The sequence below is a fragment of the Kitasatospora griseola genome (assembly GCF_044999035.1).
Classification (GTDB): domain Bacteria; phylum Actinomycetota; class Actinomycetes; order Streptomycetales; family Streptomycetaceae; genus Kitasatospora; species Kitasatospora griseola.
Genome location: NZ_CP173360.1, coordinates 4,663,125 through 4,718,044 on the forward strand (window position 1 = coordinate 4,663,125; position 54,920 = coordinate 4,718,044).

Genomic DNA, 54,920 nt, shown 5'->3' on the forward strand with positions numbered 1-54,920 from the left:
GCGCACGCTGCTCGGCGACGGCAGCCCCGCCGAGGACTTCATCGTCAACCAGCTGCGCCTGCCCCGGGTCGCCACCGCACTGCTGGTCGGCGCGGCGCTGGCACTGGCCGGCGCGCTGTTCCAGACGCTGGTGCGCAACCCGCTCGGCAGCCCCGACATCCTCGGCTTCACCCAGGGCGCGTCCACCGGCGCACTGGTGGTCGTGGTGGCGGGCGGCAGCAGCCGGGCGCTGGCCGGCGGGGCGGTGGCGGGCGGCCTGCTCACCGGCGCCGCGATCTACGCGCTGGCCCGGCGCGGCGGCCTCCAGGGCGCCCGGCTGGTGCTGGTCGGCATCGGCACCGCCGCGATCCTCACCGGCGTCAACGGCTACCTGCTGACCCGCGCCCAACTCATGGACGCCGCGCGCGCGGTGCTCTGGCTCACCGGCAGCCTCGACGGCCGCGGCTGGGACCAGGCCCGACCGCTGGCGATCGCCCTCGCGGTGCTGCTCCCGGTGGTGCTCATCGGCTGCGGTCCCGGGCTGCGCGCCCTCGAACTCGGCGACGACGCGGCCGCCGGCCTCGGGGTGCGCCCCGAACGCCTGCGCCTCGCGCTGCTCGGCGCGGCCGTCCTGCTCGCCGCCCTCGCCGCGGCCGCCGCCGGACCGGTCAACTTCGTCGCACTGACGGCCCCTCAACTCGCCCGCCGGCTCACCGGCGCCCCCGGCCCCAACCTGGCCGCCTCTGCCTGCACCGGCGCCGCCCTGCTGGTCACCGCCGACTTCGCCGCTCAGCACCTGTTCGCCGACCGCCAACTGCCGGTCGGCGTGGTGACCGGCGTCCTCGGCGGCGGCTACCTGCTCTGGCTGCTCGCCGGGCAGCGCCGGGCGGGCCGGTTGTGAACGGGTGCGGGAAAGCGCTTTCTCGGGGGCGGCGGGCAAGCGCTTTCCCGTTGCTGTCGGGAAGCGCTTTCCCACCTGCCGCTGTCCGTCCCCCACTACCCGCCCCCGTCCTGAACGGAGCCGCCCCATGGCCCAGCCCGAGTCCCGTCTCGCCGGTCGTGCGCTGACCCTCGCGTACGAGAAGCGCGTCATCGCGGAGGGCCTGAGCGTCGACATCCCCGACCGCTCGTTCACCGTGGTGGTCGGGCCGAACGCCTGCGGCAAGTCCACCCTGCTGCGGGCGCTGTCGCGGACGCTGAAGCCGACGGCGGGCCAGGTGCTGCTGGACGGGCAGTCGATCGCCACGCTGCCGGCCAAGCAGGTGGCGCGGACGCTCGGGCTGCTGCCGCAGTCGTCGGTCGCGCCGGACGGCATCACCGTGACCGAACTGGTCTCCCGCGGGCGGTACCCGCACCAGGGAGTGCTGCGCCAGTGGTCGGCGGAGGACGAGCGGGTGGTCGCGGAGGCGATGGCCGACACCGGGGTCGCGGACCTGGCGGAGCGGTCGGTGGACGAGCTGTCCGGCGGCCAGCGGCAGCGGGTGTGGATCGCCATGGCGCTGGCCCAGCAGACCCCGCTGCTGCTGCTCGACGAGCCCACCACCTACCTGGACATCGCGCACCAGATCGAGGTCCTCGACCTCTGCGCCCGGCTGCACCGCGAACAGGGCCGCACCCTGGTCGCCGTGCTGCACGACCTCAACCAGGCCGCCCGCTACGCCACCCACCTCATCGCTCTGCGCGACGGCCGACTGGTCGCCGCCGGACCCCCGCAGGACGTGGTCACCGCCGAGCTGGTCGAGGAGGTGTTCCGCCTGCCGTGCCGGGTGATCCCCGACCCGGAGACCGGCACCCCGCTGGTCGTCCCGGCCGCCAACCGCCGGGCAACCGCCGGGAATTGAGGGTCATCGGAGCAGCGCCGCCACGGACTCCACGGTGTCGGCCTCGGCGGCGCCCTTGTCCTCCCGGTAGCGCAGCACCCGGGCGAAGCGCAGCGTCACCCCGTCCGGGTAGCGGCTGGAGCGCTGGACGCCGTCGAAGGCGATCTCCACCACCAGCTCGGGCCGCACCACCACGCCCCACCGCTCCTCGCGGACCGCCAGCTCCCGCAGCCGCGCCGTCTGCCACTCCAGCAGGCTGTCGGTGAGGCCCTTGAACGTCTTGCCGAGCATCGCGAACGTCCCGTCCGGCCGCCGGGCCCCCAGGTGCAGGTTGGACAGCCGCCCGGTGCGGCGGCCGTGCCCCCATTCGGCGGCCAGCACCACCAGGTCGAGGGTGTGGACGGGCTTCACCTTCAGCCAGGACGAGCCGCGCCGGCCCGCGCTGTACGGCGCGTCCAGCGACTTCACCACCACCCCTTCGTGCCGGTGCTCGTCGGTCGCCGCACGGGTGAACTCGCGGGCCAGCCGCCGCTGTTCGGGATCGGACGGGTCGTCCACCCGAAGCTGCCGGACCCGGGCGGACTCCGGTGCCAGGGCGGCCAGTTCGGTGTGGCGTTCGGCGGCGGGGGCGTCCAGCAGATCCCGGTCGCCGGTCAGCAGCAGATCGAAGAAGACGGCGGACAGCGGGAGTTCGCCGGTTCCGCCGGTTCCGCCGGTCCCGCCGGTCCCGCCGGTCACGCCGGTCTCGGCGTGCGAGCCGACCCGGCCGGAGGTCTGCTGGAACGGTCGCGGCAGTCCTCGCTCGTCCAGGGCCAGCACCTCGCCGTCCAGCACCAGCCGCCGCTGCGGCAACTCCCGTACCCGCGCCACCACTTCCGGAAGTCGGTCGGTGATCTCGGCGAGCGTGCGGGTGTAGACGCGCACCTCGTCGCCGTTCCGGTGCACCTGGATGCGGATGCCGTCCAGCTTCTCCTCGACCACGCACGGGCCGAGCCGGTCCAGGGCCTCGTCCACGTCTTTCGCGCTCTGCGCCAGCATCGGCTGCACCGGGCGGCCGACGGTCAGCCGGTAGGCGTCCAGCGCGGCCGGGCCGCGGGTGATCAACTGTCCGGCCAGCGGGCCGAGTTCGCCCGACAGCATGAGTGCCCGCCGGACCGCGTCGGCCGGTGCGCCGACGGCTGCCGCCAGGCCCTCCACCGCCAACGCGTCCAACGCGCCCTGGCGCAGCTCGCCGGAGAGCAGGCCGAGCAGGAAGTGCTGCTCCTGCTCGGTGGCCAGTGCCATCAACTCGCCCACCTGGCGCTTGCGTTCATGCTGCGAACCGGGCCCGGCGAGGGCTGCGAGCGCGGACAGTCGGCGGTCCAGCTCCAGCACTCCGAGGGTCGCCCCGGCGGCGGGCGCGGGCCGCTCGCGCAGCGTCTGCCACCCCACCCCGACCTTCCGCTGCGGCAGCCGCCCGGCCAGGTACGCCACCACCACCGGCGCCTCCTCGGCCGAGACCCGTCCGAACAGCTCCGCCAGCACCCGCACCTTCTCGGACCGCGCCGCCGTCCCCGCCAGCCGCGCCGACGCCCCGGCCACCTCCGCCACCAGCATCCCGACCACCCTCCACCGCACCGGCCCCGTCCCCACCGTACGAGCCGGGACACGAGACCCGCCGCCCGAAAGGTGACCGTTCCGGGCGGTTCCGCCGGATACTGGCGGTATGCGCCTGAATGCGGAGAACCCTGAGTATCCCGAGGACGACGACGAGTCGACGCCGACCGTGTTGGAGGGTGTCGAGGAGGAGCGGGAGGCGGTGGAGCCGGAGGTGGACGACCTGGAGGTGTTGCGGCGGCAGCGCGAGCTGGGGGCGGCGCCGGCGGACGAGGGGGACGCGGTGGAGCAGATCCGGGAGGTCGGGGTGGGGGACGAGGACCACCGGGCGGACTGAGGTCAGATCGCCCGGCGGCGCTGGAGCCAGGCGAACGCGGCCCAGCCCGGCAGCAGCGGCAGGACGAACGTGAGCAGCCGGTACAGCAGCACCGCGGCGAGCGCGGTGCCCTTGTCCATGCCCCCGGTCATCACCAGCATTCCGGAGAGCAGCCCCTCCACCGCGCCGACCGCGCCCGGGGTCGGCGCGACGTTGCCGACCGCGTTGCCGGTCAGGAAGCTGACCGCGACCGCGTTGAACCCCGGGTACTGGCCGACCGCGCGGGTGCAGCAGTACAGGCTCAGCACGAAGCACATCGACACCAGCAGCTGCCCGGCCACGCCGAGGGCGAGCTTGCCGGGCTGCTGGGCCAGGTCGAGCAGGCGCGGCAGCACCTCGGCGCGCAGCGGCCGCAGCAGCGTCTGGGCGCGCCGCCGCAGCGAGGGCACCGCGGCCACCGACACCGCGACGACGGCCACGCCGATCGCGCCCAGCAGCAGCACCAGGCCGCTCGGGAAACTGGAGTTCTCGGCGCCCAGCGGCCCCTTGTCGGTGCCGACCAGCGCGGTGAACACGGCGAGCTGCAGCATGTGCAGCACCAGGCCGAACAGCTGGGTGGCGCCGATGCTGGACAGCGCCTGCGCGGTGGGGATGCCCGCGCACTGCAGGTACCGGGTGTTCAGGGCGAGGCCGCCGAGGCCGCCCGGGGAGACCAGCTTGACGAAGGAACCGGCGGTCTGGGCGGCCAGGGTGGCCCGGAACGACAGCTTCTCCGGGACGAAGCCGCTGAACGCGAAGGTGGCGACCGGGTAGCTGACCGCGGCGAAGAACGCCGCGGCGGCCAGCCACAGCGGGTCGGCATCGGCGACCAGCGTGACCGGGTTCTTGTCCATCCCGAACAGGAACTGGAGCAGCAGGAACGCGGCGGCGATCCCGGCGACCACGGTGAGGACGGTACGCGGGCGCAGCCGCTCCAGCCGGACGGGTTCGGTGGCGGCCTGCGGCATCTGCCGCTGCACCTCGGCGCGCAGCTCGCAGGCCAGCTTCTTGTGGCGGGCTAGCGCGGCGCGGGTGTCGCGGGCCAGCGCGATCGGCTGCAGCAGCGGCAGCGCCGCGCCGACCGGGCCCTGCCCGAGCACCTCGATCGCGGCCCGCACCGCCCGCTCGGGCCCGGCGTGGACGGCGAGGACGGCGAGCATCCCGGCGACGTCCAGCCGCAGCAGCAGGTCGCCGGCCGCGATCTCGCCGCGGGCCAGCCCGACCAGGTGGACCCGGCCCTCCGCGTCCAGCAGCACGGTCTGCGGGGAGAGCGAGCGGTGTGCGATCCGGCGGCGTTGCAGCAGCGCCAGCTGCTGCCAGGCGTCGCGGAGTTCCGCGTCGGTCGGCGTGATCTCGGGGACGCCGTCCGGCTCCGCCGAGTCGGTCGGCGGGGTGCATTCGGCGAAGAGCTCGGCGAACGGCCGGGCGTCGATCCGGTGGTAGGCGACCAGCGCGGCGTCCGGGCTCAGCTCGACGGCGGCGACGGGCGTCCGGGTGCGCGCGCCCGCGGCCGTGGCGGCGTGGCCCAGCAGGGTCTGGTGCTCCAGCCCGGCGCGCAGCGGGCGCAGGCCGAGCGGACGGGGCGCGGTGCGCAGCCGCAGCGCCAGCCACAGGTGGCCGAGCAGCCCGCTGGCCTGGACGTGCCGGTCGAGCAGGTGGACGTCCAGGTCGGGGCGGCCGTCGTGCTGGGTGACCAGGTAGCGGCTCGACCCGACCGCGAGCACCGCGTCGGGGCGCACCCCGCAGGCGGCCAGCGCGGCGCCGATCTGGCCCTCGGTGGGCGTGCCGACGGGCTCGCCGACGGCGTACCGGGTGGCGTGCGCGGTGGTCCAGCCGAGCAGCAGCGACAGCACCAGCGACAGCGGGGTGGCGTACCCGGTGATCAGCCCCGACAGGCCGGACAGCGTCAGGGTGACCGCCAGCGCACTGCGCCAGCGGCGCATGCCGGCCGTGCCGATCGCGGTCATGAACGCCACCACCGGCGCGAGGTGTCCGTACACCGGGTCGGTCCGGCCGGCGCCGCCGGGCAGCGCGTGGGTGAGCGTGGTCAGGTCGCCGGCCAGCAGGTCCAGGCCGAGCGAGAGGCCGTACGCGAGGACGGCGGCGAGGACGCCGTCGGCGACCCGGCGGCCGTCGGCGCGCAGAAGCCGGTCGACGGCGTAGCCCAGCGGCACCAGCAGCAGTGCGCCGCCGCAGAGCGCCGCCGCGAGCTGGACGGGCGGCCAGGGCAGCAGATCGGCGAAGCGCGACACGTCGGTGTCCAGGCCCAGCGCGGAGGAGCGGGCATAGCCCGCCAGCAGCAGCACCAGGGCGATCCAGCACAGTCCGGAGAGCAGGCGGATGAGGGCGGCCGGGTGTCGGACCCGGTCCGCGAGCCCGCTGCGCGGGGCGGATGGTGCGGTGCGCTGTTCCTTGGATTCGTCGGCTTGTATCACCGTGGCCACGCGGCATGGTCCCACACCGCGAGGGTCCTGAGCTGGCCTTTCGGTAAAGGGAGTTCGAGGCGTTGTCATGGATACGGGCTGATAATGGGCATATCGGGCCGATCGGGTCGGAGACGGCCGAGAAGGTCCGACGGAGGCCGAGGAAGGTTCCAGGAAGGTCTTGGGAAGGCCGAGGAAGGCCTGAGGAAGGCCGTGGAAGGGAGGTCGGCGATGACCAAGCGATCGACCGACACGACGAGCAGGCTCCGCAGGGGCAGCGAGCAGGTGCTGGAGCACCGCACCATGGAAACCGATCCGGCGCCCCTCGCGCCGCAGCTGCACACGGACACCGCGCGCGCCGCCGACACCGGCGGCTACCCCGGCGACGTCGAGTTCAGCCACGGCGGGCGCCGGACACCGGAGGCGGCCGGCCCGGCCGACGGGCCCGCCGCCCACACCGAACTGCCCGGCCACCGGCACCGCGGCGCGGAACGGCATTCGGAGCACTGAACCCCCGGCGGGGGTGAGAGAGTTGGCGCCGCAAGCTGCCACCCCCGCCGAAGGAGTCCCATGGCCGACGCCCCCGAGTTCGCCTCCCGCGAGGACTGGCTGAACTCCCTGCACCGCGTGTTCGCCGCCGCGGGCTGCCTGATCACCGACCCCGAGGGACGCGTCCTCGTCGTCAAGGCCGGCTACCGGGACAACTGGCAGTTCGTCGGCGGCACCGTCGACCTCGGCGAGAACGCGCAGCAGTGCGCCACCCGCGAGCTCCACGAGGAGACCGGGCTGCACCGCGAGGCGGGCGACCTGCTGGTCGTGGCCTGGACCCACCCCAGCGGCGAACTCGGCCATCCGGCCTGCCACTTCCTGTTCGACCTGGGCGTCTTCCCGGCCGAGACCCCGATCGTCCTGCCGGAGGGCGAGCTCGACGCGTACCGGTGGGCGACCGTCCCCGAGGCGCTGGCCCTGCTCGGACCGGCCCGGGCACTCCGCCTCGAAGCGGGACTCGCTGCGCGGGCGGACGGGCGGGCGCGGGTGGTGACGGCGCCGAACTCCGGCTTCTGACCCGAGCAGGTGGGCGGGAAGGCGCCCCGGCTTTCCCGCCCGCCTGCGTTTCGCGCTCCCCTTTCCCGCCCGCCTGCGTTTCGCGCCCCCCCAGGGCCGGACAGGCCCTAAACCTTGCGCCAGACGTACGCCGCCGAGACCGGTCGGCCGCGGTGGCGGGACCACTTGGGCTTGAGGGCGATCCACTCGTCGCCGACGGTCTGTTCGCGCATCTCGGCGAGTTGCCAGTTCGCGGCGAGGCCGGCGGTGAGGTGGTCGCTGACCAGGTGGACGTGGGTGGTGATGGCGACGGGGCCGTCGGGGCCGTCGTAGTGGGTGGGCATGCCGGCGGACATGATGAAGGCGGGGTGGAGGCCGACCAGGACGAAGAGGCCGCCGGGGCGGACCAGGCGGTGGGCCTCGCGGTAGAGCGGGGCGAGGTCGGCGAGGTGCTCGTCGACGAGGGAGCAGGCGGCGAGGTCGTACGCGGCGGTGGGCAGCCGGGTGGCGGCGAGGTCGGCCTCGGTGAGGCTGCGGTGGGCGCCGCGGTCGCGGGCGCGGTGCAGCATCTCGGGCGTGAGGTCGACGCCGTCGATCGCGCCGACGCCGCGGTCGCGCAGCCAGGCGCCGGTGCGGCCGGTGCCGCAGCCGAGGTCGACGGCGGTGCGGGCGTCGGGCCAGACGGGGACGGTGAGTCGGGCGAGGACGTCGACGTCCATCGCGTCCTGGACGGTCTGCTCGTAGCTGTCGACCCAGCCGGCGTAGCCGGTGCGGACGTCGACGGTCGGGTAGCCGCGGGTGTCGAACAGGGCGAAATCCACCATGCGGCGCAGTATGGTTCGCGCCCGGCGGGGGCGCGAACCATTTAACGGATCGTCAGTTCGCCCGGAGCAGCCGGGTTCGGACGGCGGCGACGTCCGCGGCGGGCAGCCACTGCGGGGCGTCGAATTCGGCGAGCACCGCGTGCAGCGCGCCCTCGGCGGTGGTGCCGGCGTCGGCGAGGACGCGGGCGATGCCGGCTTCCTCGTCGGGGCGGTCGAGGAGGGTCCACAGCGGGCGCAGGTTCGGCGCGGACTGCAGGTAGTCCTCGGTGATCGCGGCGGGTTCGACCTCGGCGAGGGCGAGCAGGACGAGCGCGGCCAGGCCGGTGCGGTCGCGGCCGGCGCCGCAGTGCACGACGATCGCGCCGTCCCGGGCGTGGGCGACGGCGGCGACCAGGCGGGAGACGGCGTCGCGGCAGTGGTCGAGGTAGGGGCGGAAGGACAGCGGGGTGCCGTCGAGGGCGCCGAAACGGGCCCACCAGTCGGGGCCGGCCAGCGCGTCCAGCGGGACGCGGACCAGGTCGACGGTGTCGGGGGTGGGCAGCAGCGGCCGGTACTCGACCTGGTCGCGCAGGTCGATGACGGTCCGCACGCCGTAGTGGAGCAGGGCGTTCTGGCCTTCGGCGGTGAGCCGGTCGAGGTTGTCGGCGCGGACGATCGCGCCGGTGCGGGTGCGCCGGCCGTCGCGGGTGGGCAGGCCGCCCAGGTCACGGACGTTCAGGCAGCCGTCCCAGTCGAGCTGTCGCTGCTCGTGCGACAGTGCTGTGCCGGACGCGGTGGCGGTCCCCGTCATGTGCTTCCCCCCGGAGGTGCTGCTCAGTGCCGGCGCGTTGCTGTGCCGGTACTGACTGGGACTCAGTCCGCTCCGTCGTGGTTCCCGGCGGGGAACTCCCAGAGCGGGCGGCCTAGGGTGTCGAGCACCCGGACCAGCCCGAAGCGCCGGTCGCGGGCGGACAGGAAGCCGCGGGCGGCGCCGGCCAGGACCTGCTGGGCGGCCGGGTCGTGGCGGCTCCACGCGCCGTGCAACTCAAGGACACCGTCGGCGAGTTCGGCGCGCTGGATGCGGGCGACGCCGGCGATCGCGAGGGCGTTGTTGACGCCGTCGAGGGCGGCGGGGAGCAGGTAGGGCCCGCGGTCGTCGGGGCGCAGCCGGCGGCGCAGTTCGGGCAGCGCGTAGCCGCGGACGGCGGCCACCGAGTCCTCGACGGCGACCAGCCAGCGCGGGCCGGGCGCGACCTCCCACCAGACCTCGCCGCCGACCGGCATCACCTCGCCGATCGGGGCGTGCCAACGTTCAAGACCGGTGAGCGTGTTGGCGTCCGGGCGGATGCTCCTCCGGTCCCACGCGGCCTTGTCGGTGACGGACAGGTTGACGGTGTAGCGCACCCGCCCGTCCGTGTGCGCCGCCTGGACGCCGAGCACCGCCCACCGGTCGTCGTCGGGCAGCGAGAACGAGTGCCGCCAGCCCCGGAAGCCGAGGGCGCGCAGGGCGGGCGCGAAGTGCTCGCGGATTCCCGTCGTGTACAGCTCCTGGGCGGTGCTCATGGCGTCTCCCGGTGTCTTTCGTGGCGGTGCGGCGGCGGGCGGGCGGCCGCCGCGCTCCGGATCGGGACGGAATGTCCCTCTTTTGCACGATATGTCCTGAGAGTGGGGTGCGACCGTGGGCGAACGACAGCGCCCGACGGGACGAAGGTCGGGCCGGTCCGGGTCCTTGGTCCCGAAGCTGACGGCCCGTCGGCCTGCACCGCCCGCGCACCCGGCGGCACCCGGCCCCACACGGGGCCGCCACCGCTCCGTCACCGCCCGTGCCGCGCCCCGCGGCTGGGCCGGGGCACCCGGATGGCGCATCATGTGGCGGGTGCACAGTGCTGAACATCACGGGGCGGACGACGGCGCCCGGCGCGGCCGTCCGGACGCACCGGACCGCCCGGCGGGCCGACGGGCCGATCTCGGCGCGGCCGTCCGGGCCGCCCAGGACGGTGACGAGGAGGCGTTCCGGGTCCTGTTCCGGGCCGTCCAGCCCGGGCTGCTGCGCTACCTGCGGGTGCTGGTCGGCGGCAGGGCCGAGGACGCCGAGGACATCGCGTCCGAGGCGTGGCTGCAGATCGCCCGTGACCTGCCGGGATTCCGCGGCGACGCGGACGGCTTCCGCGGCTGGGCCGTGACCGTCGCCCGGAACCGGGCGATGGACCACCTGCGCCGGGTGCGCCGCCGCCCGGTCGCCGACCTGCCGGTGGAGTACCTGGCCGAGCTGGCCGCCGCCGAGGACACCGCGGGCCAGGCGATGGCCACCGTCGCGACCTCCGACGCGCTCGCGCTGATCGCCTCGCTGCCGCCCGACCAGGCCGAGGCGGTGCTGCTGCGGGTGGTGCTCGGACTGGACGCGGAGAGCGCCGCGAAGGTGCTGGGCAAGCGGGCCGGCAGCGTCCGGATGGCCGCGCACCGGGGGCTGCGGCGGCTCGCCAGGACCCTTGACCAGACCGGGGGAGCGGCCGCCGGGGTACCCGGCCGGGCGGCCGGGAAAAAAACTTCCGCGCAAGGTGTGACACCGGCGCAGGTGCCGACGCTGAGGGATATGAGATGAGCACCAACCGATCCCGCCGGATCGATCGCACCACCGCGGAGCAGCTGCTCGGCGGTGCGACGGTCGACCCGGTGGCCGGTCAGGACCCCTCCGCCGGGCAGCAGCCCGCGCCGGGGCGGCCCGAGCTCGCCGCCCTGCTCGCCGCTGCCGCGGCGGCCGGGGCGACAGGCGACGGCCCGCTGCCCGGTGAAGAGGGAGCGATGGCCGCGTTCCGGCAGGCTCGTCGCCAGCCGGCCCCCAGTCAGCACCGGAGACGAAAGATGGCGGACACCGCGCTCGCGCGGGCCCTCAGCGCGAAGGCCATGGCCGTCGCGCTGGGCGTGACCGCCGTCGGCGGGGTCGCCGTCGCCGCCGGGACGGGCCGGCTGCCCGAGGTCCTGGGCGGTCCCGCCCCGGCCCCGCCGGCCGTCAAGGCCGCGCCCGCGTCGCCCTCGGGCACGCCCGACGCACCCGTGACGGGCGCCGCCCCGCCGAGCCGCACCGCGAAGCCGTCCACCGCCGCCACCCGTCCGGGCGGGGCGTCCGGCCGGCCCTCCGACCCGCCGTCCACCCAGCCCGGGCAGCCGCCCGACCTGGCCGCGCTGTGCCGCGGTTTCGCGGCGCGAGTCTCGGCCGGCGTCAAGCCGAAGGAGGCCGCCGCCGATTCGGCGCTGGCCGACCTGCTGCGGGCGGCCGGCGCCCCGGAGCGGGTGACCGGGTACTGCGCGCAGCTCACCCGCGGCGACGCCCAGAGCGGCGGCCAGAACGGCGACGGCGACGGCCGAGGCCGTCCGCAGGCCGGGCCGTCCGCGTCCAGCAGCGCCTCGCCGTCGGCGTCCTGGCCGGGGCGGCCGGGGCGCGGCAACCAGCAGTCCAGGGGCGGGGGCGACGACCAGGACTGACACCGACTCCGGTCGGGCGGTGGGCACTCCCCCCGGGTCCACCGCCCGACCGGCCCCGACTCCGGGACGGTCGACGGGTTCCCCTGTGCCCGCCGGCCGGCCCGGACCGACCTCCGGACGGGCGCACGGCTCCCCCGGGCCCTGCCCGTCCGGACACTGCTCCGGTCGGCCCATGGACTCCCCCGGGTCCGCGGCCGTCCGGAACCGCTCCGGACGGACGGCTGAACTCCCCCGGGTCCACCGTCCGTCCGGGGCCCACCCCGGCGTCCTGCCCGAAGACCTCTGGAGTCCCCGGTGACCGACCTGACGCACCGCCAGGCGAGCTGGCGATGAGCTTCCCGCGTACCTCGCCGCGCGTCGAACGCGCCGCCCGACGGGCCCAGCAAGGCTCGCCGGGGACCGTCCGCGCCCTGCTGTCCGCGGCGCTGGCGGCCCTGCTCGCCGCCCTGCTGGTGCAGCGCCCGTAGGGGGCCGGTGCCGCGCCCGCTATGGTTCACGGGTGCCCGACCGAGGTGAGGGGAGTATCCGATGATCGGACGCGCGATGAACGGGCGTTACGAGCTCGGCGAGATACTCGGCGTCGGCGGAATGGCCACCGTCTACCGGGCCCTCGACCACCAGTTGGGCCGCCCGGTCGCGGTGAAGGTGCTCAACGGCGGCCTCGCCGACGACCCCCGGTTCGCCGAGCGGTTCGCCCGCGAGGCCCGGCTGGCCGCCCTGCTGTCGCACCCGCGGATCGTCACGGTCTTCGACTCCGGCCTCGACCAGGGCTCCCCGTACCTGGTGATGGAGCTGGTGCACGGCGACACCCTGGGCCGGCTGATCGCCGACCAGGGCACCCTGCCGGTGGAGCGCGCCGTCGGCATCGCCGCCGCCGTCCTGGACGCGCTGTCCGCCGCGCACGCCCAGGGCCTGGTGCACCGCGACATCAAGCCCGGCAACATCATGATCACCCACGACGGCGGGGTGAAGGTGGTGGACTTCGGCATCGCCCGGGTCGGCTCCTCCTCCGGCCAGCAGCTCACCCAGGCCGCCTCGGTGGTCGGCACCGCCGCCTACCTCTCCCCGGAACAGGCCACCGCCGGGGAGGTCGACGCCCGCGCCGACCTGTACGCCGTCGGCTGCGTGCTGTTCGAAATGCTCACCGGCGCACCGCCGTTCACCGCCGACACCCCCGTCGCGATCGCCTTCAAGCACGTCACCGAGTACCCGGTGCCGCCCGCCGCCGTCCGCCCGGACGTGCCGCCCGCGCTGGACGCCGCGATCATGCGCCTGCTCGCCAAGCACGCTGCCGAGCGCCCCGCCGACGCGAACGCCGCCGCCGCCGAACTGCTCGCCGCCGTCCCGGCCGCCCCCGCCGACCGCACCGCCGTGCTGCTCGCCGCCGCCACCCAGGTGCTGCCGCCCGTCCCCGCGACCATGGCGCCGCCGCCCCCGCAGCAGCCGCCCTGGACCGAGCAGCACCGCACCTCGGTGCTCCCGCCGATGCCGATGCCGATGCCCGCCCGTCGGCAGGACGAGGAGCCCGCGCCCCGGCGCGGCCGCAACCCGCTGGTGTACGCGGGCGTCGGCGCCGCGGTGTTCGCCTGCGTGGCCGGCATCGCGGCGTTCTCGCTCAGCGGCGGCGGCAACGACCCCGCCACGAACGCCCAGCCGGCGGCCGGCGCGCCGTCCGTCACGAGCAGCGGCAGCGCCCCCGCCGCCTCCCCGTCCCCCAGCGCCTCGGCCCGCCCCAGCTCCTCGCCGAAGCCGTCCGCCACCCCGAAGACCACCGTGGTCGCCCAGCTCGCCCAACTGCGCGCCGACATCGCCCAGACCGCCTTCACCCGCGAGGGCGACCGCCAGGACGCCCTGACCAGCCTCCTCGACCAGGCCGCCCAGGACGTCAACGACCACCGCGCCGACGACGCCGAGGGCGCCCTCAAGGACGCCCAGCGGCTGCTCCGCGACCTCCAGAAGCGCAAGGCCGTCGACCCTCCCACGCTGGGCAACTGGACGAACCGCCTGAACGCCGCGCTCGCCGCCGTGCACGCACAGGCCCAGCGGGACTAGCCCCCGCCGCGGGCCCGGCTGATCGTCCGGGTCCTCACCTGGCGGCTCAGCGCCGTCACACCCGTGGTCAGGAACACCACGGTGTACAGCACTTGGATCATCACCACGACCCGGGCCACCTGTCCGGACGGGTGGATGTCGCCGTAGCCGACGGTCGCCATGGTGATCACCGTGAAGTACAGCGCGTCGACCTTGGTGGTCAGGCCGACCAGTTCGCCCGGCTGCTTGGCCATCCCCAGGTACGCCGCAGAGAACACCACCAGCGCCCCGGACAGCAGCGTCAGGATCACCGGGACGGGCCGCCCCGGGTGGCCCAGCATCTGTCGCCGGGCCTCGCGCAGCAGGCCCGCCCCGACCAGTGTGAGGAGGGCGACGAAGGTCAGCCAGCTGACCAGCGGGTGGTGCGGCCCGAACCAGTCCAGCGGCACCACGAAGTAGGCCGTCAGCAGCAGCACCGGCCCGCCCAGCAGCGCGAGGTACATCCGGGCCAGTTCCTTCATGCCGGGTCGGCCTTCCCGTCACCGGAGGCGTCCGACGGTCCGTCGGCGATTCCCGACGGCTCGGCGGGCGGGGTGTCGAGGAACTCCAGCACCGCGAGGACGGCCAGCAGCACCACCGCGATCCAGAGCACCACCACCGCCGTCGGGTAGCCCCAGGTGAGCAGCACGATCGCGGCCACCACCACCGCGCCCCAGCCCAGCCAGGCCTTCCGCCGGTGCACGAAGCGGCCGACCGGGCCCAGCCGCATCCCGATCCGTTCGGCGGCCCGCCGGACCGCGCCCAGGCCCGCCTGCCACAGCTGCCGCACCCAGCCGGCCCGCCGCCCGGACCCGGTCAGCCAGGCGGCCAGCGCGATCACGATGCCCAGCGCCAGCAGCATCCGGACCGCAGCCCGCAGGTAGCGCACCAGGGTGTCGTAGATCGCCGCCGCGGCGGCCTGGTCGACGTCGGTGGGCAGCCTGTCCAGGTAGAGCGCCCGGAACACGGTCAGCCCGATGCCCAGCAGGCCCGCCGCGACGGCCATCGCGAGCGCCGTGGTGACGGTGGCCCGGCGGTGGCGCACGGCCAGCAGGATGCCGCCGACGGCGCAGAGCACCGCCAGCACCGGCACCCAGAACCCGGCCAGGTCGAGCAGCCGCAGCCCGGTCTGCGCCTTCTTCACCGTGTCCGACTGCACCAGGACGAAGTCGGTGTGCACCTCGGGGATCTTCGCCGCCAGCCCCACCCCGTTGGCCACCAGCCGGTCCTTCACCTGGGCGATCACCGGCGCCAGGTCCAGGCTGACGGTGTCGCCCTTGACCTGCACCGCGCCGCCGCCCTGCCCGGTCAGCACGTTGGTGAACGCGGCGTGCGCGTTGCGCAGGATGCCCTCCCAGATGCCCGCGAACGCGTCCGACTGGACGACGTTCAGCACCTGGCTGTGGACGAAGCCGCTCAGTCCGTCGGTCAGCGCCGGCCCGATCCTGCCGAGCGCCGCGTTCAGGGCCGGCCGGTCGGTCGGGGCGACCTCGTTCAGCAGGTCGGAGATCGGCAGCTGCTGCATGATCGCGTCCGTCGCCCGGTTGGCGACCGCGCCCTGCACGGCCGGGTCGGACGCCAGCGGCGCCATCGTCGACACGAACCGACCGGTGTCGGTGACCTGCGCCCGGCTCCAGGAGGCGACCACGGCCAACGGGGTGAGCACCGCGGCCAGCACGATCAGCACGGCGGCGAAGAACGACCGGACCCGATGGTGCCGGCGGGCCGGCTCCTGGGACTCCAGGTCGGCGACCCGGGCGCGCAGCGCCTCGAGTTCACGGTCGTCCGGGGATTCCGCCGTCATCGTTACCGTCCAGGTGAGCCGCCGTCAGGTGACTACCAGCAGATACCAGGACGGGGCGGCCAGCCACTCGGGTGCGACGACGGAGCCCCGGACCGCGACGGGGCGGTCCGGGGCTCCGGAAGACCTGCGACGACGGCCCGGGGGCCGACGGGGTGTCAGGCCGTGGTCGACTTCGGCGTCTCGGTGGCCTTGGTGACCACGGTCGGCTCGACGGCCTGACGGGGCTGCTCGGCCTGCGAGGCGGCGGTGCCGTTCTGCGCCTCGGCGGCGGGGGCGTCGTCCTCGCGCAGGGCCTTGGTCTCGGCCTTCAGGATGCGCATCGACTTGCCGAGGCCGCGGGCCATCTCGGGCAGCTTCTTCGAGCCGAACAGCAGGACCAGCACCACCACCATGATGGCGATGTGCCAGGGCTCAAGACCGTTACGGAACATCCCTGACCACCGGTCCTTTCGTGGAAGTTCTCGCTGTGACGTCTGGGCCGGGCGGGAAGCCCGACCCGGCCAGTATGCCTGGCCTTGTCGGCGAACGTATACACCCGTCGGCAAACAGCGGCCGAAATGCAGGTGATACGAGTCATGTGGTCTGTACCACCTGGGAGTTCTTTCCGGCGGGCTGCTGCACGGGGCGCAGGTGGCGCATCAGCAGGTGGGCGGCGAGGGCGGCGCCGAGCATCACCACGACTCCGACGACCGCGGCCAGGTGCATTCCGGCGGTGAAGGCGTCGCGGGCGGTGGAGAGCAGCTGCTCGGCGGTGTCGGCGGGCAGGTGGGCCGCGGTGGTGACGGCCCCGCCGAGGGTGTCGCGGGCAGCGTCGGGGGCGGAGCCGTCCATCCGGGACCGGTACACCGCGGCGCCGGCCGCGCCGAGCACCGCGATGCCGAGCGAGCTGCCGAGTTCCTGGGCGGTCTCGGAGGTGGCCCCGGCGGCGCCGGCCCGTTCGGCGGGGGCGGCGGAGAGCACCATCTCGCCGGTGATGGAGACGGTGCCGACCGCGCCGGCGGCGATGATCCCGGCGGCGGTGAGCGGCAGGGCCAGCGAGGAGCCGGGGGTGACGAAGGCCATCGCGGCGAAGCCGGCGGCACTGGCCAGGAACCCGGCGGTGAGCAGGACCGCGGGCCGCACCCGGCCGGCCAGCGCGCCGAACCCGCCGACCGCCGCGCCGACGCCGACGCTGGGCAGCAGCGCCCAGAGCGAGGCGGCGAGCGGCCCGTAGCCCTTGACCAGCTGCAGGTACTGCGAGGTGAAGAGGGTGAAGCCCATCATGGCGAACATCGCGATGGTGTTGACGGTGATCGCTCCGCTGTAGGTGCGGATCCGGAACAGCGACAGGTCGATCAGCGGGTGCGCGGCGGTGCGCAGCCGGACGGCGAGGCCGGCGCCGACCAGCAGGCCGGCGACCAGGACCAGCACGGGGCGGGTGCTCCAGCCGTCCACCGCGAGGGTCTTGATGCCGTAGACCACGGGCAGCACGGTGGCGACGGACAGGGCGGCGCCGAGCAGGTCGAAGCGGCCCCGCTGCGGGGCGCGGTACTCGGGCAGCAGGACCGGCGCGGCGGCCATCACCAGCAGCATCACGGGGACGGCGATCAGGAAGGCCGAGCCCCACCAGAAGTGCTCCAGCAGCACGCCGCCGATCACCGGTCCGAGGGTGGCGCCGGCCATCATGACGCCGCTCCACGCGCCGATCGCGGCCTGCCGCTGCTTGGGGTCGGGAAACATGTTGCGCACCAGGGCCAGGGTGGAGGGCCCGAAGACCGCTCCGGCGACGCCCAGCAGGGCCCGGGCGGCGATCAGCTGGTTCGCCCCGTCCGCCCAGGCGGCCACCAGCGAGGCCGCGGCGAAGGCGGCGGTGCCGCCGATCAGCAGCCGGCGCCGGCCGATCCGGTCGCCCAGCGCGCCCATCGGGATCAGCAGCCCGGCCAGCAGGAACGAGTACATGTCCATGATCCACAGCTGCTGGGTGCCGCTGGGTCGCAGGTCGGTGGCGATGAACGGGACGGCGAAGAACAGCACGCCCATGTCCGTGGCGAGGACGAGGGTCGGCAGCAGGAGGAGGGCGAGGCCCAGCCATTCGCGTCGGCCGGCGCGGCCGTGGTCGGTGGTCATGCCGAGGACTGTACGGACGTCTTGCACGGCTGTCTAGTACAAGCGTCTCAATCAAATGTTCCAGACGTTCGAGCAAGACAACTGTCTTGGACTGCCGTAGCATCGGCGCATGGGAAATCGCGAGGACCTGCTGGCCAGCGCCAAGCACTGCCTGTACGAGAAGGGCTACGGGCGCACCACCGCCCGGGACATCGCCAGCGGGGCGGGCGTCAGCCTGGCCGCGATCGGCTACCACTACGGCTCCAAGGACGCGCTGCTGATCCAGGCGCTGGTGGAGGCGATGGGGGAGTGGGGCGCCGCGGTCGGCACGGCGCTGGCCTCCTCGGCGGACATCGCCGACCCGAAGGAGCGGTTCGTCCGCTCCTGGGACGCCATGCGGGACAGCTTCGCCACGCACCGGGGGCTGTGGACGGTGCAGTTCGAGATCCTCGGGCAGCTGGAGAGCCTGCCGAGGCTGCGTGAGCAACTGGCCGAGGCGCAGAAGCTGGGCCGGCTCGGCCTGGCCGCGCTGTTCCAGGGGAAGGCCGAGCACGAGGACACCCCCGACGAGCTCGCCAAGGGCGTGTTCTACCAGTCGTTGCTGCTCGGCCAGGCCGCGCACTGGCTGATCGACCCGGACGGGGTGCCCGGCGGCGAGGACTACCTGCGGGCGATGTCGCTGGTGTCCGGCGAGGTGCTCGGCCGGCCCTGAGGGCCGGTCAGGCGGTGACGGCGGTGAGCAGCACCACCGCGTCGGTGTGGGCGAGCAGGCCGTGCCGCTCCTGCGGGATCGAGTGCAGCTCGCCCGCCGACGCGTCCTGCTGCCGGCCGGCCACGGTCAGCGCGACCCGGCCGCGCAGCACCTGGAGGCTGGCCGCGACCGGGGCGTTGTGCTCGTCCAGCGCCGCGCCGGCGCGCAGCGCGATCACGGTCTGCCGCAGCACGCCGTCGTGCAGCAGCAGGTGTGCGCTGCGGCCGTGCGGGCTGGCGGCGGCCTTGGCGGCGTGCTCCTCGGCCAGCGCGTTCAGGTCGATCCGGGCCGGCTGCTCGGTCATCGCGTTCTCCTCCGTCTCTCCCCGCGGCCCCCGGGCCCGACCCTAGGCAGGCTTCCGGAGTGTCGCGCGCTGGGCCACGCGCAGGGGTCAACGCGGGGTCCGTTCGGCGTGCGGGGCCCGGGGAGCGGCCCGATGGTGGACCCATGGCGACCAATCAGAAATTCATCGGCGGTTTCCAGGTGAACCGCGGCATGCTCACCGTCGGCGTGGCCCTCACCGGGCTCGGCGCCGTCGTCGGACTGACCGGGACGGCCCTGGTCTGCGTCGCCCTGGCGAACGCGGGCCGGGGCTGGTTCCAGCAGTTGGAGACCCACCCGGCCGCGCTCGCGCAGCGCACCATGCACCAGGCGAAGGCCGCGTCGGCGGCCGGACTGGAGGCCTGGCGCAGCAGCGCGAACTGATCGCGGACGACGACGGAGGCGGGCGCCCGGTCCGGGCGCCCGCCTCCGCGACGTGGTGGGTGCGCCTACAGCCCGAGCGACTTGGCGATGATGGTGCGCATGACCTCGCTGGTGCCGCCGTAGATCCGGAACACCCGGTTGTCGGTGTAGAGGCGGGCGATCGGGTACTCCAGGATGTAGCCGTAGCCGCCGTGCAGCTGGAGGCACTTGTCGATCACCTCGGAGGCCGACTCGGTGCAGAACAGCTTGGCCGCGGCGGCGTCCGCCACCGTCAGCTCGCCGTTCTGGTAGAGCTCCAGCGCCTGGTCGACCATGGCCTGCTGGGCGAGCACCTGGGCCTGGCAGTCGGCCAGCGAGAACTTGGTGTTCTGGAACTCGGCGACGGCCTTGCCGAACACCTTGCGGTCCTTGACGTACTGCACCGCGAACTGCACCGCCGCGGCCGCCGAGGCGTACGCGCCGACCGCGATCGCCAGGCGCTCCTGCACCAGGTTGTGGGTCAGGTAGGAGAACGCCTTCCCCTCCTCGCCGAGCAGGTTCTCCACCGGGACCTTCACATCGGTGAAGGACAGCTCGGCGGTGTCCGAGGTGCGCAGGCCGATCTTCTGCAGCTTGCGGCCGACCGCGTAGCCCTCGGAGGCGGTGTCCACGCACAGGATGGACAGGCCGGCCCGGCGGTCCGCCGGGTCGTGGGGGGCGGTGCGGCAGACCACCAGGACCAGGTCGGCCAGCACGCCGCCGGTGATGAAGGTCTTGGCGCCGTTGAGCACGTAGTGGGTGCCGTCGGCGGACAGCTTCGCGGTGGTGGCGATGCCGGCCAGGTCGGAGCCCGCGCCCGGCTCGGTCATCGCGATCGCGGTCATGATGTCACCCGAGACGAAGCCCGGCAGCCAGCGCTGCTTCTGCTCCTCGGTGGCGTACTCCATCAGGTACGGCAGCACCAGGCCGGTGTGCACGCCGGAGGAGCCGAAGGTGACGCCCGCGCGGGCGGTCTCCTCGTAGATCACGGCCTGGTACTTGAAGCCGGTCTCGCCCGCGCCGCCGTACTCCTCGGGGACCTCGATGCCGTGGACACCGAGCTCGCCCAGCTTGCGGTAGAAGTCCCGCGGCGGGTGGCCGGCCTCCTCCCAGCTCTCGTAGGCCGGGACGACCTCGTTCGCGATGAAGTCCCGGATGGTCTCCCGGAACGCCTCGTGGTCCTCGTTGTAGACGGTGCGGCGCACGGTGCGCTCCCTTCGGCGGCGGCTGGTCGCGCAGTCAAGTTAATCGCCGGTAGCTTGTGGTGTCCAGGGTCGGCGGCGGCCCGGACCTACCGCAAGTAATGCCGGGCGCGGGTGGTCTCCCTGCAAACTGGTCCGAATGTCGTACCGGTGTGGGCCGCCTGTTTCGCCGTGCCCGTAAATGGCCGGGGATTTCCGCGGGTTGGCGGGATCGTCGGTGATCACCCGTGCGCCGGGCCAAAGTTGACCGAGTATCGACAGAAAATCGGAAATCCGAAAACAGTGGTCGCCTGATTGTCGTACTGGCACACTGAGGCCTCATGGCTGATGGTCTTCCCCCCGCTTCCGGCGCCGACGGAAGTGGCGTCGAATTTCCCGCGTCCGAGAAGTCGGAGAATCTCCGCACCACGGAGGTCGACCTCGGCGGCCTGGTGGGCGTGCTCGCCACGCACCTCTACTCGACGCCACTGGTGGCGCTGCGCGAACTCGTGCAGAACGCCCACGACTCGCACACCCGGCGCAGGCTGGAGGACCCGGAGGGCGCCTACCGGCCGCTGATCCGGGTGACCGGCGACCCGGCGGCCCGGACGGTGGCGATCGAGGACAACGGGGCGGGGCTGACCGAACCGGAGATCCACGCCTACCTGGCCACCGTCGGCACCGGCTACACCCGGATGCTGCGCGACCTGACGGGCAACCAGGAACTCATCGGCGCGTTCGGACTGGGCTTCCTGTCGGCCTTCTCGGTCGCCGAGGAAGTCACCGTCACCACCGCCTCGCACCGCGAACCGCACCTCGCGCACACCTACCGCAGCCGCGGCGGCGAGCAGTACAGCGTGGAGCCCGCCGCGCCCCGCGCCGCCGCCGGCACCGTGGTGACGCTGCGGCTCAAGCCGGAGCACGCCCACCTCGCCGACGAGGAGGCGCTGCGCGAAGTCCTCGCCCGGTACTGCGTGCTGCTGCCCATCGACGTGTTCGTCGGCGACGACGACCGGCCCGTCAACAACGTCGTGGTGCCCTGGCGGCAGGACGTCACCGGCTCGCCCCACCTGCACCGGATGCGCTTCGCCACCGCGTTCGCCCGCAGCTTCGAACCACTGACGGCCTTCCCCGTGCAGCCCGCCGACGACCGCACCGACGCGGTCGGACTCCTCTGGGTGCAGGACGGCGGGACGTACGGCTCCAGCGACAACCGCGACCTCGCGGTCTACCTGCGCGGCATGCTGCTCGCCGACGACGCCCGCGACCTGCTGCCCAGCTGGGCCGGCTTCATCGGCGGCGTGGTCGAGTCCACCCGGCTCACCCCCACCGCCAGCCGCGAGGACCTGCAGCGCGACGAGCACTACCGGGCGCTCCAGCAGGCCCTCACCGACGCCATCGTCGACGGCCTGTACGAGACCGCCAGGCTGCACCCCGCCGCCTGGCGGCGGATCCTCACCCGGCACGGCCAGGAACTGCTCGGCGCCGCCCTCTGCGACGACCGGCTGTTCACCCTGCTCGCCGACGACGTCCCCGTCCCCACCTCGCAGGGCGAACTCACCGCCGGCGCCCTGCGCGCCGCCGGCTCCGGCGCCGTGCACGTCGCGCTCGGCAGCGGCGGCGGCTTCGAGGAGATGCTGTACCGCGCCATGCAGGTCCCGATCGCCCGCGGCGACCGGTACGCGGTGCTGCCGTTCCTGCGCCGCTACGCGCAGCTGCGGGACTGCCGGATCGTCGAGCTCGGCAGCGAGAGCGGCAACCGCGAACTGTTCCGCGCCCCCGACCTGCCGCTGCCCGCCGAACAGCACGCCTGGCTGAGCGCCGCGCTCACCGACGACGGCGAACAGCTCGTCCCCGCCCGGTTCGACCCGCCCGGGCTGCCGCTGGTGCTGGTCCCCGACCGCGAGGCCGAGCTCAAGGCCCGGATCGAGGACGACCGGGCCGACGCCCGGATCCCGTCCGCCGCGCTGCGCCTGGCCCGGGCGTTCACCGCGCGCACCGACGGCACCGTCAAGGCCCGGCTCTACCTCAACCTGGCCTCGCCCGCGGTGCACGACCTGCTGGCCGCCTACCGGGCCGGCCACACCGGGGCGGCCACCGCCGCCGCGCTGCTGCGCTCCCTGAAGGTGATCATGGCGGCGGCGTCCGGCTCGGCGGTCGGCGACCTGACCGCGGCCCTCGGCGGCGTCTCCACGGCGGTCGCCGCACTCACCGCCGCCGTCCCCGCCGACGGCCTGTCGGTGGTACCCGACACCATCTCCGCAGACACTCCGCAGGGGGACGAGGAACGATGACCACCGACATCTGGTCCTGGGTGCACGACACCCACCGCCAGCTCGCCGAGTCCGGACAGCACCGGCTCGCCGACGCGCTCGTCGAGATCGCCGGCCACGCCGTCGAGGGCCGCAACGAGCAACTCGACGCGATGTACCCCGAGGCGCTCGCCTCGGCCCGGGCGCTCGGCCTGCCCTGGGTGGAGGTCTTCCTGCGGCACTGGCGGCTGCAGAATCTGCTGAACAAGCGCTACCAGGGCGAGGCCGCGATGTCCGAGGCGGTGTCGCTGCTGGAGTTCGCGCACCGCGAGGAGACCGCCTCCTGCCCGCAGTCGGTGTGCGCCGTCCAGGACTTCACCATCTGCCACGCCAACATCGACGGCCCCGGCTACGTGCCCGAGCGGCTCGCCGTGCTGGAGGAGACCCTGGAGCGGGTCGAACCCGCCCGGGCCTGCTTCGACTGCCTGTCCCGGGAGTACGCCGACACCCTGGAGGACGACGGCCGCCCGGCCGACGCACTCACCCACCTCGACCGCGCGCAGACCCGGATCCGGGCGGCCGGCGAACAGGTCTCGCTCTCCTTCGCGCACAGCCGCGCCTCCGCCCTGCACCGCCTCGGCCGGCACCAGGACGCCCTGGACGCCTACGACACCGCCGAACACGCCTACGTCGCCGCCGGGAACCGGCTCGACGACGACGACCGCCGCAAGCTCGCCGTCGGCCGCGCCCTGCAGTTCGCCGCCCTCGGCCGCACCGGCCCCGCGCTCGAACTGCTGCCCGCTGCCGAAGAGGCCGACCGCTACCCCGACATCCGGCACCGCTGGACCGCCGCCGTCGAACTGCTCGTCGCCGCGGGCGAGTTCCCCAACGACGCCGCCCTCGGCGCCCGGCTGGCCGGCTGGGCCGGCGAACTCGACCTGGCCGGCTCCCACCGCCCCTGCCTGGTCCTGGCGCTGGCGGCCGGCCGGCTCGCCCTCGCCCGGGGCGCCCGCGAGGTCGCCCTGATCCTGGCCCGCACCGGCGAACGCAAGCTCGGCCAACTGCGCCGCACCGACGGCGTCGCCGAGCAGGTGGCCGCCCTGCGGGCCGCCGCCGAGGCCCTGCCGCACCCCGAACTGCCCGTCCCCGCCGACGAGTTGCCGCAGTGGCTGGCCGAGAACCGCCCCGAGCCGGAGACCGGCGCCGACCTGCTGGCCGCCGCCCTCGCCGCCGCCGACACCCCCGACACCGTCCTGGTGCTCAACCTGGCCGGCGCGCTCGGCACCCTCGGCCACGCCCGGGCCGTCACCGAACTGCTCTGGGCCCAGCTCGAACTGGACCCCGGCAGCGACTACCTGACCGGCATGCTCGGCGAACTGCTGATCGACGCCGAGGACGGCGACGGCGTCGACCGGCTCGCCGACCGGCTCTCCGCCGCCCCCGCCGACGCGCACTGGCTGCGCGCCCGCTGGGCCGCCGCCCAGGGCCGCTGGGCCGAGGTCGGCGAACAGTGCGCCGCCGTCCTCGCCCACGAGCCGGACGCGCTCAACACCCGCCGGCTGGCGGCGAGCGCCGCCACCCGCCGCGGCGACCACGCCGAGGCCCAGCGGCTCTACCAGGACCTGCTGGAACACGCCCTCGACCCCGCCGAGGCCGGCGAGGACGAGCAGCACCGCACCGTCCAGACCCCCGACCTGTGGCACCTGATCACCGCCGCCACCGCCAACCGAGACTGGCCGGCCGTCCGCGCCGCCGGCGCCCGGCTCGGCATCGAGTTCGACCAGGACAGCGGCCCGGTCGACGAGGAGTGGCAGCTGATCGAGATCCGCGCCCCGCGCCACAACGGCACCACCGTCGACCTCCCCGCACTGCGCACCGGCCCGGCCACCGCCCGGGTGCTGCCGGTGCTCGGCGACGACCACGACCTCAACCACGGCGACGTCGTGGTGTTCGCCCCCGCACTGCTCAACGACCACCCCGAGCCCGGCGAGGAGGAGAGCTGGCACCCGGTCTTCGAGCACCTCGCCCTGCTCGACCCGGCCGGCTTCACCACCTACTGGATCGACGGCTGCTGCCCCGACGACGACACCTGGTACGCCCTGCGCGGCGCCCTCCAGGAGGCCGGGTACGCGGTCTGGGCGTACAGCGGCGACCAGTACCGGATCACCGACCCGCACCACGAGGGCGAGACCCTCCCCGGCGTCTACGCCGCCCTCGGCGTCCCCCCGACCGCCTCCGCCAAGGAGGCCGACGCCCTCCTCACCGACCTCACCGCCGCCTGGCCCCACCCCCTCGCCTGGCCCGCCCTCGCCGAGGCCGCCGGCGCCGACCTGACCCGCCACCGCGAGACCATCGACGCCTACGACCTGTAGGCCGCGCCGCCGCCCGCGGTCCGGTGCTCCCCGGGCCGCGGGCCGCCCCGGCCGGCCGGGAGTTCCGGCGTCGTCGTTGCGGGCCCGCCGGGAGTGGGTACCCCTTGTTCGCTCCTCCGACGGGCATCAGGCAAGGTGGAGCCAGTAGGCAGCCCGACCGGGCGGCTGCCGGGGTGGCGGAGGAAGTGTCGTGTCCGAACGCGAGCCGGAGGGTGCACCTGCGCAGGAGGCGCCGCCCACCGAAGGGCTGCTCGGGCCGGATGTGCCGCCCATCGAACGGCCCGTCAGCGTTCCGCACGCGCCGGAGCCCGCGCAGACCGAGGGGCTGCTCGGGCACGGCCCGGCGGCCGAGGTCGCGGAGGCCGTCCGGGCCCGCAACCCGCTGGCCCAGGACACCCTCACGCCCGAGGAGTGGAACGCGGCCGGCTACACCCCCGCGTACGGCCTGGACCTGAACGAGCTGCACAAGGGCGCCCCCGGGGACGCGCCCTGGCCGGACCGGATGCGGACCCTGCTGCGCACTCCCATGGCCGAGCGTCCCGCGTTCGAGCGGAGCCCGCGCGAGCTGCACCCGTCCGCCGGGGCGCAGGCCCAGCGCAACGTGCCCCGGGTGCTCGACCTGTCGCTGCGGATCGGGGAGCTGCTGCTGGCCAGCGGCGAGGCCGCCGAGGACGTGGAGGCCGCGATGCTCGGCATCGCGCACGCGTACCGGCTGGACCACTGCGAACCGCAGGTCACCTTCACGCTGATCTCGATCTCCCACCAGCCGTCGCTGATCGACCCGCCGGTCACCGCGGACCGGGTGGTGCGCCGCCGCACCTCCGACTACACCCGGCTGGCCGCCGTGTACGAGCTGGTCGCCGACATCACCGCCGAGAAGGTCACGGTCAACGACGCCTACCGCCGGCTCGCCGGGATCCGCCGCAACCGGCACCCGTACCCGGCCTGGCTGCTGTCGCTGGCCACCGGGCTGCTGGCCGGCGCGGCGTCCTTCCTGGTCGGCGGGAGGATAGACGGCAAGGCCTGGCTGGTGTTCGGGGCGGCGTTCGTCGCGGCCGTGGTCGGCGACCGGCTGGCCTCGTTCATCGCCCGCCGCGGGCTGCCGGAGTTCTACCAGTTCGTGATCGCCGCGATGCCCGCCGCGCTCTGCGGCATCCTGCTCTCCTTCAACGAGCTGCACCTGCGCGGCTCGGTGGTGATCACCGGTGGACTGTTCGCGCTGCTGCCCGGACGGGCCATGGTCGCCGCCGTGCAGGACGGCCTGACCGGCTTCTACATCACCGCCGCGGCCCGGCTGCTGGAGGTGGTGTACCTGGTCGCGGGCATCGTCATCGGCGTGATGCTGGTGCTGTACATCGGCGTCAACTACAACGCCAAGCTGCGGCCCGACGAGTCCATCGGCGGCACCAACGCCTCCCCGCCGGTCCAGCTGATCGCCGCGATGGTGCTGGCGCTGGCCTTCGCGATGCTGCTGCAGACCGACCGGCGCTCGCTGCCGATGGTGGTGCTGAACGCCGGTATCGGCTGGTCCACGTACGGGGTGCTGGTCTACAACGCGGGGATCTCCGCGATCGTCGCGACCGGTCTGGCGGCCGGCCTGGTCGGCCTGTTCGGTCAGCTGCTGGCCCGCTACCAGGCGTCCTCCGCGCTGCCGTACGTGACCGCCGCGATGGGCCCGCTGATGCCCGGTTCGGCGCTGTACCTGGGCATGCTGGCATTCGCCCAGGGCCACGCCTCGAACGGGCTGGTGTCCGCCAGCCGGGCCGCGGCGCTGGCGATGGCGCTGGCCATCGGCGTCAACCTCGGCGGCGAGGTGGCCCGGCTGTTCCTGAAGAACCCGGGCGCCAGCGACCGGGACGCCCCGCACCTGCTCATCCCGCGCCGGGCCGCGAAGCGCACCCGCGGCTTCTGACCCGGCCCGGCCGCCCGTACCGAACCGAAGGCTCCACCCGATGCTCAGTGCCCTGCTCGACGGCTACCACCAGCACATCGTGGCGGCCCACAAGCAGCCGCTGTTCCTGCTGCTGGTCGGGTTCATCACCTCCTTCGTGTGCATCCGCTTCAGCACCCGGATGATCCGCGCCCAGGTCCGCTGGTGGCCCGGCAACATCACCCCCGGCGGGCTGCACATCCACCACATGGTGTTCGGCCTGGGCTTCCTGCTGCTCGGCGGCATCGGCGTGTTCGCCACCAACGGCGGCCACCCGTGGATCGACTGGTTCGGCCTGTCCTTCGGCATCGGCTGCGGCCTGGTGCTGGACGAGTTCGCGCTGATCCTGCACCTGGACGACGTGTACTGGAGCGAGCAGGGCCGCAAGTCGGTGGACGCGGTGATCCTCGGCATCCTGATCACCGCGCTGCTGCTCACCGGGTACGTGCCGCTCGGCCTGGTGCCCGGGCAGAGCACCCGGTGGGGGGTGGTCGGAGTGATCGCCGGCAATGCGGTGATGAGCGTGGTCGCGCTGCTCAAGGGCAAGGTGTGGACGGGGCTGCTCGGCATCATGGTGCCCGGCCTGTCCTGGATCGGCGCGGTCCGGCTGGCCCGCCCGTCCAGCCCGTGGGCGCGCTGGCGCTACGCGGACCGCCCCCGGCGGATGGCCCGGGCGAACCGGCGCGAGCGGCGGCTGCACGCCCGCACCGACCGGGCGCGCACCTGGCTGTTCGACCTGATCGCCGGAGCGCCCGACAAGGTGCCGGCCGGCCACCCCAAGGCGCACGCGGTGGCCGAGCGGATGGCCGCCCGGGCGCTGGCCCACCGCCACCCCGCGCTGCCGTCCGGCGGGCGGCGGGCCGTCGCCCCGCCCACCGACCCGGACCGCCGGGCCCGCGCCCAGCGCCGCCGCCGCACCGTCCGGGCCGGGCGGCCGCGCACCGCCGGGACGGGGAAGCCGCCGCAGCGGGCGCGCTGACAATCGGACATCTCACCCGGGTGGTCGCATTTCGATGGCGCTGACCCTCCGTCAGGTCTGAGAATCTGACGGTGCGTGACCGAATTGTCACGTGATGGGACAGTCGGCTCGATTCTTCGCCGGCTGTCGGAACGCGCCGAGGAAGGACCCGTCATGCCGCGCAGGCTCCTCCCCGCCCTCCTCCTCGCCGCTGCCGCCGGGCTCGCCCTGCTGCCCGCCGCGAGCGCCCCCGCCGCCCCTGTTCCCGCCGTCCGGCACGCGGCCGTCCGGCCCGCCGACGACCCGCCCGGCGACGAGGCGTACCCGTCCGCCGAGGAGGTCGCCCGGGCCAAGGCCGCCGCCGCCGCCAAGGCCGCCGCCGCCACCGACCTGGAGGCCCGGCTGGCCGCGGCCCGCACCGAACTCGACCGGGTCGGGCAGGCCGCCGAGCAGGCCGTCGAGGCGTACAACGGCGCCCTCGCCCGGCTCGCCAAGGCCCAGCAGGCGGCGAAGGCCGCCGCCGCCCGCTCCGCCGCCGCCGAGGCCGCCCGCGCCCGGGCCGCCGACCGGGCCGCGGGGCTGGCCGCCGAGATGTACCGGCAGGGCGGCGCGTCCCCGCAGCTCGCCGCGCTGGACGCCATGCTGGGCGCCCGCGGTCCCGGTGAACTGTCCGAGCAGGCCGCCGCGGTCGGCATCGCCGGCGCCCAGACCCGGCAGATCCTCGACGACGCCACCGGCACCGCGAAGGCCGCCGCCCGCGCCGCCGAGGCCGCCCGCGCCGCCGAGGCCGCCGCCCGCACCGCCGCCGACACCGTCCGCACCGCCAAGGACGCCGCCCAGCGGCGGCTCGCCGACCAGGAACGCCAGGTCGCCGAGATCGGCCGGCGCCAGGAGACCCTGCTCGCCGAACTCGCCGCCGCCCGCGACACCAGCGTCGACCTCGAACGCCAACGCCAGGACGCGTTGGAGGAGATCGCCCGCCGCCAGGCCGAGGAGGCCGCCCGCGCCGAGGCCGCCCGCGCCGCCGCCGAGGCCGCCCGGCACCACCCCGTCCCGGACCGCGACCAGCCCTGGTCCGCCGCGGACGCGGCCGCCGCCGTCGCGTTCGCCCGCTCCGTCATCGGCCTGCCGTACATCTGGGGCGGCGAAGGCCCGCAGGGCTACGACTGCTCGGGGCTGACCATGATGGCCTGGCGCAAGGGCGGCAAGAACCTCACCCACTTCGCCGCCGACCAGTACGCCGAGTCCACCCCCGTCAGCTACGACCGGCTCCGCCCCGGCGACCTGGTCTTCTGGACCAAAACCGGCCGCGCCGCCGACATCTACCACGTCGGCATCTACATCGGCGACGACCAGATGATCGAGGCCCCGCGCCCCGGCACCGCGATCAAGCAGGCCAGCCTCTGGATCATGGGCCGCCCCGACTTCTACGCCCGCCCCTGACGGGCACTGTCCAAGGTGCCGGACAGCATCCGGCGCACCGTCGGACGGGTGGCGCGGGCGGGCCGGAAAATTGGGTGACGGGGCCGGGGGGCCGCCGTACGGTGGCCGGATGGGCAATGACGCACAGCACCGCGCCGACCAGGGCATTGAGATCCGGCCGATCACCCGTGACGAACTCACCGTGTGGGACAGGGCGATCGCCCGGGGCTTCCTGCGGCCGCACGTCGCGGTCGCGAAGGAGTGGCGCGAGATCATCTTCGAACCGGGGCGGATGCAGGCGGCGTTCGACCACTCCGACCCGACGCCCGAGGGGCCGCGCTGCGTGGCCACCTTCCTCAGCTTCGACATCGGGCTGACCGTCCCCGGCGGCGCCCGGCTGGCGGTGGACGCGGTCACCGGTGTCACCGTCAACTCCACGCACCGCCGGCGCGGCCTGCTCAGCCGCATGATGCGCAACGACCTGGAGGCCGCCCGGGAGCGCGGGCTGCCCGCCGCGATCCTGATCGCCGCCGAGTACAACATCTACGGCCGTTTCGGCTTCGGCCCCGTTACCCGCGGCGGCGGCTGGCGGGTGGACGTGCTGCGCAGCGGCGGCCTGCGGGCCGGACTGCCCGTCCACGAGGGGCACCGGATCGACTTCGTCACCCTGGAGGAGGTCCGCAAGTACGGCCCCGAGCTGCACGAACGCTGGCAGGGCACGCAGCCCGGCGCGATCGGCCGCCCGGCGCGCTGGTGGCGGGTGCGCACCGGAGACCTCGACCTGCCCGGCTTCGACTGGAAGGAGGGCTTCACCGCCCTCCACCGCACCGCCGACGGCACCGTCACCGGCCTGATCAACTACACCGTCGACGAGAAGTTCGACGGCGCCTACCCGGACTGTCCGCTGAACGTCCGGGACTTCCTCGCGCTCGACCAGCAGACCGCCAACGCGCTGTGGAAGCTCGCGTTCTCCGTCGACTGGGTGCGTCACGTGGTCGTCCCCGAGCTGCGGCCCGACGACCCGCTGCCGCTGCTGCTGAACGACCCGCGCGGCGCCCGCCCGCACGAGGACGACTCCGACTTCACCTGGCTGCGCCTGCTCGACCTGCCCGCCGCGTTCGCCGCCCGCAGCTACCCGGCCGCCGGCCGCCTGGTGCTGGACGTCACCGACCCGCAGGGCTGGACGACCGGCCGCTGGGCGCTGGAGACCGCCGCCGACGGCACCGGCCGACTTGTCCCGACCGAGGACGCGGCCGATCTGGCACTCGGCGTCGGTGCGCTCGGCACCCTCTACCTGGGCGCCGAGACCGCCACCCGGCTCGCCGGCGCCGCACTCCTCACCGAACTCGCCCCGGGGGTCGCCGCCCGGGCGGACGAGCTGTTCCGCCCGACACGTGCCCCCTGGAACCCCGACAGCTTCTGACGGGCCCTCAGGAGGCGGGAGGCTGCTTGACGGCAGTCTTTCCGATGGTCGGCAGAATGAAATCCTGAATGAGCCCCTTGGCGTCCCGGACGATCGGTCGGAATATCCGATAGCGCGACAGATTGATCACCCGGGCCGCCATGGGAGTCGACCGACGGACGAACTCGCGGGTGCGCTCGGTGTCCTCGGTGCGGTCGAAGACCCAGTAGAGGACGACGACCATCAGGTGCAACCACAGGACGTCGGGCAGGAGTTCGACCAGCTCGGCGTCCAGTTTGGGAGCGAGCTCGGACCCTTGGAGGACGTCCCGGAACAGCTCCACCGCGGTGGCCCGGGCCGGGTGCGACTCGTTGGAGAACGGGCTGAGCGAACTGGTCGGATCGGCGGCCGTGCGGAAGAACTGCGCGGAGAACTCGTGGTACGGCGCGGCCGTGTCCAGCCAGGAGACCAGCGCGATCTCCAGCCGCTCGGAGAAGTCCTTGACGCCGGCCATCCGGGCGCGGGCGTCGGCGGCGTGGTCGTACGTCATCCGGTCGTAGAACCCCTGGATCAGGAATTCCTTCGCGGAGAAGTAGTAGTAGGCATTGCCGACCGAGACGCCCGCCTCGGCGGCGATCGCCCGCATCGTGGTCTTCTCGTAGCCGCGCTCCTGGAACATCCGCATCGCGGTCTCCAGGATCAGGGCCCGAGTGGCCTCGCTCTTGTCCGTCTTCGGCTGGGCCCGGCCGCCCGCGAGCTCGCCGGCGGGCGCAGCGCCGCCCGGCTCGTTCCGGTCGCCCGCGCTCTCCACGTCGCCCGACCCCACCGGGCCCCCTCGGGGCCGTTCCCGGTCGATTCCTGGCACCTTCGCCCCGCCTGCCGTTCGCTACGCCCCAGTTGTCTGTGGAGCCGAGTCACTGTGGAACCCGAGCCTAGCCCGGACCGGGACAACTCCGGACCGGGAGGGCGAAACGGCACTCGGCGGACGGCCCCGGTGCCCCCCGACACCGGGCGCGCCACCCCCCGCCCCGGCCTTCCGTCCGCCGTCGGGCGCGCGGACGGATCCCCTCCTCGACCGGGGCCCGACAATTTCGAACGCGTTCAAAACTGTTCGGGGGCGACTCTAGGGCACCGGCTGAACGCGTTCAACCCCCGGTGTGTGGAAGGCTGACGACATGCCCGCCACCCTGCGCGAAGGCGGCGCACCCGACGCCGCCGCCGTCGCCGCCCTGCTCACCGCCAGCCGTCGCAGCGCCTACGCCGGACTCGTCCCGGACGCGGCGCTCGCCGCCGACAGCTCACAGCAGATGCTGTGGGAACTGCGGTTGAGCGCGGACTACGGCCCGCCCGCCGACACCCCCACCCTGCTGCTCGCCGACGACCCCGACGGGACCCTGGCCGCCTTCGCCCACCTCGTCCCGGACGGCCCCGTCGTCCGCCTGGAACACCTGCACGTCCGCCCCGACCGCACCGGCCACGGCCTCGGCGCCCGCCTGCTCCACGCGGCACTCGCCCGCCACCCCGACCGGCCCGTCCGCCTCGACGTCCTGGCCGCGAACCGCCGCGCGATCGCCTTCTACGAACGCCACGGCGGCCGTCGGACCGGCCGCGGCACGGCGCACTTCCCGGACGGGACCGCGCTGCCGGAGTACGAGTACGGCTGGCGCTAGACGAGTAGTTCCGAAGTCAGTCAGTGGTCGTAGGCGATGAGTGAGCGGGTGACGGGTCGGCCGGTGGTGCGGTTGTGCCAGATCGCGCAGGTCATCGCCAGGAGTCGCTGGCCGACCCGGGCGCCGACGCCTTCGATGGTGCGCCCGCCGTGCTGTTCGAGGCCGAGTTGGCCTTTGAGGGTGTCGTTGACGGACTCGATCAGCTGACGGACGGACTTCAGCAGGTGTTCGCCGGGGCGTGGGGTGCTGGTCCGGTAGGACGGTCGCAGCAGTTGGGCGCCGTGCTGGTCGAGGAAGCGGTCGAGTTCGGCGGAGACGTAGCCCTTGTCGGCGAGGATCAGCAGGCCGGGCCGTTCGCGGACGAGGTCGGGTTCGGTCTCGATCAACGCGGCCAGCACCTCGCGTTCGTCGACTTTCGGGCCGGCCAGGGCCCAGGTGACGGGCAGTCCGGCCGGGGTGCACACGAGGTGGAGTTTCAGGCCCCAGAACCAGCGGGAGTGGGATCGGCTGTAGCCGTAGCCGGCCCATCCGGCGAGGTCGGAGCGTCGGACGGTGTCGCGGGAGCGGCCGCATTCGACCGGGGTGGAGTCGGTGATCCACACCGGGTCGGCCCACAGGTCGGTGGCCTTCGCGAGGTCGCGGACGGCCTGCTGGAGCAGGGGCCGGGCGGCACGCAGGCGCTTGTTGTAGGCCGGGCGCTGGGGCAGGTTCGGGAACATGCCGCGCAGGTGGGCGTGGGCGAATCGGATCCAGCGGGCCTCGGAGTGGTGGCCGAGCAGCACTTGGGCCACGGCCAGGCAGACGAGCTCGGAGTCCGTCAGCCGCGGCGGGCGGCCCAACCCCCGTGTTCGGGGCAGGTGATCGTCGATTTGCACGTAGAGTGCGGTCAGGAGGGTGTCCAGCTCTTCGGTCGTCACAACCCGAATGTTGGACACCCTTCCTGCATGCCCGGAGCAGAACCGGCAAACCCAACCGACTTCGGAACTACTCGTCTAGGAGGTGTGACAGCAGGCGGGCGCGAAACCAGGGGCGCTGGGGGTACCCCCAGCGCCCCTGGTGGTGCTGACCCCGCCTTTCGTCCCTCAGGACCTGCGGGCGGCCGGAAGGGCGGCGAGCAGGGCGACGACGGCCGCCACGAAGGGCAGGAGGTAGCCGGTGCCGGGGTCGGCGTGCTGGACGAGGGCGCCGCCGAGCGTCGCGCCGGTGGAGATGCCGACCAGGATCGCGGCGACGGCCAGCGCCATGGCCTCGTTCAGGCGGTGCGGGGGGAGGAGTTCCTGGACCAGCGTCATCCCGCTGATCATGGTCGGCGCGGTGCCCGAGCCCGCGGCCAGCAGCGCCGCGCCGAGGACCAGGACGCCCGCCCCGGACCGGCCGGCGGCCAGTGGGAGCAGCATCAGCGCGGCCATCGCGCCCGCCCCGAGCGCCAGCCGCACCGCGACCGGGCGTCGTGGGCGGATCGCGCCGAACGCCAGCCCCGAGGCGCAGGACCCGGCCGCGACCAGTGCCAGCAGCACGCCGCCGGCGGACTGCCGGCCGAGCGCGTCGGTGTAGGCGAGGGTGGTGACCTCCTGCGAGCCGAACAGCACGCCGGCCGCCAGGAACCCGGCCAGCAGGGCCGGGAAGCCCCGGGTGCCGATCAACGACCTTGCCGCGGAGGAGGGTTGGGCCGGTGCGGCGAGCGGCGGCTCGGTGCCGCGCTGGGCGGCGAACAGCAGGGTGCCGACGGTGCCCAGGGCCCAGGCGGCGAGCAGTCCGGCCTCGGGGGCGAGCGCCGTGCACAGGACCATGCCGAGGACCGGTCCGGCCATGAAGCACAGCTCGTCCAGGGACTGTTCGAGCGCGTTCGCCCGGTGCAGCACGGCGGCGTCGGCCCGGTGCAGGTGCGCCCAGCGGGCCCGGGCCATGCCGCCCAGGTTGGGGCTGCTGCCGGACAGCGCCCAGCACAGGAACAGCGTCCAGTCGGGCGCGCCGGTGCGGACGCACAGCAGCAGCGCGCCCGTCGGCAGCGCGGTGGCGAGGACGGCGGGGACGGCGACCCGGGCCTGCCCGAGCCGGTCGACCAGTCGGCCGAGCAGCGGCAGCAGCGCCGCCCCGGCCAGCACCCCGACCGCGGAGACCGCGCCGGCCAGCGCGTACGAGCCGCGGCGGTCGGCGATCAGCACCACGACGGAGACGCCGTACATCGCCAGGGCGAGCCGCCCGAGCAGGCCGGCCAGGGTGAACGTGAGGGCGCCCGGCGCGGCGAACACCGGGCGGTAGCGGGCGAGCGGCAGCGACAACGCACAACTCCGGGAGTGGGGAGGGGGGATGGCTCCACCCTGGGGCCGGGGCCGGGGCGCGGTCCAACACTTGATCCGTCCGATCGACCGGATTCTGTTGTTAATCTCCCGCCGTGCCCCGTGACCTCCACCCCCGCCTGCTGCGCAGCTTCACTGCCGTCGCCGAGACCCTCCACTTCGGCCGTGCCGCCGAACGGCTGCACCTGGCCCAGCAGGCCGTCAGCCGGGACGTCCAGGCGCTGGAGCGGGAACTCGGCTGCGCGCTGTTCCAACGATCCACCCGCAGCGTCGAGTTGACCGAGACGGGCGCGGCGCTGCTGCCGAAGGCCCGCCGGCTGCTGGAGCTCCAGGGCGAGATCACCGCGCTCGGCGACACCAGGACGCTGCTGGTGGACGTCAACAGCCCCGGCGGCGACCGCGAACTGACCGCCGAGCGGGTGCTGGCCGAGGCTCGCCGGCGTCGTCCGGAGGCCGAGCTGCTGGCCCGCTACTGCGGCGGACTCACCGCTGCTGCAAGGGACTTGGCGGCGCACCGGTTGGACGCCTCGTTCGGGCGGTACGCCGGACTGCCGGCCGCCGTGCGGTCCCGGCTGGCGCACACCCCGGTGCGGCTGGAGCCGATGGCGGTGTTCCTGCCGTTCGAGCACCCGCTGGCGGCGCTGCCCGCCGTGCCGCTGGCCGCGCTGGCCGGGCATCCGGTGGACGTGTTCGCGGGGCAGCCCGACACCGCGGAGTGGACCGACCTCGGCCTGCGGCTGCTCGCCGAACACGGTCTGGTCGCCGCACCCGGCCGCACTCCGCCGGTCGGCGCCGCCGAGTTCGCCCGCTACCTGGCCCGGCACGGCAGCCCGATCCTCACCACCACGGACGGGCCGGACATCCCGGGCGGGGTGGCCCGGCCGTTGGTCGACCCGGTGCCGCTCAGCCTGGTCGGTCTGGTGCACCGGCCCGAGCTGCGTCACCCGGGGCTGGCCGCCCTGCGCGAATCGGCGGTCGAACTCGCCGCCGCGGAAGGCTGGTTGGCGCGGCCGCCGGGGAGCTGGCTGCCGTCGGAGGACGCTGCGCTACTGCGCGGATGAAACGGCGGCGCCCCCGCCGCGGGGGACGGCGAGGGCGATACCGGGGGCCGCGGGGCGGCCGGGACAGGCGGTCTCAGGAGGCTCGCACGGCGGAGATGTCGAGGGTCAGCTTGACCTTCTCGCCGATCAGCACGCCGCCGGTCTCCAGCGCGGCGTTGTAGGTCAGGCCCCAGTCGGTGCGGTCGACCGAGGTGCCGCCCTCGAAGCCGACCCGGTTGGCGCCGTACAGGTCGGTGGCCGCGCCGGTGAACTCCAGGTCGAGGACGACCGGGCGGCTGGTGCCCTTGATGGTCAGGTCGCCGTGCAGGCGGTAGGTGTCGCCGTGGATCTGCTGGGCGGAGGTCGACTTGAAGGTGATCTCCGGGTAGGTGGCGGCGTCGAAGAAGTCGCCGGTGCGCAGGTGCTCGTCGCGCTGGGCCTGGTTGGTGTGGATCGAGGCGACCTTGATCACCAGCTCGGCGGTGGAGGCGGCCGGGTTGGCGCCGTCCAGGTGCAGCTTGCCCTCGTACTCGGTGAACTCGCCGCGGACGTTGGTGACCATCGCGTGGCGGACGGCGAAGCCGATCTTCGAGTGGGTGGAGTCGATGGTGTAGTCGCCGGTCAGGTGGGCGAGGTCCGGGCCCTGGACGGCGGCGGCCGGGGCGGCGGTGGCGGTGTTCTTGCTGCGGTTGAAGATGCCCATGGCTTCTCTCCTTTGCGAGGGTCGAAGCCGTTTGTTGAGGCTTCAACTTGTTGGTGACTTCACCGTACCCCGATCTGGTTCAAGTTTCAACCATGAAGTCCAAATTTGAACCATCCGGGTGGGCGCACCGGTTGTCCCCAGCCTGTGGAGGGCGGTGGAAAACCGGGTGCGCCGGGTGGATCCGGCGGTTCACACTGGCCGCCGAACCCCCCTTCGCCTCCCGAGGAGACTCGTGCAGTCAGCCGTCACCGTGTCGCCGTCCCAGGTCCCCGAGCTGCTGCTCGGACTCGCCACCGTGCGGCCGGTGTTCCTGTGGGGAGCACCCGGTATCGGCAAGTCGTCGCTGGTCAACCAGTTCGCCGACTCGCTCGGCCTGGAGTGCGTCTCGCTGCTCGGCACCCAGCTCGCCCCCGAGGACCTGATCGGCGTCCCGCAGATCACCCCCGAGGGCCGCTCCCGGTTCTGTCCGCCCGAGACCATCGCCCGCGACCAGCCCTACTGCCTGTTCCTGGACGAGCTCAACGCCGCCACCCCGGACGTCCAGAAGGCCTTCTACTCGCTGATCCTGGACCGCCGGATCGGGAACTACGAACTCCCGGCGGGCTCCATCGTGATCGGCGCCGGCAACCGCGCCACCGACGGCGCACTCGCCCGCCCGATGCCGTCCGCGCTGCTCAACCGCCTGGTCCACGTCCACCTGCGGGCCAGCGCCGACGACTGGCTCGGCTGGGCCGCCGGGCACGGCATCCACCCGTGGATCACCGACCACCTCACCGACCGGCCCGACCACCTGTGGTCCAACCCGCCCAAGACCGAGGAGCCGTTCTCCACCCCGCGCGCCTGGCACATGCTCTCCGACGCGCTGCACTCCTTCGGCGCGAGCCTCGACGAGGACACCCTCAAGGTCCTCGCGCACGGCCTGCTCACCCCCGCGCACGCCGTCGCCTTCTGCGGCTACGTCAAGATCGTCCGCAACGCGTACGGCCTGGAGGCCATCCTCAAGGGCGACGCCTCCTGGCCGCGCCGGGTCGAGGACCGCGACCTGCTCTACTACCTCGCCGACTCCTTCCGCGGCCGACTCGTCAAGGAACTGCCCGCCCGCAAGGAGCACGCCTCGCCGACCGTCCGGCAGCACGCCTACCGCTCCAAGTCGCTGCTGGTCCAACTCGCCGAGATCTCCGTCGAGGTCGCCCAGACCGTGATCGCCGACGGCCCCGACGGCAACCCCGTCCTGCCGTCCTGGTTCCTCATCGAAGCCGCCCGCGACCTGCCCCGACTGGTCGAGGCCCGCCGGTGAGCACCCGCCGCCCCGCCGAGAAGAAGCCCGAACAGGACCCGGTCAAGGCCGCGTTCGCCGCCGGACTCGCCAAGGCCCGGTCCAACCCGGCACTCCACGCCGTCCCCGCCACCCTCTGCACCGCCGACGAGGAGGACTGCTCGCTGCACCCCACCACCGGGTGGGTCGTCGTCACCTCCAACGGCACCCTGCACGCCAACCGGCGCCGCCGCGCCGAACCCGAGGAATGGGCCTGGGCCCTCGCCCACGCCCTGCTCCACCTCGGCTTCGGCCACCTCCCCGCCGCCCGCGGCCCCCGCACCCAGCCCGACCGGGCCGAGCTCGCCGCCCGCTGCACCGTCGTCAACCGCTTCCTCGACACCTTCCACGTCGGCCGCGCCCCCGACGACCATCCCGTCGCCTGGCCCGGCGGCGACGAGGAGACCCTCGCCGCCCGCTGGCGCCGCGACGGCATCCCCGCCGAGTACCGGGCCTGCGGCACCGACGGCGACAACCCCGACCAGCTCCTGCACACCTGGTTCGCCAGTGCCGACCCCGAGGACTGGACGCTCGCCTTCGCCCACGCCCTCACCCGCACTGTCTCCGCCGCGATGGACCTGGCGGCCGGCCGCCGCGAACACCTCGACGGCCCACGCCTCCCGCAGCGCCCCTGGGAACGGGCGCTCAGCTGGTTCGTGGCCTGCTACCCGCTGCTCGGCGGCCTCGCCGCCGGCCTCACCCTGGTCGCCGACGCCGAACTCGCCCGGGCCCACGACATCACCGTCGCCGCCGTCAACGCCGAGGCCGGCGAGATCTACCTCAACCCGCTGCGCCGCCACACCGACGAGGAGTGGCGCTTCATCCTCGCCCACGAGATGCTGCACGCCGCCCTCCGCCACGGCGACCGGGCCGGCGGCCGCGACCCATACCTCTTCAACGTCGCCGCCGACTACGTCATCAACGGCTGGCTGGTCGAGATGGGCGTCGGCGAGATGCCCGAAGGGCTGCTCCACGACCCCGAGTTGAAAGGCCTCTCGGCGGAGGAGGTCTACGACCGGATCGTCCGCGACCAGCGCCGCCTGCGCCGCCTCGCCACCCTGCGCGGCAAGGGCCTCGGCGACATCCTCGGCGAACCCCTGCCCCGCGACGGCCACGGCGCCCACGTCGACCTCGACGAGTTCTACCGCCGCGGCCTGCTCCAGGGCTTCGACCTGCACACCCGCGAACGCGGCCTGCTGCCCGCCGGACTCGTCGAGGAGATCCGCGCACTCGCCCACCCCCCACTGCCCTGGGACGCCCGACTCGCCCGCTGGTTCGACGAGTTCGTTCCCCGCCCGGAACCCCTCCGGTCCTACGCGAGGCCGTCCCGCCGGCAGTCCTCCAGCCCCGACATCCCCCGGGCCGGCCGCTACTCCCCTCCGGAGGAGACCCCGCGCTGCACCTTCGGCGTCGTCCTCGACACCTCCGGCTCGATGAGTCGCGTCCTGCTCGGCAAGGCGCTCGGCGCGATCGCCTCCTACGCCGCCGCCCGCGACGTCCCGGCCGCCCGCCTCGTCTGCTGCGACGCCGCCCCCCACGACATCGGCTACCTCCCCGTCGCCGAACTCGCCTCCCGCGTCCGCCTCCGCGGCCGCGGCGGCACCGTCCTCCAACCCGGCATCGACCTGCTCACCCGCGCCCAGGACTTCCCCCCGACGGCACCGGTCCTGATCATCACGGACGCCGAATGCGACGTCGTGCGCGTGCCCCGCCGCGAACACGCGTACCTGATCCCACGAGGGGCGACGTTGCCGTTCACCCCGCGGGGGCTGGTGTTCCACCTGGCGTGAACAGCAGGGAGAGCACAACCAGGGGCGCTGGGGGAGGGTACCCCGGGCGAAGCCGAGGGGCGGAACTGCGCGACGAGCAAGGCCCGTCCGCAAGGTCGCGATCACGTGCAGGTCATTGTCCTGCGTCGCGATCTTGCTGGAGGGTGCCTTCCGCTTCGCGCGGTTCTCCCCCAGCCCTGGCGGGCCGGGAGGTTCCCCCACGCGCCCCCGGTTTCGCGTCCGCCTGCGTTCTCACCCGCAACACCTATCGTGGAGGCCCAGCCAACTCTCGTTCCCGGAGGCCCCGTCCCCATGTACGTCCTGCACGCGTTGTGGCGGGCCGACGGCCGGCTCGGGGTGTGGGCGGAGGATGCGGGGGCTTTCACCGGGCGGACCGTCCAGGGGACGCGGCACCCGTACGCGTGCTCGGCGAGCGAGGTGGCGGGGCTGCTCGCCGCCACCGGCCCGGGGCCTGCGTGGCTCGCCGAGCGGGGGGCCGAGCGGTGGATGAGCCTGCGGTTGCCGACGCTCGGCTCGCGGCCGACGCCGTCCCCGGACCTGCCGGTGGGATCGACCGCGAAGGGGCTGGTGCTGCAGGCGTGGCGGGTGCCGGCGCTGGTGTTCGACCAGGCCGAGGCGGCGCAGCTGCTGGGTGAGCTGTTCGATCCGTACTGGCCCGGGACCACGGTCGAGCTGGCCGACGGCCGGACGGCGGAGCTGGCGTACGGGGCGTCGCTGCGGTGGCTGACGGCGGTGCACGACCTGGCGTGGCGGCTGGTGGGACGGGGTCGGGTGCTGCCCGCGCTGGTCGAGGAGGCGGGCGGGTGGGCGGCGCGCTGGCGTCCCGCGCCCGACGGTCCGGCCGGCCGGGAGGCCGCCGCTCTCGCGGCCGGTTGCCCGCCGATCGCCCGTGCGGAGGACGGCGCCGAACGCACCGGCACCGCCCTGTTCACCGCCGTCCTGGACGCCCTCACCGACCACGAGACCCGCGCCGCATTCAAAGCTGACGAATCGTCAAAAGCAAAACCGCGCAACGACCTGGACGGCTGGCTGGCCGCCCTGCGCAGCAGCGACCCCCGCCTCCCCGCTCCGCCCGACCCCGAGTCCGCGTCGCGGCTCGCGGCGTGGACCGCCGGCACGGAGCCCACCGGTGAGGTCCGGCTGGCGTTCCGACTGGCGGAGCCGCTGGGGACGGCGCCGGACGATCCGGAAGGGGCCGCCCCGGACGAGAACTGGCGGTTGGACGTGCTGGCCGGCCCCGCGGACCGGCCGTCGCTGCTGCTGCCGGCGGCCGAACTCTGGTCGGACGGACCGGGGTTCGCGGCGTTGAGCCGCAGTCTCGGCGACCCGGTGGAGGCGTACCTCGCCGAACTCGACCGGGCCGCCCGGCTCTGTCCCGAGCTGCGCGCCGCACTGCACCGCACCCGGCCCACCGGCGTGGACCTGGACCGGGCGGGCGCACTGGCGTTCCTGCGGGACGCCGCCCCGTTGCTGACCGCCGCCGGGTACGGCGTGCTGCTGCCCGCGTGGTGGCGCCGTCGCCCGCGGCTGGGTCTGGCCGCCACGGCGCACAGCGGTCCGGCGCCCGGTGCGGTGAAGCGTGCCGCGCAGGCGGACCGGGATGCCGTGGTGGACTTCCGCTGGCAGCTCGCGGTGGGCGAACAGCCGCTCACCCAGCAGGAGTTGGACGAGCTCGCGGGGGCCCAGCAGGGCCTGGTCCGGCTGCGCGGCCAGTGGGTGGAGGTGGATGCGGCCCAACTGGCCGCCGCCCTGCGGTTCCTGGCCGCCCGCCGGGACGATCCGCAGCTGGACGCCGCGACGCTGCTGCGGCTCGCCCTGGACGACGGCGCGGTGGTCGACGGGCTGCCGGTCACCGTCGTGCACGCGGACGGGCCGCTCGGCGACCTGCTCGCGGGCCGCCTCGGCCGCCTCCCGGGCGCTCACCGCACCCCGCCCCCGCCGGGCTTCGCCGGCGAGCTGCGCCCGTACCAGGAACGGGGATTGGCCTGGCTGGACGCCCTCGGCCGGCTCGGGCTGGGCGCGGTGCTGGCCGACGACATGGGCCTCGGCAAGACCGTGCAGACCCTCGCCCTGCTGGCCCTGGAGCAGGTCCGCGGCGCCCGCGGCCCCGTCCTGCTGGTCTGCCCGACCTCGCTGGTCGGCAACTGGCAGCGGGAGGCCGCCCGTTTCGCGCCCGCCCTGCGCGTGCACCTGCACCACGGCCCCGACCGCACCGCCCCCGACCCGGCCGCCGACCTGGTGATCACCACGTACGGGGTGCTGCAGCGGGACGCCGCCGTGCTGCGCGGGATCCGCTGGCGGCGGGTGGTCGCGGACGAGGCCCAGCACATCAAGAACCGCGGCTCCCGGCAGTCCCGGGCGATCCGCTCGCTGCGCTCCGGCCCGCGGATCGCGCTCACCGGCACCCCGGTGGAGAACCGCCTGGCGGAACTGCACGCCGTCCTGGACTTCGCCAACCCGGGCCTGTTCGGCACCGCCGAGTCGTTCAAGGAGCGCTACGCCGTCCCGATCGAGCAGTCCGGCAACCGGGAGGTCGCCGCCCGGCTCCAGCGACTCACCGGCCCGTTCCTGCTGCGCCGCCTGAAGAGCGACCCCGGGATCGGCGAACAGCTGCCCGCCAAGCAGGAGTTCACCGTCCGCTGCAACCTGACGCCCGAGCAGGCCGGGCTCTACCAGGCGGTGGTCGCCGACCTGCTGCGCCGCCTGAACGGGGTGCGCGGCGTGGAGCGCAAGGGCGCGGTGCTGGCGGCCCTCGGGCGGCTCAAGCAGGTCTGCAACCACCCCGCCCAACTTCTGCACAACAACTCGCCGTTGGGCGGCCGCTCGGGCAAGGTCGAGCGGCTGGTCGCGCTCCTTCGGGAGGCCCTGGCGGAGGGCGACCGGGTGCTGGTGTTCACCCAGTACGCCGAGTTCGGCACGCTGCTCCAGCCGCACCTGCGCCGCCGCCTCGGCGCCCAGGTGCTCCACCTGCACGGCGGCCTGTCCGCGTCGCGCCGGCAGGAACTCGTCGACCGTTTCCAATCCCCGGACGGGCCAAGGGTGTTCCTGCTGTCGCTGAAGGCCGGCGGGACCGGCCTCAACCTGACCGCCGCCAACCAGGTGATCCACCTCGACCGCTGGTGGAACCCCGCCGCCGAGGACCAGGCCACCGACCGCGCCCACCGGATCGGCCAGCGCCGCGAAGTCCAGGTCCGCCGTCTGGTCTGTGTCGGCACCGTGGAGGAGCGGATCGCCGAACTCCTCCAGGCCAAGCGAGAATTGGCCGACGCCGTGGTCGGCGTCGGGGAACAGTGGCTGACCGAACTGCCCGCCGAGCAGCTGCGCGAACTGCTCACCCTGTCCGCCGACGCCGTGGGGGAGTGACACCATGACGGACCGCCCCGCCGACTCCGACCGCCCGCTCGACCAGTGCCTGGACGCCTTCTGGCAGGGCGGGTTCACCCTCCGCCCGGCCGACGCCCCGGTGGAGCGCCCGGACCCGGCCCTCGACCACCTCGGCCCGAGCGGCCTCACCGTCCGCGGCCGCGACTTCGCCGAGCTGCTGGCCCCCGACTACCGCCGTCTGGTGGAAGGCGGTTGAGGGCTCAGCCGAGGAACTCGCCCACCAGCCGGGCGAATTCGGCCGGCTTCTCGACCCAGGGCCGGTGCCCGACGCCCGGCAGCACCTCCAGCCGGGCCCGCGGGTGGTGCGCGGCGGCCAGCCGGGCCGGGGCGGTGCCGATCATCCCGTCCAGCTCGCCCGCCACCACCAGGACCGGAACGCCGACCGGGGCGGCCTCGCCCGCGCCCGCGTAGAACGCAGCCCGCATCCACGGCGCGACCGGGGCCGACGCCGGATCGAAGGCCTCGGCGCGCGCCCTCTCGTCCCAACTGCCCCAGAAGAACGGGGTGATGCGCGCGAGCAGCTCCGCCGGGTCGCCCTCCCCGGCGGCCAGCAGGGCCGCCGCCCGCGCCGCGTCCGGGTACCAGGGCCGGTCGGCACGGCCGGCCCGGATCGCCGCGAGCTCCGCCTCGTCCGGCTCCCGGGCGCCCCGCCCGACCGGGGTCACCAGCACCAGGGACCGTACCCGGTGCGGGAATTCGGCGGCGTAGCGCTGCGCGGTGAGGGCGCCCGCGGAGTGGCCGAGCAGGTCGAAGGAGTCCAGCCCGAGGTGCTCGCGCAGCGCCTCCAGGTCCTTCGTCTGCGCGCCGAACGCGCAGCTCGCCCGGTCGGCGGGCTCGGCGGACCGGCCGCTGCCGCGCGGATCGAACCGGATCAGCCGGCGGTGCGCGTCCAGGCCGCCGAGCGCGCCCAGGTAGCGGGCGTCCGCGCCCGGACCGCCGGGGATCGCCACCAGCGGTGCGCCGTCGCCGAGTTGCTCGTAGTGCAGGGCGGTGCCGTCGTGCGCCGGAAAGATCGTCATGCGGCGGATGCTGCCACGCGGCGGACCGGTGCGGCCCGGAATTCCACGCCTCGGTCAGAGCAGCCCGTGACCGGCCAGGACCAGGCGCAGCCCGGCAGCGCCCCGGTGGTGGTGGCCCAGCATCCTGAGGGCCTCGGCGGCGGCCGCGTTGCCGGCGCTGTCGTCGACGAACAGGCAGCGCCCGGGCGGGACGTCGGCCCGCGCGGCGGCCGCCAGGTAGACCCGGGCGTCGGGCTTGGCCGCGCCGAGGCGGGCGGTGTTGACCACCGCGTCGACGGCCGTGTCCAGGCCGAGCGCGGCCAGGTCGGCCTCCAGCCGGGTGGTGCCGTTGGAGACCAGCAGCACCGGCACGCGCCGCCGGGCTGCGGTGAGCAGCGCCAGCACCTCCGGGTCCACCCGGGACGGCTGCCGCCCCCAGGCGGCCACCGCGGCGTGGGCCCGCTCCACCGAGCCGCACACCGCCACCAGGTCGTCCGCGACGGCCGCCCGCCACTGCTCGTCGGTGACCTGCCCGGTGACGGCGGGCAGCAGGCGCTCCTCCCGGAACGCCGCGCCCGCGACGGTGCCGGGCGGCAGGCCGCAGGTCGTGTCGACCTCGGCCAGGTCGTCCCAGATCCGCAGCACCCCGTCCAGGTCGCACAGCACCGCGTCGATCCGTCGTTCCGTCATCGCGTCCCCCTCCGTCGCGGCACGGACGTTACTCCGTCGGGGCGGACGAGGCCGGACGGCGCTGCGTGCACCCGCTAGCAACCTGCTTGCAAGAGCAAGCGGCGGGGTGCAGACTGCAGGTATGGCATCACTGAACGTGGGCTCGCTCGGCGAGTACATCCGGGAGCAGCGGCGGAACGCGCAGTACTCGCTGCGGCAGTTGGCCGACGCCGCCGGGGTGTCCAACCCGTACCTGAGCCAGATCGAGCGCGGGCTGCGCAAGCCCAGCGCGGAGATCCTTCAGCAGATCGCCAAGGCGTTGCGGATCTCGGCGGAGACGCTGTACGTACAGGCCGGGATTCTGGAGGAGCGGGACGAGCAGGGACCGGGCCTGCGGGCCGCGATCCTCGCCGACCCGCAGATCAACGAGCGGCAGAAGCAGGCCCTGCTGGCGGTCTACGAGGCCTTCCTGAAGGAGAACCAGACCGCCCGCCCGGCCGATGCCGCCGCCCACCCGACCGACCCCGCGTGACTTGACCAAAGGACCCGACATGCCGATCAGCGACGACCTCAAGAAGACCCTCACCGACCCCACCCCGCTGTACGCCCTGGCCGGCGCCGGCGACCTGGCCTACGAGAAGCTGCGCGAGGTCCCCGGCCAGCTGGAGGCGCTCGCCGCCGACCGCAAGGGCACCCAGGACAAGGCCGCCGCCGCCCTGCAGGACGCCGGCAGCAAGCTGGTCGAGGCGCAGGCCAAGGTCACCGAGGCGGTCACCGCGCTGCCCGTCGACGTGAAGGAACTCCAGGCCAAGGCCCAGGAGTTCGCGATGCAGCAGGTCGGCCGGGCGCTGGAGTTCGCGGTCAAGGCCAAGGAGGTCTACGACGAGCTCGCGGTCCGCGGCCGCACCGTGGTGGACGCCGCGAGCCCCCGCCCGCAGGAGGGCGGCGCGGTCGTCGAGGCGGACGCCGAGGAGGTCGTGATCGCCGAGGTCGTGGTCGACGAGCCCGCCGTCGAGTCGAAGCCCGCCGCGAAGAAGCCCGCCCGCGCCCGCAAGGCCGCCGACTCCGAGTGAGCGCCGGCCGAGGGGAACGGCACACCGCCGAGGGCCGTTGATCCGGGCAGTGCCCGTGCCAGGATGGAAGAGACAGTGAGGAGCACCAGGTGCAGATCGCGTACATCGATCTTCTGAACCCGTTCTGGTGGCTGGCCACGGCGATCATCGGCTACAAGGCGTTCGCGTTCGTGGACGCGGCGATCCGCCGGGACGACGCGTACCGGGCCGCCGACAAGAAGACCAAGGGGTTCTGGCTGGTCGTGCTCGGCCTCGCGCTGGGCGCGGACCTGCTGTTCGGCGCCAACCCGCTGACCGGCCTGCTGACGCTGGTCGGCCTGGTCGCCGCGATCGTCTACGTGGTGGACGTCCGCCCGGCGATCAAGCTGCTCACCGACGGCCGCGGCCGCGGTCGCAACCCCGGGCCCTACGGCCCCTGGTGAGACCCTCGCACGGACGAAAAGGGGCGGCCCCGTTCGGGGCCGCCCCTTCGGCGTGTCGGACGGGCCGTCAGCCCATGATCACCGGCTCCGGGTTGCGCTCCAGCAGCAGCACCGCGACATCGTCGGTCAGCGCCCCGCCGTTCAGCTCCTCGACCTCGGCGATCGCCGAGTCCACCAGCCGGCCCCTGGTCAGCCCGGCGGCCTGGTGGTCGGCGATCAGCTCGATCAGGCCCTCCTGGCCCAGCCGCGGCGAACCCGCCCCGACCTTCCCCTCCACCAGCCCGTCGGTGTACAGCAGCAGCCGCCAGCCCGGGGCGAGCTCCAGCCGCAGCGCCGGCCAGGTGGAGTGGGTGGCGTCGCACGGCAGCAGGCCCAGCGCCGGCCCGGCCTGGTCGGACGGCAGCAGCTCCGGGGCGGTGTCGGCACCGAGCAGCAGCGGCGCGGGGTGGCCCGCCAGGAACAGCTCCACGGACTCCGCGGCGCCCGGCGTGCCCGGCGCGTCCAGCACCACCATGCAGAGCGTCGCGAAGATCTCGTCGCTGCGCCGCTCGTGCTCCAGCACGTGCTGCAGGGTGGTCAGCAGCTGCGGGCCGCAGAGCCCGGCGAACACCAGCGTCCGCCACGCTATCCGCAGCGCCACGCCGAGCGCGGCCTCGTCCGGGCCGTGGCCGCAGACGTCGCCGATCACCACGTGCACCCGGCCGTCCGGGGTGCGCACCGCGTCGTAGAAGTCGCCGCCGAGCAGGGCCCGGCGACGGCCCGGCCGGTAGCGGCGGGTGAAGGCCAGGCCCGCGCCGTCCAGCAGCGGGGTGGGCAGCAGGTGGCGCTGCAGGCGGGCGTTCTCCTGGCCGCGGATCTCCGCCTCCACCAGGCGGCGCTGCGACTCGTCGGCGCGCTTGCGCTCCACCGCGTAGCGCAGTGCCCGGGCCAGCAGCGGGCCGGCGGTGTCCTGCCGGACCAGGAAGTCCTGGGCGCCGGCGGCCACGGCGGCCGCGCCGAGTTCGGCGCCCGCGGTGTCGGTGAGCACCACCACGGCGGTGTGCGGGGCGCGCTGCAGCAGTTCGCGCAGCGCGTCCAGGCCGTCGCTGTCGGACGGCAGTTCGCCGGGCGCGCCGAGGTCGAGCAGCACGCACTGGAAGTCGGGGTAGCGCATGCCGCGCCGGCCGTTGCCGGGCAGCGGCGGCAGCAGGGCCATCGCCTCGCGGATGCCGCCCACCCGGTGCAGTTCGGCGTGCTCGCCGAGCTCCTCGGCCAGCGACTCGAACAGCAGGTGCTCCGGTTCGCCGGCCTCGATCACCAGCACCCGGAAGTCGGCGGCGGCCCGGGGCGGCTCTCCGCCGCCCGTCGGAGTGCTGCGCGGACGCGGTATCGCGGCGGCCCGGCCCGGGCGCTGCTGCGCGCCGGCCCGGCTCTGACTGCGCTCGGCGGCCCCGGCGTCGTCGGTCGCGTCGGGTGCCCGCCCGTCTCCCGTAGCGGGCATCGGTCGGTCCTTTCTATCCCCGACAGGCCAACGGCCGGTGTCCGTCCACGGTGCCCGTGTGGCACCGGGCATCGGGGAGCTTCCCGCGACCATAACGTGATCTCCGAGGATTTCTTCGCCTGAGCGGCGTCGATGTGGTTATTGCCACGCGTGCGGTGGCGCTGATCCGTAGGGATTCCGCCACCGAGGAACCGGAGTTGACGGGAGTTGAGCAGCGGTGACGCAGATCACGCTGGTACAGGGTGACATCACGGATCAGCGGGTGGACGCCGTCGTGAACGCCGCGAACAGCTCGCTCCTGGGCGGCGGCGGAGTGGACGGGGCGATCCACCGCGCGGGCGGACCGGAGATCCTCGCCGAGTGCCGGAAGCTGCGGGCCTCGCACTACGGCAAGGGCCTGGCGACCGGCCGGGCGGTGGCGACCACCGCGGGCCGGCTCCCGGCGCGCTGGGTGGTGCACACGGTGGGGCCGGTGTTCCGGGCGGAGGACCGTCCGCAGCGCGCGGAGCTGCTGGCCTCGTGCTATCGGGAATCCCTTCGGGTGGCGACGGAACTGGGAGCTCGGACGGTGGCCTTCCCGGCGATCTCCGCCGGGATCTTCGGCTGGCCGCTGGACGATGCCGCTCGGATCGCCCTGACGACCGTGGCCGAGGAGGAGCCCGACCTGGACGAGGTGCGTTTCGTGCTGTTCGGTGCCGAGTCGTACGAGGTGTTCGCACGGGTGCGGGACGAGCTGGCGGGGTGAACCGGGGGAGCGGGGGTGTGGCGGAGAGCAGGGGGCGCTGACGGGCGCTCGGGGGGCGCGCGACGGCGCATTCGGGCGCTCTCATGGTGGCGCGGCGGGGCGTCAACGCGCCAGGGGTATTCGATAACTCGTTCGAGTGAACTGCTGAACGGATGATCGGGTCGGCCGGGCCGAGCGGGTAGGGGGCGGCCGGCTCAGCGCGGCGCCAGCGCCGACCAGTCCACCGTCAGCTCGCCCTGCCGCCGCCGGACCGGCCCGTCCCGCAGCGGCCAGTCCGCGGCCAGCGCCGTACAGGCCGCCACCCAGCGCTGCCGCGCCCCGAACGCCCCCAGCGGCGCGGCCGCCGCCCACGCCCGGTCGAAGTCCCGCAGGAACGCGTGCACCGGCCGGCCGGGCACGTTGTGGTGGATCAGCGCCTTCGGCAGCCGCTCCGCCAGGTCCGAGGGCCGCTCCAGGCTCCCCAGCCGGGCCGCGAAGGTCACCGTCCGCGGCCCCTCCGGGCCGAGCGCCACCCACACGTGCCGCCGCCCGATCTCGTCGCAGGTGCCCTCCACCAGCAGCCCGTCCGGCGTCAGCCGCCCGCACAGCCGCGCCCACACCTCGGCGACCTGGTCCTCGTCGTACTGCCGCAGCACGTTCGCCGCCCGGATCAGCTGCGCCCGCGCCCCGCCGGGCAGCGGCACCTCGAAACCGCCGCGCCGGAACTCCAGCAGCGGCGGGTCGGCCATCGGCAGCGCCGCCGCCACCCGCGCCGGGTCGATCTCGATCCCCACCACCCGGACGTCCGCCCGCACCGCCCGCAGCCGGGCCGCCAGCTCCACCGCGGTCCACGGCGCCGCCCCGTACCCCAGGTCCACCGCGATCGGCGGGGCCGTCGCCGCACGCAGCGCCCGGCCCGTCGTGTACGCGATCCAGCGGTCCATCCGCCGCAGCCGGTTGGTGTTCGTCGTCCCCCGAGTGATCGTCCCCACCGGTCGGCTCGACCGGCCCCGGGACGACGGCATGTCGCTTGCGGCCATGGTCACCAAGCCTACGCAGCGTCCGAGGGCACTCGGAGACCCCCGCCCGCCGCCGGGAATACGCGGACGCGGCGACGTGGTTGGCACCCTTGACGTCCCACCGCCCGCAGCTCCGGCCGCGGGCGGCGGTGCGTGGACAGACCAAGAAACCGGTACAGACGCAGCAGCGCCGCCGACGCAGCGACGGGCAGTGCCCAGGGAGGCTTCCGCAGGTGACCCACCACCTCGTCCGCATGCCCCGCGGGGAGTCGCGGTCGGCCGCAGCCCCCTCGTTCCCGCTCCGTCCCCGCCGGATCGCGATGCTGAGCGTCCACACCTCGCCGCTGCACCAGCCGGGCACCGGCGACGCCGGCGGGATGAACGTGTACATCGTCGAGCTGGCCAAGCGCCTCGCCGACCTCGACATCGAGGTCGAGGTGTTCACCCGGGCGATCAGCTCCGACGACGCGCCGACCGTCCAACTCGCTCCCGGCGTGCTGGTCCGGCACGTCACGGCCGGCCCGTTCGAGGGCCTGCTCAAGGAGGACCTGCCGGCCCAGCTGTGCGCGTTCACCCACGGCGTGCTGCGCACCGAGGCCGGCCACCGCCCCGGCTACTACGACCTGGTGCACTCGCACTACTGGCTGTCCGGGCAGGTCGGCTGGCTGGCGGCCGAACGCTGGGGCGTGCCGCTGGTGCACACCATGCACACCATGGCGAAGGTGAAGAACGCGGCGCTCGCCGAGGGCGACACCCCGGAGCCGGCCGCGCGGGTGATCGGCGAGACCCAGGTGGTCGGCGCGGCCGACCGGCTGATCGCCAACACCGCCGAGGAGGCCGCCGAGCTGGCCCACCACTACGCGGCCCGCCCCGAACAGCTGGCCGTGGTGCACCCCGGCGTCAACCTGGAGGTGTTCCGGCCCGGCGACCGGGCGGCCGCCCGCCACCGGCTCGGCCTGCCGCAGGACGCCGCGGTGCTGCTGTTCGCCGGCCGCATACAGCCGCTGAAGGCGCCGGACGTCCTGCTCAAGGCGGTCGCCCGGCTGCTGGAGCGCCGCCCGGAACTGCGCGAGCGGCTGGTGGTGCCGGTCGTCGGCGGCCCGTCCGGCAGCGGCCTGGCCCGGCCCGAGAGCCTGCACAAGCTGGCCGCGCAGCTCGGCATCAACGACGTGGTGCGGTTCCGCCCGCCGGTCGGCCAGCAGCAGCTCGCCGACTGGTACCGCGCGGCGACGGCCCTGGTGATGCCCTCGCACAGCGAGTCGTTCGGCCTGGTCGCGCTGGAGGCGCAGGCCTGTGGCACCCCCGTGGTGGCGGCCGCGGTCGGCGGCCTGCCGGTCGCGGTCCGCGACGGCGTCACCGGCACCCTGGTGCCCGGCCACGACCCCGACGCCTGGGCGCAGGCGCTGCTGCCCTACGCCACCGACCCGGCGCTGGCCCCCGCCCGCGGCGCGGCCGCCGCCCGGCACGCGGCGGCGTTCGGCTGGCTGACGGCGGCCGGCTCCACCGCCGAGGTGTACGCGGGCGCGATGGCGGCGGCCCGTCCGGTGCGCCGCCCCTGACAGTGGGTCACCCCCGCGCGCGGCGTGACCGGGGCGACACCCCGCCCCGGCGGGCGGCCCGTTAGCGTGGGGGCATGGCCGCCAAGGACGACGCACTCCCCCTCCTCCGTGCCGCGCTCGACGAGGCCGGTGTGGCCTGGGAGCCGGCCGCCACCGACCCGTACACGCTGGTCGCCACCCTGCCCGGCACCCGCAAGCTGTCCACCGCCTGCGCCCTGCGGGTCGGCGACCACACGCTGTCGGTGAACGCCTTCGTGATCCGCCGCCCGGACGAGAACCACGAGGGCGTCTACCGCTGGCTGTTGGAACGCAACACCCGGCTCTACGGCGTGGCCTACGCGATCGACCGGCTCGGCGACGTCTACCTGGTCGGCCGACTGCCGCTGGAGGCCCTGACCGCCGAGACGGTCGACCGGCTGCTCGGCACCGTGCTGGAGAACGCCGACGAGCCGTTCAACACCCTGCTGGAACTGGGCTTCGCCACCGCGATCCGCCGCGAGTGGGAGTGGCGCACCAAGCGCGGCGAATCCACCCGCAACCTCACCGCCTTCGCCCACCTGGCCACCGAGAACCCGCCCGCCGACAGCTGAGCCCCGCCGGGGCGGGGTCGGCCCGAGCGGTTCGGTGGGCTGCGACGCCGGCTCCGGGGGGGCGGTCCGAGCGGGCGTCAGGCCGCCACGGCGACCGGTTCGGTGGGCTGCGACGCCGGTTCGGGGGGCTGGGGCGAGCGGCGGCCGATGGGGACGAACGCGACGGCCGCCAGGGTGCCCGCGGCGGCGCACGCGCCCCACAGCGCCCAGCTGCCCGCGTACTGCAGCAGCAGGCCGCCGGCCAGCGGGCCGACGAAGGACGCCAGCGACCAGGAGAGCGAGTACACGCCCTGGTAGCGGCCGCGGGCCCGGGCCGGGGAGTGCTCGGCGACCAGCGCCATCATGGTCGGCGCGTTCACGATCTCGCCGATCGTCCACACCGCCACCGTCACCGCGTACAGCGCGGCGGACGAGCCGGCCACCGCCGTCAGGCCGAAGCCCCAGCCGATCAGCAGCGCGCTCGCCACCAGCAGGGCGGTGCGGTTGCGGCCCTCCATCAGCCTGGTCAGCGGCAGTTGGAGCAGCACGATCAGCACCCCGTTGAGGCTGGCCACCAGGCCGTACTGGGCGGTCGTGATGCCGTGCTCGCCCATGTCCACCGCCAGCGTGGTGGAGCCCTGCTGGAAGACCAGCGCCAGCAGCAGGTTCACCCCGACCACCGCCATGAACGGGCCGTCCCGGAACACCGAGCCCAGGCCGATCGCCGGGCCCGACGGCTCGTCGGCCGCCTCCTCGACGGCCTGCGACAGCGTCTCGGGGACCTTCGCGAACACCACCACCGCGCACAGCAGGGTGGTCAGCGCGTCCAGCAGGAACAGCGTCAGATAGCCGTGCACCGCGATCAGACCGGCCACCGCGGCGGAGGCGCCGAAGCCGATGTTGATCGCCCAGTAGTTCAGCGAGTACGCCCGCACCCGGTCGGCGGGCGGCACCAGGTCGGCGATCATCGCGGAGACCGCCGGCCGGGAGGCGTTGTTCGCCAGGCCGACCAGGAACGCCACCGCGGCGATCGCCACCGGCCCGTCCGCGAAGCCCAGCACCGCCGTGAACACCGCCGTGGACACCTGCGCCACCAGCAGCGTGGGCCGCCGCCCGAGCCGGTCGGTCAGCACCCCCGCGCCGAGCGCCGCGACGGCCGACCCCAGCCCGAACAGGCCCGCCACCAGGCCCGCGTAGGACGCCGAATAGCCCCGGTCCACCGTCAGGTAGAGCGCCAGGAAGGTGACCACGAAGCCACCGAGCCGGTTCACCAGGGTGGACGTCCACAGCCACCAGAACTGGCGTGGCAGCCCGCCCGCGGCCCTGCGTACTTCGGACACCAGACGGGCGGCGAGGGGCATGGGGGCTCCCGGAGCAGCGGAAACGGTAAGAAGCAAAATTGCTGAACGCACATTACGGCGCACGTGGACAGCCCGGCCAGTGAATTTCCCCCTCCACTAAACTGACCCCATGGCTGACACGACCTACCGCTTGATCCTGCTCCGCCACGGCGAGAGCCAGTGGAACCAGAAGAACCTCTTCACCGGATGGGTCGACGTCGACCTCAACGAGAAGGGCGAGAAGGAGGCGGCCCGCGGCGGCGAACTGCTGCTCGCCGAGGGCCTGCTGCCGGACGTGCTGCACACCTCGCTGCTGCGCCGCGCGATCCGCACCTCGCAGATCGCCCTGGACAAGGCCGACCGCCACTGGATCCCGGTCCGCCGCAGCTGGCGCCTGAACGAGCGCCACTACGGCGCCCTGCAGGGCAAGGACAAGGCCCAGACCCTCGCCGAGTTCGGCGAGGAGCAGTTCCAGCTCTGGCGCCGCTCGTACGACACCCCGCCGCCGGCCCTCGCCGACGACTCCGAGTTCTCGCAGGCCGGCGACCCGCGCTACGGCGAGATCCCGTCCGAGCTGCGCCCGCGCACCGAGTGCCTCCAGGACGTCGTCCAGCGCATGCTCCCCTACTGGTACGACGCCATCGTGCCGGACCTGGCCGCCGGCAAGACCGTCCTGGTCACCGCCCACGGCAACAGCCTGCGCGCCCTGGTCAAGCACCTCGACGGCATCTCCGACGAGGCCATCGCCGGCCTCAACATCCCCACCGGCATCCCGCTCGTCTACGAGCTCGACGCCGACTTCAAGCCGGTCAACCCCGGCGGCCGCTACCTCGACCCGGAGGCTGCCGCGGCGGCCATCGAGGCGGTCAAGAACCAGGGCAAGAAGTAACGCACCTTCTCCCGCAGCCCCCTGCCCGGCGCAACGACGCCCCGGCCCAGGGGGCTGTTCCGTGTCCGGGTGCGGGCGCGTCAGCTGTCGGGCGGGTGCGGGTCCGGGTGCGGGTGCGTCAACTGCCGGGCGGGGGTGAGTGGTTCAGACCACGAAGAATGGTTCAGACCATTGACGGGAGTCGGCGGGGCTTCTAGCGTGGGGGCACTGTCGGCGCGGGCATGCCAATGCTGGCCGCACCCCCACGCGGCTCCGCGCGTGCCCGCGCATGTACTCCATCCACCCCCACGGAGGAGCACCATGCGCAAGCGCAACATCCTGGCGGTCGGCATCGCGGCCGCCGCAGCGACCCTGGCGACGGCGATCCCCGCCAGTTCGCACGGGTACATCACCACCCCGCCGAGCCGGGCCGGCCTGTGCGGGGCCGGCGTCGTGAAGAGGTGCGGCGACATCCAGTGGGAGCCGCAGAGCGTCGAGGGCCCGAAGGGCTTCCCGGCGTCCGGGCCGGCCGACGGCACGCTGTGCGCGGGCGCGGACGCACGCTGGGCGCCGCTGGACGACCCGCGGGGCGGCGCCTGGCCGACCACCAAGGTCACGGCCGGGCAGCAGCTGACGCTGACCTGGAGCATCGAGGCGCGGCACGCCACCACGTCGTTCCGGTACTTCATCACCAAGCCGGGCTACGACGCCACCACGAAGATCACCCGTTCGAACCTCAACCTCACCCCGTTCCTGACCGTGCCGATGGGCGGCAAGCAGCCCCCGGCCACGCTCAGCCACACCGCGACGCTGCCGTCCGGTCTGACCGGCCACCAGGTGATCCTGGCGGTCTGGGACATCGCGGACACCGGCAACGCGTTCTACCAGTGCATGGACGTCACCTTCTGACGCACCGCACGACATGAGGGCCGGGCACCCTTCGGTGCCCGGCCCTCACGGTCGCCGTCAGTGGCCGCCGCCGCAGCAGTCGCCGGTCGCCGCGCCGCACTGGCAGGGCGCGCCGGACTGGCAGCCGCAGCCGCAGCCCGGGCTGCAGCCGCAGCCCGCGGCGAGGATCGGCAGCAGCTGGGCCGCGGCCGGGGCGAGCGGGCTCGGTGGGGGAGTGGTCGGATTGCCGGTCGTCTTCATCGCGCTGCATCCTCCTCGTCCGGGCGGAGCCGGGCAGCCCGGTGGACGCCCGTCCCTTCGAGTGAAACGCCGCCCTGACGCGCCGTCAACGGGCGCGTGGAAGTGGGAGGTTCGCGCGGCGTGCGCCCCCGTGGGGGCGCACCGGAGAAACGACTACTCCGCCGAGTCCGCGGTCGCGATGAACTCGTCCACGTGCTCGCCGGTGACCAGGAAGACCACGCGCTTGGCGACCGAGACCGCGTGGTCGGCGAAGCGCTCGTAGTAGCGGCCGACCAGGGTGACGTCCACCGCGGTCTCGATGCCGTGGTGCCAGCGGTCGTCCAGCAGGTGCGAGAACAGCTCGCGGTGCAGGGCGTCGATGGCGTCGTCGTCCGCCTCCAGCTCCAGTGCCTTGT

53 protein-coding genes (2 of these 53 cut by a window edge) are annotated in these 54,920 nt (G+C 74.3%); 31 read left to right on the forward strand and 22 right to left on the reverse strand.

The window, feature by feature from the left end:
* A protein-coding gene (locus ACI1MP_RS21215; RefSeq protein ID WP_404869248.1) for a FecCD family ABC transporter permease crosses the window boundary here: on the forward strand, positions 1-880 show its 3' portion. The gene continues 146 nt to the left of window position 1, outside the view; the window shows 880 of its 1,026 coding nt (coding positions 147-1,026); its start codon lies off the left edge, out of view; it ends in the stop codon at positions 878-880.
* 127 nt (positions 881-1,007) lie between these two features.
* Complete coding sequence (locus ACI1MP_RS21220; protein ID WP_404869249.1) at positions 1,008-1,820, forward strand: ABC transporter ATP-binding protein; 813 nt, start codon at positions 1,008-1,010, stop codon at positions 1,818-1,820.
* Between the two features lie 3 nt (positions 1,821-1,823).
* Here the strand turns inward: ACI1MP_RS21220 and ACI1MP_RS21225 are convergent, their stop codons facing one another.
* On the reverse strand, positions 1,824-3,395 hold the full coding sequence (locus ACI1MP_RS21225) for an ATP-dependent DNA ligase (RefSeq protein WP_404869250.1): 1,572 nt from the start codon (positions 3,393-3,395) through the stop codon (positions 1,824-1,826).
* Between the two features lie 109 nt (positions 3,396-3,504).
* Here ACI1MP_RS21225 and ACI1MP_RS21230 point away from each other — a divergent pair, with 109 nt between their 5' ends.
* Complete coding sequence (locus ACI1MP_RS21230; protein ID WP_100588235.1) at positions 3,505-3,732, forward strand: hypothetical protein; 228 nt, start codon at positions 3,505-3,507, stop codon at positions 3,730-3,732.
* A 2-nt stretch (positions 3,733-3,734) separates the two neighbouring features.
* On the opposite strand, the gene ACI1MP_RS21235 is transcribed toward ACI1MP_RS21230, so the two are convergent.
* Positions 3,735-6,194: a lysylphosphatidylglycerol synthase domain-containing protein gene (locus ACI1MP_RS21235; RefSeq protein ID WP_404869251.1), complete on the reverse strand. Its 2,460-nt coding sequence runs from the start codon at positions 6,192-6,194 to the stop codon at positions 3,735-3,737.
* 210 nt (positions 6,195-6,404) lie between these two features.
* Here ACI1MP_RS21235 and ACI1MP_RS21240 point away from each other — a divergent pair, with 210 nt between their 5' ends.
* Both ACI1MP_RS21240 and ACI1MP_RS21245 read left to right on the forward strand, forming a co-directional pair.
* Complete coding sequence (locus tag ACI1MP_RS21240) at positions 6,405-6,683, forward strand: hypothetical protein (protein WP_380335812.1); 279 nt, start codon at positions 6,405-6,407, stop codon at positions 6,681-6,683.
* Between the two features lie 60 nt (positions 6,684-6,743).
* Positions 6,744-7,238, forward strand: coding sequence for an NUDIX hydrolase (locus tag ACI1MP_RS21245; RefSeq protein WP_100588238.1), 495 nt, complete (start codon positions 6,744-6,746; stop codon positions 7,236-7,238).
* A 107-nt stretch (positions 7,239-7,345) separates the two neighbouring features.
* On the opposite strand, the gene ACI1MP_RS21250 is transcribed toward ACI1MP_RS21245, so the two are convergent.
* The 3 genes from ACI1MP_RS21250 to ACI1MP_RS21260 form a co-directional block, all read right to left on the reverse strand.
* Complete coding sequence (locus tag ACI1MP_RS21250; RefSeq protein WP_404869252.1) at positions 7,346-8,041, reverse strand: class I SAM-dependent DNA methyltransferase; 696 nt, start codon at positions 8,039-8,041, stop codon at positions 7,346-7,348.
* A gap of 52 nt (positions 8,042-8,093) precedes the next feature.
* A complete protein-coding gene (locus tag ACI1MP_RS21255; protein ID WP_404869253.1) occupies positions 8,094-8,831 on the reverse strand; it encodes a tyrosine-protein phosphatase in 738 nt (245 codons plus the stop codon).
* Between the two features lie 62 nt (positions 8,832-8,893).
* Complete coding sequence (locus ACI1MP_RS21260) at positions 8,894-9,583, reverse strand: DUF4304 domain-containing protein (protein ID WP_404869254.1); 690 nt, start codon at positions 9,581-9,583, stop codon at positions 8,894-8,896.
* Positions 9,584-9,887: 304 nt separating this feature from the next.
* Between ACI1MP_RS21260 and ACI1MP_RS21265 the strand changes: the two genes are divergently transcribed.
* From ACI1MP_RS21265 to ACI1MP_RS21280, 4 genes are all read left to right on the forward strand, one after another.
* The gene (locus ACI1MP_RS21265) at positions 9,888-10,622 is read left to right on the forward strand and encodes an RNA polymerase sigma factor (RefSeq protein ID WP_404869255.1); all 735 of its coding nucleotides are present in this window, start codon (positions 9,888-9,890) and stop codon (positions 10,620-10,622) included.
* Entirely contained in the window at positions 10,619-11,503 is an 885-nt protein-coding gene (locus tag ACI1MP_RS21270) for a hypothetical protein (RefSeq protein ID WP_380335830.1), read from the forward strand. The genes ACI1MP_RS21265 and ACI1MP_RS21270 overlap by 4 nt, the downstream gene beginning before the upstream one ends.
* Positions 11,504-11,832: 329 nt before the next feature.
* On the forward strand, positions 11,833-11,970 hold the full coding sequence (locus tag ACI1MP_RS21275; RefSeq protein ID WP_380335833.1) for a hypothetical protein: 138 nt from the start codon (positions 11,833-11,835) through the stop codon (positions 11,968-11,970).
* A 61-nt stretch (positions 11,971-12,031) separates the two neighbouring features.
* The gene (locus tag ACI1MP_RS21280; RefSeq protein ID WP_404869256.1) at positions 12,032-13,555 is read left to right on the forward strand and encodes a protein kinase domain-containing protein; all 1,524 of its coding nucleotides are present in this window, start codon (positions 12,032-12,034) and stop codon (positions 13,553-13,555) included.
* Here the strand turns inward: ACI1MP_RS21280 and ACI1MP_RS21285 are convergent.
* The 4 genes from ACI1MP_RS21285 to ACI1MP_RS21300 form a co-directional block, all read right to left on the reverse strand.
* Complete coding sequence (locus ACI1MP_RS21285) at positions 13,552-14,055, reverse strand: potassium channel family protein (RefSeq protein ID WP_387996272.1); 504 nt, start codon at positions 14,053-14,055, stop codon at positions 13,552-13,554. The genes ACI1MP_RS21280 and ACI1MP_RS21285 overlap by 4 nt on opposite strands.
* The gene (locus ACI1MP_RS21290) at positions 14,052-15,377 is read right to left on the reverse strand and encodes a hypothetical protein (protein WP_404869257.1); all 1,326 of its coding nucleotides are present in this window, start codon (positions 15,375-15,377) and stop codon (positions 14,052-14,054) included. The genes ACI1MP_RS21285 and ACI1MP_RS21290 overlap by 4 nt, the downstream gene beginning before the upstream one ends.
* A gap of 155 nt (positions 15,378-15,532) precedes the next feature.
* Complete coding sequence (gene tatA, locus ACI1MP_RS21295) at positions 15,533-15,808, reverse strand: Sec-independent protein translocase subunit TatA (protein WP_043914968.1); 276 nt, start codon at positions 15,806-15,808, stop codon at positions 15,533-15,535.
* A 142-nt stretch (positions 15,809-15,950) separates the two neighbouring features.
* Positions 15,951-17,483 carry an MFS transporter gene (locus tag ACI1MP_RS21300; RefSeq protein WP_404869258.1) on the reverse strand — a complete coding sequence of 511 codons (1,533 nt, stop codon included), beginning with the start codon at positions 17,481-17,483 and terminating at the stop codon, positions 15,951-15,953.
* Between the two features lie 109 nt (positions 17,484-17,592).
* Here ACI1MP_RS21300 and ACI1MP_RS21305 point away from each other — a divergent pair, with 109 nt between their 5' ends.
* Positions 17,593-18,174 (forward strand): TetR/AcrR family transcriptional regulator, encoded by a 582-nt coding sequence (locus ACI1MP_RS21305; RefSeq protein WP_100588247.1) that lies wholly within the window; start codon positions 17,593-17,595, stop codon positions 18,172-18,174.
* A gap of 7 nt (positions 18,175-18,181) precedes the next feature.
* Here ACI1MP_RS21305 and ACI1MP_RS21310 read toward each other — a convergent pair whose 3' ends face one another.
* Positions 18,182-18,517: a cupin gene (locus ACI1MP_RS21310; protein ID WP_100588248.1), complete on the reverse strand. Its 336-nt coding sequence runs from the start codon at positions 18,515-18,517 to the stop codon at positions 18,182-18,184.
* A gap of 143 nt (positions 18,518-18,660) precedes the next feature.
* Here ACI1MP_RS21310 and ACI1MP_RS21315 point away from each other — a divergent pair, with 143 nt between their 5' ends.
* Positions 18,661-18,918, forward strand: coding sequence for a hypothetical protein (locus ACI1MP_RS21315; protein ID WP_100588249.1), 258 nt, complete (start codon positions 18,661-18,663; stop codon positions 18,916-18,918).
* 65 nt (positions 18,919-18,983) lie between these two features.
* Here ACI1MP_RS21315 and ACI1MP_RS21320 read toward each other — a convergent pair whose 3' ends face one another.
* Entirely contained in the window at positions 18,984-20,141 is a 1,158-nt protein-coding gene (locus ACI1MP_RS21320; protein WP_380335851.1) for an acyl-CoA dehydrogenase family protein, read from the reverse strand.
* Positions 20,142-20,458: 317 nt separating this feature from the next.
* Between ACI1MP_RS21320 and ACI1MP_RS21325 the strand changes: the two genes are divergently transcribed.
* The 6 genes from ACI1MP_RS21325 (at position 20,459) to ACI1MP_RS21350 (ending at position 30,474) form a co-directional block, all read left to right on the forward strand.
* Positions 20,459-22,411, forward strand: a complete 1,953-nt coding sequence (locus ACI1MP_RS21325; RefSeq protein ID WP_404869259.1) for an ATP-binding protein — start codon at positions 20,459-20,461, stop codon at positions 22,409-22,411.
* Positions 22,408-24,741 carry a tetratricopeptide repeat protein gene (locus tag ACI1MP_RS21330; protein WP_404869260.1) on the forward strand — a complete coding sequence of 778 codons (2,334 nt, stop codon included), beginning with the start codon at positions 22,408-22,410 and terminating at the stop codon, positions 24,739-24,741. The genes ACI1MP_RS21325 and ACI1MP_RS21330 overlap by 4 nt, the downstream gene beginning before the upstream one ends.
* 190 nt (positions 24,742-24,931) lie before the next feature.
* Complete coding sequence (locus ACI1MP_RS21335; RefSeq protein WP_380335858.1) at positions 24,932-26,653, forward strand: threonine/serine exporter ThrE family protein; 1,722 nt, start codon at positions 24,932-24,934, stop codon at positions 26,651-26,653.
* Positions 26,654-26,693: 40 nt separating this feature from the next.
* Positions 26,694-27,650 carry a hypothetical protein gene (locus ACI1MP_RS21340; protein WP_380335861.1) on the forward strand — a complete coding sequence of 319 codons (957 nt, stop codon included), beginning with the start codon at positions 26,694-26,696 and terminating at the stop codon, positions 27,648-27,650.
* A gap of 153 nt (positions 27,651-27,803) precedes the next feature.
* Positions 27,804-29,072 (forward strand): C40 family peptidase, encoded by a 1,269-nt coding sequence (locus tag ACI1MP_RS21345; RefSeq protein ID WP_404869261.1) that lies wholly within the window; start codon positions 27,804-27,806, stop codon positions 29,070-29,072.
* A 109-nt stretch (positions 29,073-29,181) separates the two neighbouring features.
* Positions 29,182-30,474: a GNAT family N-acetyltransferase gene (locus ACI1MP_RS21350; RefSeq protein ID WP_404869262.1), complete on the forward strand. Its 1,293-nt coding sequence runs from the start codon at positions 29,182-29,184 to the stop codon at positions 30,472-30,474.
* Positions 30,475-30,481: 7 nt separating this feature from the next.
* On the opposite strand, the gene ACI1MP_RS21355 is transcribed toward ACI1MP_RS21350, so the two are convergent.
* Positions 30,482-31,279 carry a TetR family transcriptional regulator gene (locus ACI1MP_RS21355; protein ID WP_404869263.1) on the reverse strand — a complete coding sequence of 266 codons (798 nt, stop codon included), beginning with the start codon at positions 31,277-31,279 and terminating at the stop codon, positions 30,482-30,484.
* 349 nt (positions 31,280-31,628) lie between these two features.
* Here ACI1MP_RS21355 and ACI1MP_RS21360 point away from each other — a divergent pair, with 349 nt between their 5' ends.
* On the forward strand, positions 31,629-32,123 hold the full coding sequence (locus ACI1MP_RS21360) for a GNAT family N-acetyltransferase (RefSeq protein WP_404869264.1): 495 nt from the start codon (positions 31,629-31,631) through the stop codon (positions 32,121-32,123).
* 20 nt (positions 32,124-32,143) lie between these two features.
* Here the strand turns inward: ACI1MP_RS21360 and ACI1MP_RS21365 are convergent, their stop codons facing one another.
* Positions 32,144-33,040 carry an IS982 family transposase gene (locus tag ACI1MP_RS21365; RefSeq protein ID WP_404868813.1) on the reverse strand — a complete coding sequence of 299 codons (897 nt, stop codon included), beginning with the start codon at positions 33,038-33,040 and terminating at the stop codon, positions 32,144-32,146.
* A 165-nt stretch (positions 33,041-33,205) separates the two neighbouring features.
* Positions 33,206-34,405: an MFS transporter gene (locus ACI1MP_RS21370; protein ID WP_380335876.1), complete on the reverse strand. Its 1,200-nt coding sequence runs from the start codon at positions 34,403-34,405 to the stop codon at positions 33,206-33,208.
* Positions 34,406-34,518: 113 nt separating this feature from the next.
* Between ACI1MP_RS21370 and ACI1MP_RS21375 the strand changes: the two genes are divergently transcribed.
* Complete coding sequence (locus ACI1MP_RS21375) at positions 34,519-35,484, forward strand: LysR family transcriptional regulator (RefSeq protein WP_404869265.1); 966 nt, start codon at positions 34,519-34,521, stop codon at positions 35,482-35,484.
* A gap of 73 nt (positions 35,485-35,557) precedes the next feature.
* Here ACI1MP_RS21375 and ACI1MP_RS21380 read toward each other — a convergent pair whose 3' ends face one another.
* Positions 35,558-36,166, reverse strand: a complete 609-nt coding sequence (locus tag ACI1MP_RS21380; RefSeq protein WP_043914951.1) for a YceI family protein — start codon at positions 36,164-36,166, stop codon at positions 35,558-35,560.
* A gap of 232 nt (positions 36,167-36,398) precedes the next feature.
* Here ACI1MP_RS21380 and ACI1MP_RS21385 point away from each other — a divergent pair, with 232 nt between their 5' ends.
* The 4 genes from ACI1MP_RS21385 to ACI1MP_RS21400 all read left to right on the forward strand — a co-directional run bounded on the left by ACI1MP_RS21385 (position 36,399) and on the right by ACI1MP_RS21400 (position 42,851).
* Complete coding sequence (locus ACI1MP_RS21385; protein ID WP_380335883.1) at positions 36,399-37,463, forward strand: ATP-binding protein; 1,065 nt, start codon at positions 36,399-36,401, stop codon at positions 37,461-37,463.
* Positions 37,460-39,271 carry a DUF2201 family putative metallopeptidase gene (locus ACI1MP_RS21390; protein WP_404869266.1) on the forward strand — a complete coding sequence of 604 codons (1,812 nt, stop codon included), beginning with the start codon at positions 37,460-37,462 and terminating at the stop codon, positions 39,269-39,271. The genes ACI1MP_RS21385 and ACI1MP_RS21390 overlap by 4 nt, the downstream gene beginning before the upstream one ends.
* A gap of 291 nt (positions 39,272-39,562) precedes the next feature.
* The gene (locus tag ACI1MP_RS21395) at positions 39,563-42,634 is read left to right on the forward strand and encodes a DEAD/DEAH box helicase (RefSeq protein ID WP_404869267.1); all 3,072 of its coding nucleotides are present in this window, start codon (positions 39,563-39,565) and stop codon (positions 42,632-42,634) included.
* A gap of 4 nt (positions 42,635-42,638) precedes the next feature.
* A complete protein-coding gene (locus ACI1MP_RS21400; RefSeq protein ID WP_404869268.1) occupies positions 42,639-42,851 on the forward strand; it encodes a hypothetical protein in 213 nt (70 codons plus the stop codon).
* A gap of 4 nt (positions 42,852-42,855) precedes the next feature.
* On the opposite strand, the gene ACI1MP_RS21405 is transcribed toward ACI1MP_RS21400, so the two are convergent.
* Together ACI1MP_RS21405 and ACI1MP_RS21410 are read right to left on the reverse strand one after the other, a co-directional pair.
* Entirely contained in the window at positions 42,856-43,674 is an 819-nt protein-coding gene (locus ACI1MP_RS21405; RefSeq protein ID WP_404869269.1) for an alpha/beta fold hydrolase, read from the reverse strand.
* A 54-nt stretch (positions 43,675-43,728) separates the two neighbouring features.
* Positions 43,729-44,343, reverse strand: coding sequence for an HAD family hydrolase (locus ACI1MP_RS21410; RefSeq protein ID WP_404869270.1), 615 nt, complete (start codon positions 44,341-44,343; stop codon positions 43,729-43,731).
* A 121-nt stretch (positions 44,344-44,464) separates the two neighbouring features.
* On the opposite strand from ACI1MP_RS21410, the gene ACI1MP_RS21415 reads away from it, so the two are divergent.
* From ACI1MP_RS21415 to ACI1MP_RS21425, 3 genes are all read left to right on the forward strand, one after another.
* Positions 44,465-44,854: a helix-turn-helix domain-containing protein gene (locus ACI1MP_RS21415; RefSeq protein WP_043914940.1), complete on the forward strand. Its 390-nt coding sequence runs from the start codon at positions 44,465-44,467 to the stop codon at positions 44,852-44,854.
* A gap of 19 nt (positions 44,855-44,873) precedes the next feature.
* Entirely contained in the window at positions 44,874-45,395 is a 522-nt protein-coding gene (locus ACI1MP_RS21420) for a hypothetical protein (RefSeq protein WP_100588266.1), read from the forward strand.
* Positions 45,396-45,484: 89 nt separating this feature from the next.
* Positions 45,485-45,817 (forward strand): DUF2516 family protein, encoded by a 333-nt coding sequence (locus ACI1MP_RS21425; protein WP_229848452.1) that lies wholly within the window; start codon positions 45,485-45,487, stop codon positions 45,815-45,817.
* Between the two features lie 67 nt (positions 45,818-45,884).
* On the opposite strand, the gene ACI1MP_RS21430 is transcribed toward ACI1MP_RS21425, so the two are convergent.
* A complete protein-coding gene (locus ACI1MP_RS21430) occupies positions 45,885-47,297 on the reverse strand; it encodes a PP2C family protein-serine/threonine phosphatase (protein ID WP_404869271.1) in 1,413 nt (470 codons plus the stop codon).
* Between the two features lie 217 nt (positions 47,298-47,514).
* Between ACI1MP_RS21430 and ACI1MP_RS21435 the strand changes: the two genes are divergently transcribed.
* Positions 47,515-48,042 carry an O-acetyl-ADP-ribose deacetylase gene (locus tag ACI1MP_RS21435; RefSeq protein ID WP_189277345.1) on the forward strand — a complete coding sequence of 176 codons (528 nt, stop codon included), beginning with the start codon at positions 47,515-47,517 and terminating at the stop codon, positions 48,040-48,042.
* A gap of 194 nt (positions 48,043-48,236) precedes the next feature.
* Here the strand turns inward: ACI1MP_RS21435 and ACI1MP_RS21440 are convergent, their stop codons facing one another.
* Positions 48,237-49,046 (reverse strand): class I SAM-dependent methyltransferase, encoded by an 810-nt coding sequence (locus tag ACI1MP_RS21440; protein WP_189277421.1) that lies wholly within the window; start codon positions 49,044-49,046, stop codon positions 48,237-48,239.
* Positions 49,047-49,294: 248 nt separating this feature from the next.
* Between ACI1MP_RS21440 and mshA the strand changes: the two genes are divergently transcribed.
* Together mshA and ACI1MP_RS21450 are read left to right on the forward strand one after the other, a co-directional pair.
* Entirely contained in the window at positions 49,295-50,599 is a 1,305-nt protein-coding gene (mshA, locus tag ACI1MP_RS21445) for a D-inositol-3-phosphate glycosyltransferase (protein WP_232734146.1), read from the forward strand.
* Positions 50,600-50,673: 74 nt separating this feature from the next.
* Entirely contained in the window at positions 50,674-51,189 is a 516-nt protein-coding gene (locus ACI1MP_RS21450; RefSeq protein ID WP_043914935.1) for a YbjN domain-containing protein, read from the forward strand.
* A gap of 77 nt (positions 51,190-51,266) precedes the next feature.
* Here ACI1MP_RS21450 and ACI1MP_RS21455 read toward each other — a convergent pair whose 3' ends face one another.
* Positions 51,267-52,529 (reverse strand): MFS transporter, encoded by a 1,263-nt coding sequence (locus tag ACI1MP_RS21455; RefSeq protein WP_100588271.1) that lies wholly within the window; start codon positions 52,527-52,529, stop codon positions 51,267-51,269.
* A gap of 109 nt (positions 52,530-52,638) precedes the next feature.
* On the opposite strand from ACI1MP_RS21455, the gene ACI1MP_RS21460 reads away from it, so the two are divergent.
* Both ACI1MP_RS21460 and ACI1MP_RS21465 read left to right on the forward strand, forming a co-directional pair.
* On the forward strand, positions 52,639-53,397 hold the full coding sequence (locus ACI1MP_RS21460; RefSeq protein WP_043914930.1) for a phosphoglyceromutase: 759 nt from the start codon (positions 52,639-52,641) through the stop codon (positions 53,395-53,397).
* A gap of 300 nt (positions 53,398-53,697) precedes the next feature.
* Positions 53,698-54,285: a lytic polysaccharide monooxygenase gene (locus ACI1MP_RS21465; protein ID WP_043914929.1), complete on the forward strand. Its 588-nt coding sequence runs from the start codon at positions 53,698-53,700 to the stop codon at positions 54,283-54,285.
* 57 nt (positions 54,286-54,342) lie between these two features.
* Here the strand turns inward: ACI1MP_RS21465 and ACI1MP_RS21470 are convergent, their stop codons facing one another.
* Entirely contained in the window at positions 54,343-54,525 is a 183-nt protein-coding gene (locus tag ACI1MP_RS21470; RefSeq protein WP_189277338.1) for a hypothetical protein, read from the reverse strand.
* Between the two features lie 153 nt (positions 54,526-54,678).
* Positions 54,679-54,920, reverse strand: the final stretch of a protein-coding gene (phoU, locus tag ACI1MP_RS21475) for a phosphate signaling complex protein PhoU (protein WP_043914925.1). It continues 433 nt past the right edge of the window; only the last 242 of its 675 coding nucleotides appear in the window; its start codon lies off the right edge, out of view; it ends in the stop codon at positions 54,679-54,681.

Bases quoted from the DNA above. Each gene is read 5' to 3' on its own strand.
- ACI1MP_RS21220 (WP_404869249.1), top strand. From the start codon at position 1,008: ATGGCCCAGCCCGAGTCCCGTCTCGCCGGTCGTGCGCTGACCCTCGCG.
- ACI1MP_RS21225 (WP_404869250.1), bottom strand. From the start codon at position 3,395: ATGCTGGTGGCGGAGGTGGCCGGGGCGTCGGCGCGGCTGGCGGGGACG.
- ACI1MP_RS21230 (WP_100588235.1), top strand. From the start codon at position 3,505: ATGCGCCTGAATGCGGAGAACCCTGAGTATCCCGAGGACGACGACGAG.
- ACI1MP_RS21240 (WP_380335812.1), top strand. From the start codon at position 6,405: ATGACCAAGCGATCGACCGACACGACGAGCAGGCTCCGCAGGGGCAGC.
- ACI1MP_RS21245 (WP_100588238.1), top strand. From the start codon at position 6,744: ATGGCCGACGCCCCCGAGTTCGCCTCCCGCGAGGACTGGCTGAACTCC.
- ACI1MP_RS21250 (WP_404869252.1), bottom strand. From the start codon at position 8,041: ATGGTGGATTTCGCCCTGTTCGACACCCGCGGCTACCCGACCGTCGAC.
- ACI1MP_RS21255 (WP_404869253.1), bottom strand. From the start codon at position 8,831: ATGACGGGGACCGCCACCGCGTCCGGCACAGCACTGTCGCACGAGCAG.
- ACI1MP_RS21260 (WP_404869254.1), bottom strand. From the start codon at position 9,583: ATGAGCACCGCCCAGGAGCTGTACACGACGGGAATCCGCGAGCACTTC.
- ACI1MP_RS21265 (WP_404869255.1), top strand. From the start codon at position 9,888: ATGTGGCGGGTGCACAGTGCTGAACATCACGGGGCGGACGACGGCGCC.
- ACI1MP_RS21270 (WP_380335830.1), top strand. From the start codon at position 10,619: ATGAGCACCAACCGATCCCGCCGGATCGATCGCACCACCGCGGAGCAG.
- ACI1MP_RS21275 (WP_380335833.1), top strand. From the start codon at position 11,833: ATGAGCTTCCCGCGTACCTCGCCGCGCGTCGAACGCGCCGCCCGACGG.
- ACI1MP_RS21280 (WP_404869256.1), top strand. From the start codon at position 12,032: ATGATCGGACGCGCGATGAACGGGCGTTACGAGCTCGGCGAGATACTC.
- ACI1MP_RS21285 (WP_387996272.1), bottom strand. From the start codon at position 14,055: ATGAAGGAACTGGCCCGGATGTACCTCGCGCTGCTGGGCGGGCCGGTG.
- ACI1MP_RS21290 (WP_404869257.1), bottom strand. From the start codon at position 15,377: ATGACGGCGGAATCCCCGGACGACCGTGAACTCGAGGCGCTGCGCGCC.
- tatA (WP_043914968.1), bottom strand. From the start codon at position 15,808: ATGTTCCGTAACGGTCTTGAGCCCTGGCACATCGCCATCATGGTGGTG.
- ACI1MP_RS21300 (WP_404869258.1), bottom strand. From the start codon at position 17,483: ATGACCACCGACCACGGCCGCGCCGGCCGACGCGAATGGCTGGGCCTC.
- ACI1MP_RS21305 (WP_100588247.1), top strand. From the start codon at position 17,593: ATGGGAAATCGCGAGGACCTGCTGGCCAGCGCCAAGCACTGCCTGTAC.
- ACI1MP_RS21310 (WP_100588248.1), bottom strand. From the start codon at position 18,517: ATGACCGAGCAGCCGGCCCGGATCGACCTGAACGCGCTGGCCGAGGAG.
- ACI1MP_RS21315 (WP_100588249.1), top strand. From the start codon at position 18,661: ATGGCGACCAATCAGAAATTCATCGGCGGTTTCCAGGTGAACCGCGGC.
- ACI1MP_RS21325 (WP_404869259.1), top strand. From the start codon at position 20,459: ATGGCTGATGGTCTTCCCCCCGCTTCCGGCGCCGACGGAAGTGGCGTC.
- ACI1MP_RS21330 (WP_404869260.1), top strand. From the start codon at position 22,408: ATGACCACCGACATCTGGTCCTGGGTGCACGACACCCACCGCCAGCTC.
- ACI1MP_RS21340 (WP_380335861.1), top strand. From the start codon at position 26,694: ATGCTCAGTGCCCTGCTCGACGGCTACCACCAGCACATCGTGGCGGCC.
- ACI1MP_RS21345 (WP_404869261.1), top strand. From the start codon at position 27,804: ATGCCGCGCAGGCTCCTCCCCGCCCTCCTCCTCGCCGCTGCCGCCGGG.
- ACI1MP_RS21350 (WP_404869262.1), top strand. From the start codon at position 29,182: ATGGGCAATGACGCACAGCACCGCGCCGACCAGGGCATTGAGATCCGG.
- ACI1MP_RS21360 (WP_404869264.1), top strand. From the start codon at position 31,629: ATGCCCGCCACCCTGCGCGAAGGCGGCGCACCCGACGCCGCCGCCGTC.
- ACI1MP_RS21380 (WP_043914951.1), bottom strand. From the start codon at position 36,166: ATGGGCATCTTCAACCGCAGCAAGAACACCGCCACCGCCGCCCCGGCC.
- ACI1MP_RS21395 (WP_404869267.1), top strand. From the start codon at position 39,563: ATGTACGTCCTGCACGCGTTGTGGCGGGCCGACGGCCGGCTCGGGGTG.
- ACI1MP_RS21400 (WP_404869268.1), top strand. From the start codon at position 42,639: ATGACGGACCGCCCCGCCGACTCCGACCGCCCGCTCGACCAGTGCCTG.
- ACI1MP_RS21405 (WP_404869269.1), bottom strand. From the start codon at position 43,674: ATGACGATCTTTCCGGCGCACGACGGCACCGCCCTGCACTACGAGCAA.
- ACI1MP_RS21410 (WP_404869270.1), bottom strand. From the start codon at position 44,343: ATGACGGAACGACGGATCGACGCGGTGCTGTGCGACCTGGACGGGGTG.
- ACI1MP_RS21415 (WP_043914940.1), top strand. From the start codon at position 44,465: ATGGCATCACTGAACGTGGGCTCGCTCGGCGAGTACATCCGGGAGCAG.
- ACI1MP_RS21420 (WP_100588266.1), top strand. From the start codon at position 44,874: ATGCCGATCAGCGACGACCTCAAGAAGACCCTCACCGACCCCACCCCG.
- ACI1MP_RS21430 (WP_404869271.1), bottom strand. From the start codon at position 47,297: ATGCCCGCTACGGGAGACGGGCGGGCACCCGACGCGACCGACGACGCC.
- ACI1MP_RS21440 (WP_189277421.1), bottom strand. From the start codon at position 49,046: ATGCCGTCGTCCCGGGGCCGGTCGAGCCGACCGGTGGGGACGATCACT.
- mshA (WP_232734146.1), top strand. From the start codon at position 49,295: ATGCCCCGCGGGGAGTCGCGGTCGGCCGCAGCCCCCTCGTTCCCGCTC.
- ACI1MP_RS21450 (WP_043914935.1), top strand. From the start codon at position 50,674: ATGGCCGCCAAGGACGACGCACTCCCCCTCCTCCGTGCCGCGCTCGAC.
- ACI1MP_RS21455 (WP_100588271.1), bottom strand. From the start codon at position 52,529: ATGCCCCTCGCCGCCCGTCTGGTGTCCGAAGTACGCAGGGCCGCGGGC.
- ACI1MP_RS21460 (WP_043914930.1), top strand. From the start codon at position 52,639: ATGGCTGACACGACCTACCGCTTGATCCTGCTCCGCCACGGCGAGAGC.
- ACI1MP_RS21465 (WP_043914929.1), top strand. From the start codon at position 53,698: ATGCGCAAGCGCAACATCCTGGCGGTCGGCATCGCGGCCGCCGCAGCG.
- ACI1MP_RS21470 (WP_189277338.1), bottom strand. From the start codon at position 54,525: ATGAAGACGACCGGCAATCCGACCACTCCCCCACCGAGCCCGCTCGCC.